Annotated in this window: 51 protein-coding genes and 1 pseudogene; 34 read left to right on the forward strand and 18 right to left on the reverse strand. The window is 69.0% G+C overall.

Annotated features, from left to right (window positions below; all coding sequences use genetic code 11):
• The first annotated feature begins 138 nt into the window (after positions 1-138).
• Both C7C45_RS33490 and C7C45_RS33495 read left to right on the forward strand, forming a co-directional pair.
• On the forward strand, positions 139-588 hold the full coding sequence (locus C7C45_RS33490; protein ID WP_146247251.1) for a hypothetical protein: 450 nt from the start codon (positions 139-141) through the stop codon (positions 586-588).
• Between the two features lie 194 nt (positions 589-782).
• Positions 783-1,127 (forward strand): hypothetical protein, encoded by a 345-nt coding sequence (locus C7C45_RS33495; protein ID WP_146247252.1) that lies wholly within the window; start codon positions 783-785, stop codon positions 1,125-1,127.
• Positions 1,128-1,336: 209 nt separating this feature from the next.
• Here C7C45_RS33495 and C7C45_RS03350 read toward each other — a convergent pair whose 3' ends face one another.
• From C7C45_RS03350 to C7C45_RS03360, 3 genes are all read right to left on the reverse strand, one after another.
• On the reverse strand, positions 1,337-1,927 hold the full coding sequence (locus tag C7C45_RS03350; RefSeq protein ID WP_110562158.1) for a dihydrofolate reductase family protein: 591 nt from the start codon (positions 1,925-1,927) through the stop codon (positions 1,337-1,339).
• Positions 1,928-1,999: 72 nt separating this feature from the next.
• A complete protein-coding gene (locus C7C45_RS03355) occupies positions 2,000-2,968 on the reverse strand; it encodes a sigma-70 family RNA polymerase sigma factor (protein ID WP_110562159.1) in 969 nt (322 codons plus the stop codon).
• On the reverse strand, positions 2,965-4,386 hold the full coding sequence (locus tag C7C45_RS03360; protein WP_110562160.1) for an MFS transporter: 1,422 nt from the start codon (positions 4,384-4,386) through the stop codon (positions 2,965-2,967). Before C7C45_RS03360 ends, C7C45_RS03355 begins: the two co-directional genes overlap by 4 nt.
• A 141-nt stretch (positions 4,387-4,527) precedes the next feature.
• Here C7C45_RS03360 and C7C45_RS34740 point away from each other — a divergent pair, with 141 nt between their 5' ends.
• Complete coding sequence (locus tag C7C45_RS34740; RefSeq protein WP_244200222.1) at positions 4,528-4,935, forward strand: hypothetical protein; 408 nt, start codon at positions 4,528-4,530, stop codon at positions 4,933-4,935.
• On the opposite strand, the gene C7C45_RS03370 is transcribed toward C7C45_RS34740, so the two are convergent.
• Positions 4,866-6,470 carry a serine/threonine protein kinase gene (locus tag C7C45_RS03370; protein ID WP_110562161.1) on the reverse strand — a complete coding sequence of 535 codons (1,605 nt, stop codon included), beginning with the start codon at positions 6,468-6,470 and terminating at the stop codon, positions 4,866-4,868. The genes C7C45_RS34740 and C7C45_RS03370 overlap by 70 nt on opposite strands.
• Positions 6,471-6,687: 217 nt before the next feature.
• On the opposite strand from C7C45_RS03370, the gene C7C45_RS03375 reads away from it, so the two are divergent.
• From C7C45_RS03375 to C7C45_RS03390, 4 genes are all read left to right on the forward strand, one after another.
• Positions 6,688-7,950, forward strand: a complete 1,263-nt coding sequence (locus tag C7C45_RS03375; RefSeq protein WP_244200223.1) for a sensor histidine kinase — start codon at positions 6,688-6,690, stop codon at positions 7,948-7,950.
• A complete protein-coding gene (locus C7C45_RS03380; protein WP_110562162.1) occupies positions 7,947-8,615 on the forward strand; it encodes a response regulator transcription factor in 669 nt (222 codons plus the stop codon). The genes C7C45_RS03375 and C7C45_RS03380 overlap by 4 nt, the downstream gene beginning before the upstream one ends.
• A gap of 90 nt (positions 8,616-8,705) precedes the next feature.
• The gene (locus tag C7C45_RS03385; RefSeq protein ID WP_110562163.1) at positions 8,706-9,338 is read left to right on the forward strand and encodes a hypothetical protein; all 633 of its coding nucleotides are present in this window, start codon (positions 8,706-8,708) and stop codon (positions 9,336-9,338) included.
• Between the two features lie 9 nt (positions 9,339-9,347).
• Positions 9,348-10,922, forward strand: a complete 1,575-nt coding sequence (locus C7C45_RS03390) for a nucleotidyl transferase AbiEii/AbiGii toxin family protein (protein WP_110562164.1) — start codon at positions 9,348-9,350, stop codon at positions 10,920-10,922.
• 67 nt (positions 10,923-10,989) lie between these two features.
• Here the strand turns inward: C7C45_RS03390 and C7C45_RS03395 are convergent, their stop codons facing one another.
• Complete coding sequence (locus C7C45_RS03395; RefSeq protein ID WP_110562165.1) at positions 10,990-11,397, reverse strand: nitroreductase family deazaflavin-dependent oxidoreductase; 408 nt, start codon at positions 11,395-11,397, stop codon at positions 10,990-10,992.
• 155 nt (positions 11,398-11,552) lie between these two features.
• On the opposite strand from C7C45_RS03395, the gene C7C45_RS03400 reads away from it, so the two are divergent.
• The gene (locus C7C45_RS03400; RefSeq protein WP_110562166.1) at positions 11,553-12,464 is read left to right on the forward strand and encodes a GNAT family N-acetyltransferase; all 912 of its coding nucleotides are present in this window, start codon (positions 11,553-11,555) and stop codon (positions 12,462-12,464) included.
• Between the two features lie 63 nt (positions 12,465-12,527).
• A complete protein-coding gene (locus C7C45_RS03405; protein ID WP_110562167.1) occupies positions 12,528-12,983 on the forward strand; it encodes an NUDIX domain-containing protein in 456 nt (151 codons plus the stop codon).
• 183 nt (positions 12,984-13,166) lie between these two features.
• Here C7C45_RS03405 and C7C45_RS03410 read toward each other — a convergent pair whose 3' ends face one another.
• From C7C45_RS03410 to C7C45_RS33880, 5 genes are all read right to left on the reverse strand, one after another.
• On the reverse strand, positions 13,167-13,742 hold the full coding sequence (locus C7C45_RS03410) for an NADAR family protein (protein WP_110562168.1): 576 nt from the start codon (positions 13,740-13,742) through the stop codon (positions 13,167-13,169).
• Positions 13,743-13,839: 97 nt separating this feature from the next.
• Positions 13,840-14,433: a hypothetical protein gene (locus C7C45_RS03415; RefSeq protein WP_110562169.1), complete on the reverse strand. Its 594-nt coding sequence runs from the start codon at positions 14,431-14,433 to the stop codon at positions 13,840-13,842.
• A gap of 138 nt (positions 14,434-14,571) precedes the next feature.
• Positions 14,572-14,727, reverse strand: coding sequence for a hypothetical protein (locus C7C45_RS34745; protein ID WP_244200224.1), 156 nt, complete (start codon positions 14,725-14,727; stop codon positions 14,572-14,574).
• Between the two features lie 508 nt (positions 14,728-15,235).
• Entirely contained in the window at positions 15,236-15,811 is a 576-nt protein-coding gene (locus tag C7C45_RS03425; RefSeq protein ID WP_110562170.1) for a DinB family protein, read from the reverse strand.
• Positions 15,812-15,884: 73 nt separating this feature from the next.
• Complete coding sequence (locus C7C45_RS33880) at positions 15,885-16,124, reverse strand: hypothetical protein (protein WP_167454632.1); 240 nt, start codon at positions 16,122-16,124, stop codon at positions 15,885-15,887.
• A gap of 385 nt (positions 16,125-16,509) precedes the next feature.
• Here C7C45_RS33880 and C7C45_RS03430 point away from each other — a divergent pair, with 385 nt between their 5' ends.
• The 4 genes from C7C45_RS03430 to C7C45_RS03440 all read left to right on the forward strand — a co-directional run bounded on the left by C7C45_RS03430 (position 16,510) and on the right by C7C45_RS03440 (position 26,955).
• Positions 16,510-19,404, forward strand: a complete 2,895-nt coding sequence (locus C7C45_RS03430) for a helix-turn-helix transcriptional regulator (protein WP_244200225.1) — start codon at positions 16,510-16,512, stop codon at positions 19,402-19,404.
• Between the two features lie 80 nt (positions 19,405-19,484).
• Positions 19,485-19,646, forward strand: a complete 162-nt coding sequence (locus C7C45_RS33885) for a hypothetical protein (RefSeq protein ID WP_167454633.1) — start codon at positions 19,485-19,487, stop codon at positions 19,644-19,646.
• Positions 19,647-19,660: 14 nt separating this feature from the next.
• Positions 19,661-25,849, forward strand: coding sequence for a S8 family serine peptidase (locus C7C45_RS03435; protein ID WP_110562172.1), 6,189 nt, complete (start codon positions 19,661-19,663; stop codon positions 25,847-25,849).
• 368 nt (positions 25,850-26,217) lie between these two features.
• Positions 26,218-26,955, forward strand: coding sequence for a hypothetical protein (locus C7C45_RS03440; RefSeq protein WP_146247253.1), 738 nt, complete (start codon positions 26,218-26,220; stop codon positions 26,953-26,955).
• A gap of 32 nt (positions 26,956-26,987) precedes the next feature.
• Here C7C45_RS03440 and C7C45_RS03445 read toward each other — a convergent pair whose 3' ends face one another.
• On the reverse strand, positions 26,988-27,743 hold the full coding sequence (locus C7C45_RS03445) for a formylglycine-generating enzyme family protein (RefSeq protein WP_110562174.1): 756 nt from the start codon (positions 27,741-27,743) through the stop codon (positions 26,988-26,990).
• A 133-nt stretch (positions 27,744-27,876) separates the two neighbouring features.
• Between C7C45_RS03445 and C7C45_RS03450 the strand changes: the two genes are divergently transcribed.
• From C7C45_RS03450 to C7C45_RS03460, 3 genes are all read left to right on the forward strand, one after another.
• Complete coding sequence (locus tag C7C45_RS03450) at positions 27,877-28,194, forward strand: hypothetical protein (protein ID WP_146247254.1); 318 nt, start codon at positions 27,877-27,879, stop codon at positions 28,192-28,194.
• A gap of 169 nt (positions 28,195-28,363) precedes the next feature.
• Entirely contained in the window at positions 28,364-29,566 is a 1,203-nt protein-coding gene (locus tag C7C45_RS03455; RefSeq protein ID WP_110562176.1) for a DUF418 domain-containing protein, read from the forward strand.
• Positions 29,567-29,788: 222 nt separating this feature from the next.
• On the forward strand, positions 29,789-30,046 hold the full coding sequence (locus tag C7C45_RS03460; RefSeq protein ID WP_146247255.1) for a hypothetical protein: 258 nt from the start codon (positions 29,789-29,791) through the stop codon (positions 30,044-30,046).
• A gap of 184 nt (positions 30,047-30,230) precedes the next feature.
• Here the strand turns inward: C7C45_RS03460 and C7C45_RS03465 are convergent, their stop codons facing one another.
• Positions 30,231-31,475, reverse strand: coding sequence for a PQQ-dependent sugar dehydrogenase (locus C7C45_RS03465; protein ID WP_110562178.1), 1,245 nt, complete (start codon positions 31,473-31,475; stop codon positions 30,231-30,233).
• A 455-nt stretch (positions 31,476-31,930) separates the two neighbouring features.
• Between C7C45_RS03465 and C7C45_RS03470 the strand changes: the two genes are divergently transcribed.
• Complete coding sequence (locus C7C45_RS03470) at positions 31,931-32,509, forward strand: hypothetical protein (protein ID WP_110562179.1); 579 nt, start codon at positions 31,931-31,933, stop codon at positions 32,507-32,509.
• A gap of 267 nt (positions 32,510-32,776) precedes the next feature.
• The gene (locus C7C45_RS03475) at positions 32,777-33,358 is read left to right on the forward strand and encodes a lytic polysaccharide monooxygenase auxiliary activity family 9 protein (protein ID WP_244200226.1); all 582 of its coding nucleotides are present in this window, start codon (positions 32,777-32,779) and stop codon (positions 33,356-33,358) included.
• A gap of 80 nt (positions 33,359-33,438) precedes the next feature.
• On the opposite strand, the gene C7C45_RS03480 is transcribed toward C7C45_RS03475, so the two are convergent.
• Positions 33,439-34,179 carry a phosphotransferase family protein gene (locus C7C45_RS03480; RefSeq protein WP_110562498.1) on the reverse strand — a complete coding sequence of 247 codons (741 nt, stop codon included), beginning with the start codon at positions 34,177-34,179 and terminating at the stop codon, positions 33,439-33,441.
• A gap of 152 nt (positions 34,180-34,331) precedes the next feature.
• Between C7C45_RS03480 and C7C45_RS34750 the strand changes: the two are divergent.
• Positions 34,332-34,484, forward strand: a pseudogene (locus C7C45_RS34750) (GNAT family N-acetyltransferase); the annotation flags it as partial.
• A gap of 71 nt (positions 34,485-34,555) precedes the next feature.
• Here the strand turns inward: C7C45_RS34750 and C7C45_RS34755 are convergent.
• The gene (locus C7C45_RS34755) at positions 34,556-35,779 is read right to left on the reverse strand and encodes a hypothetical protein (protein WP_244200227.1); all 1,224 of its coding nucleotides are present in this window, start codon (positions 35,777-35,779) and stop codon (positions 34,556-34,558) included.
• A gap of 739 nt (positions 35,780-36,518) precedes the next feature.
• On the opposite strand from C7C45_RS34755, the gene C7C45_RS33500 reads away from it, so the two are divergent.
• From C7C45_RS33500 to C7C45_RS03500, 4 genes are all read left to right on the forward strand, one after another.
• A complete protein-coding gene (locus tag C7C45_RS33500; protein ID WP_146247256.1) occupies positions 36,519-36,698 on the forward strand; it encodes a hypothetical protein in 180 nt (59 codons plus the stop codon).
• Positions 36,699-37,040: 342 nt separating this feature from the next.
• A complete protein-coding gene (locus C7C45_RS03490) occupies positions 37,041-37,508 on the forward strand; it encodes a hypothetical protein (RefSeq protein ID WP_110562180.1) in 468 nt (155 codons plus the stop codon).
• On the forward strand, positions 37,501-38,409 hold the full coding sequence (locus C7C45_RS03495; protein ID WP_110562181.1) for an alpha/beta fold hydrolase: 909 nt from the start codon (positions 37,501-37,503) through the stop codon (positions 38,407-38,409). Before C7C45_RS03490 ends, C7C45_RS03495 begins: the two co-directional genes overlap by 8 nt.
• Before the next feature lie 169 nt (positions 38,410-38,578).
• Positions 38,579-39,934 (forward strand): hypothetical protein, encoded by a 1,356-nt coding sequence (locus C7C45_RS03500; RefSeq protein ID WP_110562182.1) that lies wholly within the window; start codon positions 38,579-38,581, stop codon positions 39,932-39,934.
• Positions 39,935-40,050: 116 nt separating this feature from the next.
• Here the strand turns inward: C7C45_RS03500 and C7C45_RS03505 are convergent, their stop codons facing one another.
• Together C7C45_RS03505 and rocD are read right to left on the reverse strand one after the other, a co-directional pair.
• Positions 40,051-40,977, reverse strand: coding sequence for a MurR/RpiR family transcriptional regulator (locus tag C7C45_RS03505; RefSeq protein WP_208641051.1), 927 nt, complete (start codon positions 40,975-40,977; stop codon positions 40,051-40,053).
• Between the two features lie 32 nt (positions 40,978-41,009).
• Complete coding sequence (gene rocD, locus C7C45_RS03510; protein ID WP_110562184.1) at positions 41,010-42,206, reverse strand: ornithine--oxo-acid transaminase; 1,197 nt, start codon at positions 42,204-42,206, stop codon at positions 41,010-41,012.
• Between the two features lie 166 nt (positions 42,207-42,372).
• On the opposite strand from rocD, the gene C7C45_RS03515 reads away from it, so the two are divergent.
• From C7C45_RS03515 to C7C45_RS03550, 8 genes are read left to right on the forward strand one after another with little or no spacing between them, the layout of a single operon-like run.
• Positions 42,373-43,491: a C45 family autoproteolytic acyltransferase/hydrolase gene (locus C7C45_RS03515; protein WP_110562185.1), complete on the forward strand. Its 1,119-nt coding sequence runs from the start codon at positions 42,373-42,375 to the stop codon at positions 43,489-43,491.
• Between the two features lie 8 nt (positions 43,492-43,499).
• Positions 43,500-45,134 carry an ABC transporter substrate-binding protein gene (locus C7C45_RS03520; protein ID WP_110562186.1) on the forward strand — a complete coding sequence of 545 codons (1,635 nt, stop codon included), beginning with the start codon at positions 43,500-43,502 and terminating at the stop codon, positions 45,132-45,134.
• Positions 45,135-46,088 carry an ABC transporter permease gene (locus tag C7C45_RS03525; RefSeq protein ID WP_110562187.1) on the forward strand — a complete coding sequence of 318 codons (954 nt, stop codon included), beginning with the start codon at positions 45,135-45,137 and terminating at the stop codon, positions 46,086-46,088.
• A complete protein-coding gene (locus C7C45_RS03530; RefSeq protein ID WP_208641052.1) occupies positions 46,085-46,936 on the forward strand; it encodes an ABC transporter permease in 852 nt (283 codons plus the stop codon). Before C7C45_RS03525 ends, C7C45_RS03530 begins: the two co-directional genes overlap by 4 nt.
• Before the next feature lie 3 nt (positions 46,937-46,939).
• A complete protein-coding gene (locus tag C7C45_RS03535; RefSeq protein WP_110562189.1) occupies positions 46,940-47,728 on the forward strand; it encodes an ABC transporter ATP-binding protein in 789 nt (262 codons plus the stop codon).
• Positions 47,725-48,558, forward strand: coding sequence for an ABC transporter ATP-binding protein (locus tag C7C45_RS03540; RefSeq protein WP_110562190.1), 834 nt, complete (start codon positions 47,725-47,727; stop codon positions 48,556-48,558). The genes C7C45_RS03535 and C7C45_RS03540 overlap by 4 nt, the downstream gene beginning before the upstream one ends.
• On the forward strand, positions 48,555-49,373 hold the full coding sequence (locus C7C45_RS03545) for an alpha/beta hydrolase family protein (RefSeq protein ID WP_110562191.1): 819 nt from the start codon (positions 48,555-48,557) through the stop codon (positions 49,371-49,373). The genes C7C45_RS03540 and C7C45_RS03545 overlap by 4 nt, the downstream gene beginning before the upstream one ends.
• A gap of 35 nt (positions 49,374-49,408) precedes the next feature.
• Positions 49,409-50,440, forward strand: a complete 1,032-nt coding sequence (locus tag C7C45_RS03550) for an isocitrate/isopropylmalate dehydrogenase family protein (RefSeq protein WP_110562192.1) — start codon at positions 49,409-49,411, stop codon at positions 50,438-50,440.
• A 1-nt stretch (position 50,441) separates the two neighbouring features.
• On the opposite strand, the gene C7C45_RS03555 is transcribed toward C7C45_RS03550, so the two are convergent.
• Both C7C45_RS03555 and C7C45_RS03560 read right to left on the reverse strand, forming a co-directional pair.
• Positions 50,442-50,972 carry an SGNH/GDSL hydrolase family protein gene (locus C7C45_RS03555; protein ID WP_110562193.1) on the reverse strand — a complete coding sequence of 177 codons (531 nt, stop codon included), beginning with the start codon at positions 50,970-50,972 and terminating at the stop codon, positions 50,442-50,444.
• Positions 50,969-51,658 carry a GntR family transcriptional regulator gene (locus C7C45_RS03560; protein WP_110562194.1) on the reverse strand — a complete coding sequence of 230 codons (690 nt, stop codon included), beginning with the start codon at positions 51,656-51,658 and terminating at the stop codon, positions 50,969-50,971. Before C7C45_RS03560 ends, C7C45_RS03555 begins: the two co-directional genes overlap by 4 nt.
• Before the next feature lie 95 nt (positions 51,659-51,753).
• Here C7C45_RS03560 and acnA point away from each other — a divergent pair, with 95 nt between their 5' ends.
• From acnA to C7C45_RS03575, 3 genes are all read left to right on the forward strand, one after another.
• On the forward strand, positions 51,754-54,297 hold the full coding sequence (acnA, locus tag C7C45_RS03565) for an aconitate hydratase AcnA (protein ID WP_110562195.1): 2,544 nt from the start codon (positions 51,754-51,756) through the stop codon (positions 54,295-54,297).
• Positions 54,298-54,679: 382 nt separating this feature from the next.
• On the forward strand, positions 54,680-56,119 hold the full coding sequence (locus tag C7C45_RS03570; RefSeq protein ID WP_110562196.1) for a glycoside hydrolase family 43 protein: 1,440 nt from the start codon (positions 54,680-54,682) through the stop codon (positions 56,117-56,119).
• Positions 56,120-56,171: 52 nt separating this feature from the next.
• Positions 56,172-57,665 (forward strand): RICIN domain-containing protein, encoded by a 1,494-nt coding sequence (locus C7C45_RS03575; RefSeq protein WP_110562197.1) that lies wholly within the window; start codon positions 56,172-56,174, stop codon positions 57,663-57,665.
• The last annotated feature ends 6 nt before the right edge of the window (positions 57,666-57,671 follow it).

A 57,671-nucleotide genomic window follows, 5' to 3' on the forward strand; every position in this document is an offset into this window, starting at 1 on the left:
CAGACCAGCCCCGGTCCGGGCGTCGATCCATCGTCGACACCGGCGGCATCCTGGTCGACGGGTGCGACGGGCCTTCCCGGAAGGTCAGCCCCCGCGGCCACCGGCCCCGGACGTGCGGCGAGGTGCCCCGTCGAGGCCGTGGAACGTGCGGGTCCGACGACGGATATCGGCGGTGGCGCGGCCGGGATCGGCAGCGCTGCGGCGCGTACGGACGCCACCGTCGAATCCGCCGATGGCGTCGGCACTGTCGGTACGGGTGCCGGGTCGGTCACCGGCACGGCGGCCGGCCCGAGCGCTGGGGGAGCGGGCAGCGGAGACGCCGCCGCCGGAACGATCACCGCGCCGACAGCGGGTGGTAGAACGACGTCGGCGACACAGAAGAGCGCCATGGCGACGGGTCGGAGCGCCATGGCGACGGGCTGGAGCGTCACCGCGCTCACGGTGTCGACGACGGACGGCAGCGGGGCGGTGATCAGGGCCACCGCAGGCGAATCGGCCAGCCCGTGCACCCCGGTTGCGGCGGTGGCTGGCGGTTGCGGTGGGTCAGCGGCCAGCCGCGACGGGCCGGCGCTGGAAGCGGGACGATGAGTCGCGCGAGCTACGGAGACAGGCCGGAGCCTTTCGCGCTCCGCCGCGCCGGGTGGGACGGAGGCGCCGACCCGGGGCAGCGGCACGGACACGGGCGATGCGCCCGCCGACCGTCGGGGCCCCGTCGAGGGTGTCGCGTCGCGGGGGGCGACGACGCCACCGATGGTCCCTGCCAGTGGTGCGCGGGGCCGGTCGTGGCGGCGATCGTCGGCGCCCGCGGCTTGCTGGCGCTCCTGGCTGGGGCGCTCCGCGACTGTGATGAGCCGCGCGACCGGCTCGACCAGCCCGCCGATCTGCCGATGAGGTTCGTGACCGGACCCGCTGCGCGTCCCGTCGGCGGCGGCCGGCCCCTGAAACAGGGCGGCCACGAGGAAACCGGCCCCGACGGCGAGCGCGATCAGCGCCATCCGCCGGGCGAGCCTGCGCAGCCGGTCGCCGACAAGTGGCGCGAGTCGCCCCGGCGCAGACGTCGGCGCGGTTCCGATGACGGGACTTCGCACGCGGGCACGACCCCTTCCCTCTGGATTGCTGACCCATAGTAGCGATGTGCTCACATAGTCGCATCCGTTGATGTGTGCGTTCGTCGACGCCATCGACGAGAACACCGGCCGTACCACCGGCCGCGCCGGCCCGGTCGTGCGCCGTCTCCTCCGGCTGGCTGGTGACCCGCGTCCGCCGACGTGGATCGCGTGGCCGACGCGTCGTCGCAGGCCGGGCCCGGGTCAGCGGCTACCTGGCGCGCATGCGGTCATGCCGTTTTACGGCGAACGGCATATCGATGCAGCGTGACGCCCTCGTCGAACGACCGCTGCTCAAGCAGGTCCAGTTCTGCCGCCGTGTCGTGTCCGTCGAACAGTGGCCGGCCTCCGCCGAGAATGACGGGGTGGGTGAAGAGCAGGAGCTGATCGAGCAGCCCCGCGTGGAGCAGGTGCGTGGCGAGGGTGGCGCCACCGACGCCGATGTCGCCGTCACTCTCGTCGCGGAGCCGTGCGAGCTGCTCGATCGCGTCGCCATCCCGGCCGATGACCCGGGTGTTGTGCGTGGCGTCGGTCCGCGTACGGGACACGAGGAACTTTGGTTTCGACGTCCAGATCTCGCCGTATTCGCGGAGGTAGTCGGGCAGCGTCTCGTCGTGGCGTGCGGCCGGCCAGAACCCCTCCATCGTCTCGTAGATCGTGCGGCCCTGGATCATCGATGTCAGCGCCCGGGCTCGCGCGTTGAATTCTCGATGCAGCGGTTCGCCGATCCGAAGCCAACTTCCGCTGCCCTCCTCGCCGGTGGCCTGCTCGATCTTCAGGTCGACGGAGACGTTCATCCAATACACGAACCGGCCCGGCATCTGCGCTCCTAGTGCTGACGATCTGCAATTACCTCTGCCGAGGGTGGGGCAAGTGGTGGCAGCTTTGCCGAGTCAAGACGCTACCTCTGCATGGTTGGCAGAGCGGTGATTCGGGAGGTTGAACGCGGAGAACAGGTCCGGCCGGTGGAAGTCGAGTACTGCGGAGACGCCCGCGGTGGTCAAGGTCAGGGCCTGGATCGAGTGCGCGTGGAAGATGCCGTCACGGCCGCGGACGTACCACGCGAACGCCGGTTGCCCGTTCGCGGACGTCTCCACCATGATCCGCACGCCCTGCTCCGGCAGCAGTTTTGCCCTGAGGAGGCGCAAGACGTTGTCGCGACCGTTGAACCAGGTGGGGATCGGTGGCATCTCCCATCGTGCGTCCTGAGTGAGCAGCTTCTCCAGGGCGGCCAGGTCCGCCTGCTCGAAGGCGCGTGCGTACTGGTCGAGCAGTGCCCGGCGCGCGTGCTCGGGCGGTTCGCTGAACTGGTCCTCGGCTGGTGCGAGCCTGGCCAGATCAGCACGGGCGCGCTGGAGCGCGCTGTTGACCGCGGCGGTGGTGGTGTCGAGCAGATCGGCTACCTCGGACGCCGGCCAGGCAAGGACATCCCGCAGGATCAGCACAGCGCGTTGCCGGGGAGAGAGGTGCTGCAGCGCGGCGACCATGGCCAGCCTGAGGCTCTGGCGGCCTTCCACCACGAGCGCCGGGTCGGCGTTCGGCAACCGGTCCGGCAGTGGTTCCAGCCAGTTGAGCTCCGGGGCACGCGCCGCGAGGTCGTCGGGGTCGGTGCCCGGGGCACCCAGTGCTGAAGGCACCAGCCGGCGGCTGCTGTGCTGCAGGGCGTTCAGGCACGTCCGAGTCGCGATTCGGTAGAGCCAGGTCTTCACCGACGAGCGCTGCTCGAACTCCGCGTATCCGCGCCACGCGCGCAGGTAGGTTTCCTGCACCGCGTCTTCCGCGTCGTGCAGCGATCCGAGCATCCGGTAGCAGTGGCTGACCAGCCCTCCGCGAACTCGGGCGAACTCGTTCTCCAGACTCATGCCTGCTCCTGGACCAACGCCGGTCGGACGGCCGCCGCACCGAGGCGGGAACTACGCCGGTCGGTGATGCCAAGGCCGGCAAGCGCGCCGAGCAACGATAGTACGCCGCAGCCGGCCAAGGCCCGGGCGAACCCGGTCGCGAAGGATGCGTAGCCGCCGGCGGCCGCGAATACCGCCGCCAGTACGGCGACACCAACGACCCCGCCCAGCTGACGCATCATGCTGTAGATGCCGGAGGCGATCCCGACGGCATCACGAGGCAGCGCCCCGACGCTCGCGCTCTGCGTCGCCGGCATCGCCATCGAGACACCGCAACCAGCCACCATGAGCGGCACCACCAGTTCGGGGTAGCTGACCGCGCCACGGCTGCCCACACTGATCCAGAACATGCCGACGGCCTGCAGTGCCAGTCCGATCACCACCAGCGGGCGCTCACCGATTCGATCCACCAGGCGGCCGGCGACCGGCGCCACCACGAACAGCGTGGCTGTCCATGGCAGGAGCTGCAGACCCGCCTTCAACGGTCCTGAGCCGAAGGTGAGCTGCATGAACTGCGCGTTGAAGAACACCGCACCGTAGAGCGCGGCAGTCAGGAAGAAACCGGCTGCGTTGCCCGCGGTGAACGACCGCGACCGGAAGAACGTCGGCGGCACCATCGGCTGCCGCACCCGCCGCTCCCACGCCGGGAAGCCCACCAGGGCGAGGCCTCCCAGCACGTACGACCCGATCACCTCCGGGCTGCCCCAGCCAGCCACGGCCCCGCGGACCGTGCCCCAGATGATGCCGAGTACGGCAACGGTGATCAGCGTCGCGCCGCCGAGATCGAACCGCCGAGCCGACCCGCTGCTCTCCGGGATGAACCGCAGGACGAGGACGATCGCCAGGGCACCGACCGGGACGTTGATCCAGAAAATCCACTGCCAGGCCAGACCCTCGGTCACGGCACCGCCGACCACCGGACCGCCCAGCACGGCCAGGCCGGTCAAGCCGCTGAAGACACCGATCGCCCAGCCGCGACGCTCGGGCGGGAACGCGGCACCGAGCAGGCCCATCGCCACCGGCATCACGGCTGCGGCGCCGACGCCCTGGATGGCTCGAGCGGCAATCAGCACTGGCATCGAGGGGGCCAGCGCACAAGCGATCGACGCGGCGCAGAACAACGCCACGCCGGCCGCGAACGTACGGCGTCGACCCCACCGGTCGCCGATCACCGCCGCCGTCACCAGCAACATCGCGAAGGTGATGCTGTAGGCGTTGACCGTCCACTCCAACTGTTCGATCGAGGCACCGAGGTCGCGTCGGATACTCGTCAGCGCCGCTGCGACCACCAGCGCATCCAGAGCCACCATCACCGCGCCGGCTGAAGTCAGGCCCAACACCCAACGTTGCTCGCCGGTCGTCCGTTGCTTGCCGCTCACGTCGGTCCTCCAGAAGGTCGCTGTCACTGTTGTTGACAGCGGCGGAGCACCGAACTCATCGCACATACTCAGCGCGGCGATGAATTCGCGGCGGTGGCGCTGTCAACAGAAGTGACAGCCAACGACCCCAGGAGCGCCCTGATGACCGCAGCAGTGATCCGTTACCAGACGAAACCCGACGCCGCCGACGAGAACCAACGCCTGATCGAAAATATCTTCGTCGAGCTTGCGCACACCGCACCGCCGGGCCTGCGCTACAGCTCCTTCCGGCTGGCCGACGGTGTCACGTTCGTCCACGTGGTCGACGGCAACGGGCTGACCGAACTCGCCGCCTTCCAGGAGTTTCAGCACGCCCTCGGCGACCGGTTGGCCGTCGGCCCAGCCCGCGACGACGCCACCCTCGTCGGCTCGTACTCCCCGGAAGTGGCACCCGCGACCACTGGACAGCGAAACGCCCCGACGACTGGTCGAGCGGATAGTCAGACCGCGCCTCGGTCGACCAGGCTGAACGTGGTGGAGAGCGAGGCGTCGCCCAGAAACTCCACGTAGATCTCCTTCTTGCTCGGGCTCCACTGCACTACGCCGTACTCCTCGTTGACGATGGCGTAGGAGGTGCGCCCCTTGTCGTCCTCACCCTCAGGGACGATCGTGAACATGGTTGCCTTGGTGGGCCGGCAGTCGGCCCCCACCAACGACCTGTTTTCCTCCGCATCAATCTTGACCCCGAGGCACGGTCGGTGCGCGATGTCCGGGTTCAAGGACTTGATCATGTAGTCGACGCCGACCGGCTCGAGCGCGAAGAGGGCATCCGGGCCGGTCCCGTCGCCGGTGAGGGCCTCACCGTGCGACGGCAACGAAAGGTCACGGTCGATCTCCACCACGTGCACCAGGATTCGCCGCTGTCCGGCCAGGATCGCGCGCGTACTGTCAGCGGCTGACGGCGACCTTGTCGCCGTCTTCGGTGCGGGCGTCGGCGTGGGCGTCGGCTCGTGGCTTGTCGGGCCACCGGTCGTCGTCGAGCCGGCAGAGTCCGAATCGGACAGTCGGCGCAGCAGGTGCGGGCCGAACACAGAGGCCGGCACCAGTATCGCGATCACCGCGGCGATCGCGCCCAGCGCGGTGAGCAGGCGGCGTCGACCCGAGCCCGTGCCGTCGGCGGCGACCAGCCGCGACGGCCGGCTCTGCTGGTTGCCACCGGCGTCGGGCGAGGCGTTCGGTGCTGGCGCCACGACCAGGGGCTTGCCCGGGCCGGCGTCCCCCGTCGGCTTCGCTGCGGTCAGCAACCCGTCCAGCAGTTCCCGGGCGGTGGGCCGGTCCGCGGGATTCTTCTCCAGCGCCCGGGCGACCAACTCTCGCAACGTCCCGCCGAGCCCGCTCAGATCAGGCGGTTGGGTGAGGATCCGCATCGCGATGGCGGTAGCGGAGTCACCCCCGAACGGATTGCGGCCGGTCGCGGCATGAGCGACCACGGCACCCCAGGCGAAGATGTCCGCAGCCGGGCCGACCGGCTGGCCGGACGCCGCGTCGATCCGCTCCGGAGCCATGTACGAGACGGTCCCGACCATCTGGTTGGTCCGGGTGTGCTGGCTCGTCGCCTCGAACGCGCGGGCGATGCCGAAGTCGATCACCTTGATGCCGCCCGGTGCGACCAGGACATTCGCCGGCTTCAGATCGCGGTGGATCACCCCGGCACCGTGGATTGCGGTGAGCGCGGTCGCCACCCCAAGCGCGATGCTGTGCAGCTGCGCCGCGCCCAGCGGCCCCTGTTCCCGGATCACCTGGGCCAGGCTTGGACCCTCGACGTACTCCACCACCAGGAACGGCGGGTCGTGATCCGGGTCGGCGTCGAGGACCTCGGCGGTACAGAACGGTGGGACCTGGCGGGCCCGGTTCACCTCACTGCGGAATCGACCACGAAACTCGTCGTCGCCCGACAGTTCCGGGCGCACAACCTTGACCGCCACCCGCCGCCCCTGCGGCGACCTCGCCAGGAAGACACTTCCCATGCCACCTTCGCCGAGCCGGCCGAGCACGTCGTACCCGCCGATTCGGGACGGGTCACCGGGGAGCAGCCCGCTGTTCACCTCGAATGCCCGCGGACCGCGACCACCGTGTGAACCGTCTCGCCTATCACCCGTTCCCCTTAGGTCACTCGGACGCCGCCCCGCAGCGTACCGTCCGCCCACCTAGCCCCGTCGATGCCGTCCGCGAGCGGGTCCACGGTCCCAGCGGCACGGCGACCACCAGCGGATACCGCATTCGTGGTACGCCGGTGGCCGCCGTCTTCCGTACCGTGAACGGGTGACGTTCGAGGCGTTACGACGCTGGTGGGCGACGGTGCCGCCGTGGGTCGGCGAGTCGGCCCTGGCGGCCGTCGTGGCGGTGGCGACCGTCTTGCGGATCCGGGCCGGTGTGCCGCAGTCCGGGGACCGGCCGCCGGACCAGGCGGCGTACCTGCTCGGGCTGGCCATGTCGACGGTGCTGCTGCTGCGCCGCCGCTGGCCGGCGCTGGTGCTCGCGCTGGTCACGGTGGGCTGGCTGGCGTATCACATCCTCGACTATCCGGGCGGGGCGCCGGCCGTGCCGCTCTGGGTTGCCCTCTACACCGGCGCCGCCGCAGCCGATCGGACCGCGTCGATGCCCGTCGCCGCGTTCCTGATCGGGTCCGATCTGCAGGGGCGCGTCGCCACTCACCACCTCGACCCCCTCGATCCCACTCTGGACGGCTCGTTCGGTGTCTTCATCGCCGCGCTCCTGCTCGGCGAGGCCGCGCGCAGCCGTCGCCGCTGGCAGGCCGAGACCCGGGCCCGGCTCGCGCTGCTCACCGCCGAGCGGGATCGGGCCGCCGCAGACCGGGATCGGGCCGCGGCGGAGCGCCTTGCCCGGGAACGAATCCGCATCGCCCAGGAGTTGCACGACATCACGGCGCACACGATCGCGGTGATCGGGGTACAGGCCGGGGTGGCGGCGGAGACGCTGAAGGACTCGCCCGAGCAGGCCCGGGCGGCGCTCGGCGCCGTACGCCAGGCGAGCCGGGAGGCCATGCGCGACCTGCGCGCGGCGGTGGGCGTACTGCGCGACGGCACCCCGGCCACGGCGGATCCGCCCGGTGACGCCGATCCGGCGGACACCGGCGTCCCGCTCGGTGCCGCGCCGGCCCAAGCGGAGCCGCCGGCGCCGAGCCTCGACCGGCTGCCGGTGATGGCGCGGGCCTGCGGGGCCGGCGACGGGCCGACGGTGGCGCTCACCTGGCGCGGCGACCGCCGGCCACTGCCCCGGGCGGTGGAGGCGACCGCGTACCGGATCGCCCAGGAGTCGCTGACCAACGTGCTGCGGCACGCCGCCGCGAGTCAGGTCGACGTCACCGTGGAGTATCTGCCGGACGGACTGCGACTGGAGATTGTCGACGATGGCACACAGCCGGCCCCGCCGGGGACCGGGTTCGGTATCCGCGGGATGGCGGAGCGGGCTGGCAGCCTCGGCGGCTGGCTGACCGCCGGCGCGGAGCCGGCCGGCGGCTTCCGGGTGCGGGCCTGGCTGCCGGTACGGGAGGCGACGACGTGATCCGGGTGCTGGTGGCCGACGACCAGATCCTGGTCCGCAGCGGGTTGCGGGCACTGCTGGAACGGGCCGACGACATCGAGGTGGTCGGCGAGGCCGGCGACGGCGCGGAGGCGATCGCGTTGACCCGGGCGCACCGCCCCGACGTGGTGCTGATGGACATCCGGATGCCGGGGACGGACGGGCTCACCGCGACCCGGCGGATCCTCGCCGACGACCGGCTGCCGGGCGTACGGGTGCTGATGCTGACCACGTTCGAGCTGGACGAGTACGTCTACTCCGCCCTGCACGCCGGGGCGAGCGGATTCCTGCTCAAGGACATCGAGCCGGAGGAGTTGCGGCAGGCGGTACGCACGGTGGCCCGCGGCGACGCGATGCTCGCGCCCGCCGTGACCCGGCGCCTGATCGCGGCGTTCGTCGGCCGGTCCGCCGGTCCGGCGGTTCCGGCGGCGTCGTTGGCCGCGCTCACCCAGCGGGAGCGCGAGGTGATCACGCTGGTCGCGGCCGGACTCTCCAATGGGGAGATCGGGGTACGCCTGACGATGAGCCCAGCGACGGCGAAGACGCACATCAACCGGGCGATGGTAAAGCTGGGTGCCCGGGACCGGGCGCAACTGGTGGTCTTCGCCTACCAGTCCGGCCTGTCGGGTCTGCCGCCGTCGCGGTAGCCGGCGCCTGGACGGCTACCGCGCCTGCGGTAGTGCGGCGACCGCGTTCGCCGGACGGATCGGGCCGGATCGAACCATAGCGTCTTCGACATGACTACCTACTCGCAAGAAGCGCAGGAACTGCCCAGGTCGTACCGGCGGAGCGCGGGGGTCGGACTGCTGCTCGGCCCGGCGTTGAGTGTCGTCGGCACGTTCTACTGGCAGGACGACGGCGTGCAGGGAGTCGACGCCGCGGTGTTCAACGTGCTCTCCTCCCTGGCCTGGCTGGTCGGCCTGGTCGGGGTGTTCCGGGCGATCGAGCCGCGGACACCCCGGTACGCCGCCATCGCCCTGCCGTTGGCCTGCTACGGGGTGCTCGGCGGGGTGGCGTTCGGGATGCAGGGCATGCACGAGGAGTTGTTCGGCGTCTCGCACGGCGACGCGGTACGGCTGCTCGAGCCGTACCCGGTGGCCGCGTCGCTGCTCTTCTGGATCGCCGGCCCGCTCTTCCCGACCAGCCTCTTCTTCCTCGGCCTGGTGCTGGCCCGGATCCGGGCCGTGCCGGTCGCGATCGGCGGGCTGATCTGCCTGGGGGCCGTGGTTTTCCCGCTGAGCCGCATCCCGCGTGAGGTGCTGGTAGCGCATGCCGCGGATCTGCTGCTCCTGCTCCCGTTCCTCTACGTCGGGATACAGATGATCGCCGGGCGGCTGCATCCCCGGGCGACCACCCGGTCCGTGCCATAAACTCGGCCGGTGCTTGAGGTATCGGGGGACTTCGAGATCCACATTACGGCTCACGCTTCTCAGGCCGAGAAGCTGCAGGCGTTCGCCAGCGACCATGGCGTGAAGTTCGTCCATATCCTGCTCGACCGTGGCGCGTCCGTCTCGCAACCGATGCTCACCCTGACTGGGCGCGGCGCGCTGACCGAGCAGCAGGATGCGGTGCGGCGTTGGCGACGCGAACTGCGCGAGGCGGGGATCTACCCGTGCCGTGCAAAGATCGAGGCGGCGCCGTGGTGTACGGGCGTACCGCAGTCGGATGAGCAGGCGGCAGCCGAGCCGGATGGCCGGTACTTCGAGCATCACGTCAAACTGCTGCTACCGAGTACGGCGGTGGCGGATTTGGTGGCTCTCACCGATCTGGTCGCGCCGCACGGGGCGCGGCTGTCCCGCAACGCCCGCCGGGAGTTTGCCGACGGTGCGCAGGAGCGGTTCGTCAACCAGCGCTGTCACGGTGTCGGGCTCGCCACGGCCAGGCAGCGGCTGGACGACCTCGTCGAGACCCTCCGCGCCGCGGGCCACGAGCCGACAACGGTGGAGCAGGAGTACGTCGTCCTCGACAGCAACCTCGACCACGACCGCGGCTGGCTGGACTCGCCCACGACTGGCGCGAGCAGCCATGCACGGGCGCGCGAGAACAGAATCAGGTCCGCGCCGGCCGAATCCCTGGCGGGCTACCCGCCGACCTTTCACCCACTACCGGCCGGCCCGACGGTGCGCCAGCGGTCGGCGTTCGACCCAGCCCTGAAGCAGTACCCGAACGCCTACCGCGCCGGCGAGCCCGACTTCCTCGTGCCGGCCACCGGCCAACTGTGGACCAACGCCCGACGCGCCGCCATGAATCAGGTCCTGGCGGCCATTGCCGCAACGACCGGGGGTCAGCATCTGGTGCTGCGCGGCAGCGTCACCATGGCGGCCTGGGTCGGCGAAGCCGCCCGCGAGCCGGGTGACCTCGACTTCGTCGTCACTCCGCACACCATGACCAGCGACAGCACCGACGCCCGCACGCTGCTCGATGACATCAAGACCGCCATCGGAACCGCGACGGGCGCCGGCCTGCAACCAGACCGGATCGCCGAATCCGCCATCTGGACGTACGAACGCGCTGACGGACGCCGCCTGCTCATCCCGTTCAGCACCCGGGAGGCACCGGACGGCCACGTACAGATCGATGTCGTCTTCGGCGAACGACTTCCTCTTCCACCAGAGGTGCTGATCCTGCCCGACGTCGACAAACCGGTACTGGCCGCGCCCGCCCCGCTGGCGTTGGCCTGGAAGCTGCTATGGCTGGCCACCGACAGGTACCCGCAGGGCAAGGACCTCTACGACGCGGTTTTGCTCGCCGAACACACCGCCGTTGACCAGTCCCTCGTCCGCCAGCTCATGCGACCGGAACTCGGCGCCGAAGCCGATACCTTCAGCGCCGAGACCGTGCTGTCCTGGGAGGTCGACTGGTTCAACTTCACCGACGAGTACCCCGGAATTACCGGCACCGCCGAGCAGTGGGCAAGGCGGCTGGCCCTGGCCCTCGACCACGCCTGGACCTGACCAGGCCAGACCAGGGGGCGGCGGCGCAGCCCGCACAGGGTGGGTACCGGGGTTGTACCGCCTCGGCCTACGGCGCAGGTTCCAGTACGACGACTGGGATCTGGCGGGTGGTCTTCCGCTCGTAGTCGGCGAAGCCTGGATAGGCGGCCTTCTGCGCGCTCCAGATCCGTTCCCGCTCGTTCCCGGCGGCGACTCTGGCGACCAACTCCACCTTGTCCGTACCGATCTCCGCTTCGGCCTGCGGGTGTGCGAGCAGGTTGTAGTACCAGTCGGGATTGGTGGGCGCACCGCCCTTGGACGCGAACACGGCGTAGCCGCCGTCTACCTTCTGGTACATCATCGGGTGCACGCGGGGCTGGCCGCTCTTGGCGCCGACCGTGTGCAACAGCAGCAGCGGCGCGCCAGCGAACTGACCGCCGACCTGCCCACCGTTGGCGCGAAACTCAACGATGATCTTGTCGTTCCAGTCGCTCATGCCTTCTCCTCGCCTCCGCGAACGGGTCCCTTGCAGACGATAGCTGCGGTGTGTGACGTCCGTGCGAACGGAGACGCCAGCTGGCTCAGCGCCTGCAGGTCTCGGCCGTGCAAATTCACGTGTCGGTGTGGCACAGCGGTGGATAGCGTACGTAGATGAGCACTCTTTCGATAGCTGGACTGCGGCTGCAATTCTTCGCCGATCCGGGCGAGTTCCTGTCCGCAGCGGGTGACTACCTGGCCGCCGATCCGGTCGTCAGCACGGTTGTGACCACCGTCGCGCACCGGGCGTTGTCCGAGCGGGCCGAGGGGATCTCGCAGCCCGACCGCAACTGGTGGCTGGTGGTCAGCGACGATTCCGGCGCCGTGGTCGGCGCCGGGATGCGCACCGCGCCGTACGCCCCCTACCCGCCGTTCCTGCTGCCCATGCCCGACGAGGCGGCCGTCGCACTCGCCCACGCGTTGCACGAGCGCGGGGAGGAGGTACTCGCGATCAACGGGGCCCTGCCTGCGGTTGAGCTGTCCGCCACCGAGCTGACCCGGCTCGGCGGGGGGCAGGTCCAGGTCATCCAGCACACGCGGCTGCACGAGCTCGGCGAGCTGGCGTGGCCGCCGCCTGTGCCCGGCCGCTTGGTGGCCGCGACCCAGGACGACCTGGGGCTGGTCACGGAGTGGGTCGCCGCGTTCGTGGGCGACGCCGACGAACAGGCGGGTCGTCCACGCGGTACCAGTGAGCACGAATTGCCCGACCGCGCGGAGCTGCTGCGCCGGCTCCAAGCCGGACGGCTGTGGTTCTGGGTCGACGAGGCTGGGGAGCCGGTGCACCTCACCGGTGCCAACCCACCGTCCTTCGGGGTGGCCCGCGTGGGTCCGGTCTACACGCCGCCGGCCCAGCGCGGGCGTGGTTGGGCCAGCAACGCGGTCGCCGAGGTTTCCCGCCGAATCCAGGCCGAGGGTGCGCGGGTTTGCCTGTTCACCGACCAAGCCAACCCGACCTCGAACAAGATCTACGCCGCCCTCGGCTACCGGCCGGTCGTCGACATGGCCAACCTGGTCATCGTCCGCTGACGCCGAATGTATGGCGGCAGATGAGCCCGGCTCCTTGTCCTACCCCTGTGCTCTAATCCCGGCATGCACCTGGTCGTCTGCGGCGCACTCGTGGAGAACGGCGCGGTCCTGCTGGTACACCGCAGCCCGACCCGCCGGGCATACCCGGATCTCTGGGATCTGCCCGGGGGGCACGTCGAAGCGGGTGAGTCGGAACTACAGGCCCTCGCGCGTGAGATGCACGAGGAGCTAGGGGTGCACATCGTGGCGGAGTCGACGTCACGGTTGGGTGACCTCCATGCCGGCAGTGGCGAGGACGCCGTCCACGTGGGCGTCTGGCACATCACAGAGTGGGTCGGCATTCCCACCAACCGTGCACCTGAGGAGCATGACGACATCGCCTGGGTCGGGATCAGCGAGTTGGGCGGCCTTCCCCTCGTATTTGACGCCCTGCCAGCACTGCTTGATTCCCTGTCTGAGCCTGACCGGCTGCCTTGTCTCGACTACGCACGGCCAACCGCATCACCGAGCGGCCCGTAGGTCCATCGATTCGCTCGTCGATCCCATCGCCGTTGAGCCGGGTGTCGGTGCTGCTCAGTCCGGCCCGGTCCCGTAGCGCCGGCCCGTCCTGCCCGGCGCTGCGCCACTCCGCCGCGTACGAGGGCACCCGCTCGACATCGACGCTGCGCCGGGCGTACTCAGCGGCGATGAGTTCCGAGCGGTTCACCCATCGGTTGGTTCCTGCTCGCGCAGGAGCGCGCGGGTTTGCATAAGTGCGAAGCCGAGCAGGTTCAGCCCTGGCCATCGTGTGGGGTCGGTGGCGTGCGGGTGGTCGGCGGCCAGGCCGATGCCCCAGATCTGGTCGAGTGGACTGGCCTCCACGAGCACCCGCCCACCGGTGCCGAGCAGGTAGGCGCGCAGCGCGGGGTGCTGGCCGAACTTCTCCGCGTTGCCGGCCACCACGATGTCGTAGCGGTGCTGCTCCCATGTCTGTTGGTCGAAGTTGGTGACCTGCCGGCCGAGGGTCTTTGCCGCGTGGGGGTGCGCCACCGCCAGAATCTGGGCGGCGGTCGCTTGGTCGCCGAACAGGGTGGCCTTGCGCCACATCATGTAGTGCTCGGCCGTGGCGAAGCGCAGCCCGTCAATGGTGAACGGTGCCGGCCACCACTGACTCAAGCAACCGGCCCCGATGCCGCCGTCGCGCTGCGGCTGGTGGCCCCAGAAGAACAGGAACTTCACCCGGGCGACCGAACGCATCTCGCCGATCAGCTCGGCGACGCTGCTCGTTGACATGACCATGCGAGCGAGTGTGCGGCACCAGCAGGCCCCGCCGCATCGCCATTACCGCGACGATCCCGTCACGGCGTCGTCGGTATCACGCTCGTCGTGCGGGTCGCTACAGGCTGATCGGCTCGCAGGACCAGACGTGGTCGATGATTTCCTCGGCTGTCCGGGAGCGGCCGGCGGGCCAGAAGATCATGTCACTGATGTGCAGACAACCCGTCCGGTGCCTGAGGCCGTCCAGCCACCAGGTGACGGTTCGTTCATCGCCGCCACCGGTGCTCAGTAGAGTGCGTACTACATTGGTCGCGGCGTCCTTGGTGAGCGGATCGGGCAGCCGACCGGACCGTACGTAGTCGAAGTAGTCCTCGGCGGCGACGCCGACGTTCGTCCAACGCTCGCGTACGGCGTTTAGTGACCGTTCGGCGGTGACGAGGGCTTCGACAGCATCGCCGACCTCGGCGAGAAGTTCACCGTCGCCGTCGGCATCAGGATCCAGCGGCGGGAACTCCAGCAGATCGCCGAAGTGTTCACCGCCGATGTCCCAGTTTAGGTAGACCATCACCGCGTACCGGCCGTTGCGCCGAGGCTCGATGGCGACCCAGCGGACGCCTCGACGCTCGGCGTGAAAGGCCGGGCCAAGGAACTGTTCGATCGAGGCCGACCGTCGCAACGCGCCGACCGCGAACGATTCGCTCAGGTATCGCATCGGGCGAGGCTAACGCCGCCCGAAGGCGGAGTTGAAACTCGTCGAGCCGTGCGGCGCCGGAGAGCGGTTGGATGGCACCGACAATGGTGTACGTCTGGCTCTGCGGCAGGCGACGGCTGGTCGCCTGCCGAGCTGGCGTCAGCTCAGAGGTTCGACCTTGCGGTTGCCCAGGGCGGAGGTGAGTCGCACCGGGACCACCGACTCCTTGGCGATTGCTGGGCACTCCTTGCCGGCCGCCTCGGGTAGCAGTCCGACGCGGATCCGGAGGCGCACCGCCGTTTCACTCTCTGTCACTTCCGGCTCGGCGCCGTAACAGTCGGCGGGTCCGGCCGTCACGGTGACCTCGAGGGTGCGATCGTCGACACTGCGCCAATCGCGCCACTGAACAACCTGCGCGTCGATTAGGTCGCTCCGGGTCGGCAGCGCTTCCGGCCGTGTCGGTCCGGTCGGCGCTCGGACGCCTGACGAGTCGCTGCCGGGCTCGGCTGCGGAGCCGCAGGCGCTCAGTGCGGCCACCACAGCCAGCAGCCATGCGGCCAGTGGAAGTGGTGGCCGCATTCTCATCGGCTCAAGTTACCAATCAGCGTTGGCTCCCCGGTGGAACACCGGATGCGTCCTGGCGCTCGCCAGCGGCGTCGCGCTCTTCATTCCCTCCGGCCGGAGCCACCGTGTGGGTCGCGCAGGGTGGCCTGGCTGCCGCCCACTCGCGCAGTTCGACACCGGGTGAGCGGACCGGTCGTCCCGGATGCACCGGTCCAGTCCGGTCCTCAGCTTTCAGCTGGCTTTCGTGATCGCCAGAAACCTAGTGGCTGCGTTTGTTGGCGTCGAGGGCGGCCTGCTCCACTCGCTGGCGGTGGTCCAGCCACCAGGACTCGTCCGCGGGGGGCAGGTTGTCGTTCCTGGGCAGCAGCCCGGCCGCGCCGTCGACGAGTTCACGCACGATGTCAGCGTGGCCGGCGTGCCGTTGTGTTTCCGCGACGACGTGGACCAGGACGTGGTGCAACGTGACCCTCGCATCGCCCCACCACGGCACGTGGCCGGCCGCATCCAGGGCAAGGGCTTCAATGGTGGTGTCGGCGTGGGCGTTCGCGCGACGGTACAGCGCGACGATCTCCTCGCGGGTCTCATCCGCGGTAGCCCACATGTCGGCATTGGTCTCCGCCCCGTCACCGACGTACGGCAGCTCCTGCCCGAACGGCCGGCCGAACACGACGCCAAAGTAGAGGATCTCCATGGCCGCCGAGTGCTTCACCAGACCGAGCAGGTTGGTCGCGGTCCGGGTCAACGGACGCCGGATATCGTATTCGCTGAGCCCGTCGAGCTTCCACAGCAGCGCGTCGCGGCCGCCCTTCAGGTAGCTCTGTAGGTCTGCCTTCATGGCGGCACTATGGCATCCGGTCGGATGCCGCGCTGCCCCGGACGATCCGCAGAGCCTGCCCCTGGCGTTCCCCTCAGCTCTGTGCCGCACGCCTAGTCTTCGCCACCCATGTCCCGCTGAGGGTGACCACGAACACGAGAGCGGCAAGAATCCAGGCGAGCCAGCTTGGACCGTCAGGACGCACCACGGTCCATGCAACGATCAAGGACCCGATCATCACGACGGCCAGGGCTATCAGATAGCTGATGCCGGCGGCGCTGGCCGGAATAGGCAGGCGAGTTCCGGAGGCTTTCGCCGCGATGCGGCTTGTCAAGCCCACGAGCAGGGCTGCGGCGGCGAGAAAAGGGGCCCACGATCTGCTGCGGCAGAATTGCTGACGCCCTCGGGCGGGAAGGACTTCGGTAGTCGCATGTCTTCCCGAGTGGGGGCGTAGCGGTGGGCGCGTCGGCTCTGCCGCACCGATAGGCGACATCCGAGGTGGGCGTGGTGCCGTTGTGCGTGGACCGCTGCCCAGCCGACCCGCCAACCGAACGCTACGCCCGATGTCACCTGCGCAGCCGCGTCAGGCCAGCGCGCAGACCGCGACGGTGTCGCCGCCAGTACTTGCGCCCGAGCAGCGAAAAGAGAGATCATCACGCATGCTCGACCCCTCGCCGGAGGACGACGGGACCGCACCGTCGGTCTCTACGCCGCATTTCGTGGGTCGCGATCGGGAGATGGCGGCGCTCCGGGGTGCCCTGACCCGGCCACCGGCGATCGTGCTCGTGGAGGGCGAGGCGGGCATCGGGAAGAGCCGACTGCTGCGAGAGTGGTTGGCGGGGCCGGAGCAGCGCACCGCGTTGGTCTCGGTGTGTCCACCGCTTCGCGAGTCGCTGACCCTGGGGCCGATCGTCGACGCGTTCGGTGGGATCGACCGCCCGGTGTCGCGATTGCCGCTCACCGCGCTCGCGGGTGCGTTACGGCCCCTGTTCCCCGAATGGTCCGCGGACCTGCCGCCCGCACTGCAGCCCTTGGACGATGCGAAGGCCGCACGGCATCGCCTGTTCCGTGCCCTGGACGAGCTGCTGCGGGCTCTGCGTGTCGACGTCCTCGTGCTCGAGGACGCCCACTGGGCCGATGAAATGACCTTGGAGTTCCTGCTGTTCGTCACCTCCCGGCAGCAGGCGGACGGGCCAAGCCTCGTGATCTCCTATCGGCCGGAGGAGGTGGACGACGGGTCGCTGTTGCTGCGGCTGACGTCCCGGTTGCCCGCCGGCGTGACCCAGCTGAGGATCGCCCTGGCGCCGATGCGACCCGACGACACGGCAGCGCTGGTGTCCTCGATGTTGGACGGCAACCCGATCTCGCAGGAGTTCGCGACGTTCCTGCACGAGCGGACCGGTGGCGTTCCGCTGGCGCTGGAGGAGTCGGTTCGCCTCATGTGCGACCGCGCCGACCTCGTCTTCCGCGACGGGCAGTGGGTCCGGCTGAAGCTGCGCGAGCTACGGGTGCCGCCAACGGTGCGCGACTCCACCCGGGAGCGGGTGGGACGTCTGTCGCCGCCGGCACAGCAGGTGTTGCGAGCCGCGGCCACGTTGGCTGAGCGGTCGTCGATGGCCACGATCGCGGTGACCGCCGGACTGTCACCCGAGACGTGTCGAGAGGCCATCTCGGAAGCGGCCGACGCCGGCGTCCTGGACGCCGACGACCGCGGCCAGTGGCGATTCCGGCATGTGCTGGCCGCCACGGCTGTCTACGAAGCTATCCCGTTGACCGACCGCAGACACTTCCACCTGCTGGCCGGCCGCGCCTTGGAGATCATCCAACCGCCGCCCGTCGCACGCCTTGCCCACCACTTCCGTGAGGCGGGCGAGACGCGTTCCTGGGCGCGATACGCCGAGCAGGGTGCCGAGCTGGCCATGGCATCGGGTGACCACACCAAGGCGGTCGACATGCTTGTCGATCTGTTGTCGTGGGCCGTGCTGCCGCCGGAGGACCGGGCACGAACAGCGCGCATCGCCGGAGTAGCCGCACTGGGCCGTCGCGAACCCGTCGATCAGGTCCACCACCGGGTGATCCGTACCCTGCGCTCGGTGCTGGAGACCCCCGGTCTCTCCGCCCGCCAGCAGGCCGAGATCCGCAACCCCCTGGGTCGGCTCCTGATCACCGCGGGTGAGGCGCAGGCCGCACTCGACGAGCTCGAGCTGGCGGTGGCCAACCTCGACCATGACCCGATCGAGGCGGCCCGGGCGATGACCTACCTCGGATGGGCCTACGCGGGACCGTGGCCGGCGTCGACCCACCGGCGTTGGCTGGATCGCGCCGCTGAACTCACCACCGAATTCGACTCTCCCGCCGAGCGGCTGAACCTGGCCGGTAACCGAGCTGCGGCGATGCTCATGCTCGGCGAGGAGGAGGCCTGGGATGTCGTCGCCGGCCTGCCCATCGACGGCGCGACCTCGGCGGAGCGTCTCGACGTGGCCCGCATCCACGCGAACGTCGGGACCGGCGCGCTGATCTGGGGCCGGTACGCCGACGCGGACAAACACCTCGCCGTGGCCATGCACCTTGCCGAGACCGAGCAGGCGTCCCGGTTGCAGCACAACGTCCGACTCGAACAGGCCAACCTGGCGTGGCTCACCGGCCGGTGGGAGGGTCTCGCGGAACAGAGCGCGGCACTCGCCGACGCCGACCGGGACCGGCCGGCGCACTACCTCGGCAGCATCCGGCTCGCGGCCCGGCTGGCCGCCGCAGCCGGACGGCGGCGTGCCGCGGAGGAGCAGTTCCGCCTGGTCCTCGAGGAGTCCGCCCGGCTGGGCGCGGCTGACGACACGATGGAGGCCGCTGCCGCGCTGGCCAGACTGTGGCTGACGGACGGAAACAGCGCCCGGGCGCTGCAGATCACGAACGAGCCGATGGACACCGTCCGGAGGAAAGGCATCTGGATCTGGGCGACGGACCTCGTCCCCGCCCGGATCGAGGCGCACCTCGCTGCGGGCGATCTGAAGACCGCGACACGCGTGGGCGACCAACTCGCCAGAGGACTGCGTGGCCGTACGGCACCAGCGCCCCGCGCCGCGCTCGCCGTATGCCGTGCGCTGCTGCTCGCCGCGGCCGGAGACCACGCCCGCGCGGCGACGGCATACGATCGGGCGGCCCGCGCCTGGAGCGCGTTGCCACGCCCCTACGACGCCATGCTCGCCCGCGAGCGTCAAGCCGAGGCGCTCCTCGCGCACGGCCAGATCGAACAGGGCCGAGAGCTGCTGGCCGCGCAGTACGAGCAACTGTTCAGGCTCGGCGCCCGCGGCGACGCGGACCGTGTCGCACAGCGGCTTCGCGAACACGGCGCCGAGGTTCCGCGGCTGTGGCGCGGCGGCCGACGAGGGTACGGCGACCAGCTCTCACCGCGCGAGCTCGACGTGGTCCAACTGGTTGTCGCGGGCAAGACCAACCGGGAGATCAGCCGGATCCTGGCGAAGTCTCCGGCCACGGTGGATCAACAGCTGCGCGCGGCGATGCGCAAGTTGAAGGTGACCTCCCGGACCGCACTCGCGGTCAAGGCGGTAGAGGCCGGAGTGTTCGCAGAAGAGGACCCCCTCGACGACCCGTCGTGAAAATTGACGTATCCGCTGGATAGCGACGGCCACTCGTCCCCCCGAGCATGACTTCATGATCCATACCCCTGGGGCAATGCGTGCCTGAGTCACACGTCGCGCGTGACGACGCCGCCATCGAGCACCCGCCACCACCCGAGCTGCCCCGCGAGCCGCGTGTCAGCGCCCCCGACGCCCGCGACGCCGACGGTGGCGACGGTGCCGACGACCAGAAGAACCACGACCCCTACCAACCCCTGTAGGTCGAAGGACTCACATGAAACTCAAAGCCCTCGCGGCTTCGCTGGCCATAGCGGTCGGCCTGAGCATGATCCAGGCGCCACCGGCGTCCGCCGCTGAGCCGGATCCAGGCGCCGCCGCCAACAAGATCGCCTCGAACCTGAAGGACCGCTTCCGCACGTCTCCGGCGTCCGACTTCTACATCACGTTCGACACGAAGGCCGACCTCGAGCCGGCGAAGAAGATCACCGACTGGGCCGCTCGCGGTCAGTTCGTCTACGACGCGATGAGCGCAGCGGCGAAGAAGTCTCTGGCGTCGGTCTCCAGCGAACTTGACCGGGCAGGTGTCAAGTACACCTCCTACCCGATCGCCAACACCGTGCTCGTCAAGGGGGGCAACGAAAAGCTCGCCCTCAACGTGGCCTCGAAGACGCAGGTCGCCGAGATCCACGCGACGCCGCAGGTCGCGCTGGTCAAGCCCGTCGACGAGAAGACCCCAGCTGACCAGGCTGCCCGCCCCGCCGCCCCGAAGACCACCGCCGAGGCCGGCACCTCCACGTGGGGTCTGGACGCCATCCACGCCCCCGAGGCCTGGGCCATGGGCGCCACCGGTGCGGGCATCACCGTGTCCAACCTCGACTCGGGCGTCCAGTTCGACCACCCCGCCCTGATGAACCAGTACCGCGGCACGAAGCCCGACGGCACCGTCGACCACAACTACAACTGGATGGCCACCCGGGGCACGTGCGCGGACGCTCCGTGCGACGACAACGGACACGGCACGCACACCATGGGCACCATGGTCGGCGACGACGGCACCAACCACGTCGGCGTCGCCCCGGACGCGCAGTGGATCGCGACAAACGGCTGCTGCGACAGCAGCGGTGTCGACTCCTTGCTCAACTCCGGCTGGTGGCTGCTCGCCCCGACCGACCTGCACGGGGACAACGCCGACCCGTCCAAGCGCCCCCACGTCATCAACAACTCGTGGGGCCAGACCGAAGAGCACGCGTTCGACGACTTCTTCCGGGCCATCGACGAAGCCTGGAGCGCCGCGGGCATCTTCAGCGTCTGGTCCTCGGGCAACACCACGCCGTACGCGGCCTGCGACACCGTCTCCTCGCCCGGCTCGGCCGAGAGTGCCTACTCCGTCGGCGCCTACGCGTCGGACGGCACGCTCGCGTTGTTCTCCCGCAAGGGCGAGGGCGAAGGTGACCGGATCAAGCCCGAGATCTCGGCTCCCGGTGACGCTGTCCGTTCGTCCTACCCGAACAACAGCTATGTCGAGATGTCCGGCACCTCGATGGCGGCCCCCCACGTCGCCGGCGCCGTCGCGGCGCTGTGGAGCTACGACCCGACCCTCATCGGGCAGGTCGAGGAGACCCGCCGCCTGCTCGGCGAGTCGGCCGTCGACGTCGACGACACCGAGTGCGGTGGCACCGCCGACTTCAACAACAAGTACGGCGAAGGCCGGCTCGACCTCGTTCGCCTGCTCGAGCTCGCGCCCCGCAAGGGTGGCACCCTCACCGGTGTCGTCACCGCCAACGGCGCACCGGTCCCCGCCGCCGAGGTGACGATCAGCGGACCGTTCAGCCGGTCGATCGGCACCGACAAGGACGGCCGGTTCACCACGAACCTCCCGGTCGGCGACTACCAGCTCAGCACCAAGATCTTCGGCTACCTGACCGCGACCGCCAACGTCACGATCACCCTCGGCCAGGACACCTCGGTCAAGCTGCCGCTCACGGCCGCCGCGAAGCACGACATCAGCGGCAGAGTCGTCGACGACAAGAAAAAGCCTGTCCCGAACGCCGACGTCTCCGTCAAGGACACGCCGCTGAAGCCGGTACGCACCGACGCCAACGGCGCGTTCACGTTCAGCGCTGTCCCCGAGGGCGGGTACACGCTGGACGTGAAGCCCAACTCCTGCTTCTCGCCCACGAGCCTCCCGCTGACCGTCGGCGCGCAGAACGAGTCGCCCGAGATCCCCGTCGGGCTCGTCGTCGACAAGGGCGGCTACAGCTGCGCCGTCTCCGAAGGCGAATACCTGCGCGGCACCGACCCGGTCGCCTTCACCAGCGGCTTGTGGGCGACGCTGAAGCTGCCGTTCCCGATCGCGCTCTACAACGGCAGCCACGACACCCTCGGTGTCAGCCGGCGCGGCGTGATCTCCCCGGACACCACCACCGGACCCGGCAGCGGCGGTGCGGGCATCTTCCCGTTCTTCGTCCAGACCCCCGTCGAGTTCGCCCCCGGCGGGGGAGTCTTCACGGCGGCCACCAAGGTCAACGGCGAGGACGCGTTCGTCGTCGAGTTCCGCAACGCCAAACTCTGGGCCTATCCGGAGCGGTCAGAGGAAACGGCGCCCGTCAGCTTCTCGGCCACGCTCACCCGCTCCGGCACCGTGATCTTCGGCTACGGCGACGGCATCGGGACCGACGATCCGGTGACCGCCGGCTCCCTCGCCATCAGCGGCATTCAGGGCTGGGCCGGCGTCGACGGCATCCGGTTCTCCGACCGCGCCCCGGTGCTGCGCGACGGGATGATCGTCACCTACGACATGCCTGACTTCGGGTACCTCGACGCGACAGTCGTCGACCAGAACGACGGGCTGCCGGTGGCCGGGGCCAAGGTGTCGTTCACGAACAAGGATGGGCTCGTCGAGACCGTCACGACCGACGGGACCGGCATCGTGCATCGCCAGCTTCCGCTCGGCGACTACACCATGACGGTCGACGTGCCGAACTACACGACCGCGGCATACCCCTTCTCCCTCGACAAGCTCTACGCGAGCGCCAAGATCGACGCGCGGCTGACCACGGGCGCCGCCGGCCTGAAGGCCGACGGCCTCGACGCCGTGTTGGGCACCGACCAGAACGGTGTGGGCTCGCTGACGCTTACCAACAACGGTTCCGCCCCACTCACGTACAACCTGGGCGAGGCCGCGCGCCACCCCGACCTTGACGCCGCCGGCGCCACCACGCGGACCGGGAAGGGTGCGGACAGCACGATCGACCTCGCCGCGTGGAAGGCCGGTGCGAGCGGCATGAAGCCGTCGAACGTCGACGGCAAGGCGGCGACGGCGAAGGCCGCGGAGGCGCAGGCGGCCGGCAAGGTCGGTGCGACCTCCGGCGGTGACGTCCTCGCCCGGATCGCCATCCCAGGCACGATCGCGGAGAAGAAGCCCTCCGGCATCGGGTACGACGGCGACGTCTGGGTCCACGACTACAACGCGCGGACCAACACCGCCTACACGGTGACGGGCAAGCCGACCGGGAAGGTCTTCGACGCGTCGTGGAACCCCACGTACGGGGCGTTCGACATGGCGCTCGACACCAAGACCGGTGACATGTGCCAGATGGAGGACAGCCCGGCCAGCTACATCCACTGCTTCGACCGGAAGACCGGGAAGGAGACCCGGCAGGTCAAGGGTGACTGGTCCACGCTGCCGCTGACCGGACTCGCCTACAACCCGAAGGAGGACGTGTTCTACGTCGGCGGGCAGGCGAACGGCTCGATCGGAACTGTCGCCGGGACGTCGCACGACAACCCGGGTGCGCTGCTGTCCTTCTGCACCCCGCCGCTGCCCGAGGTGATCGGCCTGGCCTACAACCAGGCGTCCGACACCATCTGGTACACCGACCTCACCACGGACCGGTCCAGCCGCCTGCTGCAGGTCGACCCCGACGACTGCTCACTGGTGAACGCGTGGTGGTTCCCCGGCAAGAAGGTGGGCCAGGGCGGTGGCCTCGAGACCGACTCGACAGGTGCGCTGTGGGCCGTGGACCAGATCGCCGATGACGTCGTGCTTGTCGACGTCGAGGACGACCTGCTCACCGACCTGCCGTGGCTGTCGCTCTCCTCGACCGGCGGCACCCTCGCCCCGGGTAAGTCGACGACCGTCAAGGTCTCCATCTCCTCGAAGGGCGCCAAGCCAGGGGTCCTCGGCGCGAACATCGTGGTGAGGTCCGACTCGGGACGTCAGTCCAAGACCTACGTCCCGGTGACGCTCACGACCACGAAGTACCAGGTCGGCGTCAACGCCGGCGGCCCGAAGTTCACCGACGGCTCCGGCTACACCTGGTTGGCCGACCAGCCCGCCGGCAAGAAGGCGTGGGGCTACGAGGGGAAGACGAAGGTCGCCGCCACGAACGCCGGGATCGCCGGCACGACGGACGACGCCCTGTTCCAGTCGCAGCGCACCACGGCGGAGAAGGGACTGTTCTACAAGTTCCCCGACGCGCCCAAGGGCACGTACGCGATCGACTTCGGGTTCGCCGAGATCGAGAAGGTGGCCAAGGGCAAGCGGGTGTTCGACGTCCTCGTGGACGGAACGCTGACGGATTACGCGTACGACCCGGCCGCGGCTGTGGGGCCGAACGTCGCCGACTGGCGTACCGCTGTGGTGAAGCACGAGGGCGGTCCGCTGACCGTGGAGCTACGGGGGTCGAAGGGCCTGAAGGCCCCGACCGTCGCCGCGCTGCGGGTGACGCTCGACCCGCGCGCGGACGAGGCGGAACCGGAGCCTCAGCCCGAGGAACCGGCGCCGGGACCCGTGCCGGTGGCGCCCGCCGGCCGCTCGTACTCGATGAAGGTGGCCGACGGGTTCTACCGCCAGGGCACGGAGGAGTCCGGGTGGCACGGCGATGACTCCTGCGGCGTGCTGTGGTTCGACTCCAGTTTCCTGTTCCCGTTCTACGACACGGCCTGGGACGGCGTGTGCGTGACGACGAACGGCTCGCTGGTCTTCGACCGCACCAGCACGCTGGGGAACAACACGGAGTTGCCGTCGCGGTACCCGATCGACGCGATCTATCCCCTCTGGGCCGATCTCATCGTCGACGACGAGGCAGGCATCTACTACGGCACGACCCAGGTCGACGGGCTGGCGGCGCAGGTCATCGAGTGGCGCAACGTCGCCTTCTACAACGACCGGACGGCTCGCGTGAGCTTCTCGGTCACCCTGATCGCGGACGGACGGATCCAGATCGGGTACGGCGACGGCGTCGGCGGCGACAACCCCCTCACCCGAGGGGCGTCGGCGACGGTGGGCCTGGAGAGCCTGAACCGCAACCCGGCGAGCCAGTACTCCTTCAACCAGCCCACCCTGAAGGCCGGCCTCGGGCTGGAATACACCCTCCCGGCCGCGGGCACGATCGAGGGAACGGTCACCGACGCGAACGACAGCAAGCCGATCGCGGGCGCGATCGTCACGCTCAGTGGGCCGAGCGGTGAGCGGGTCATCACGGCCGACGAGAAGGGCCGGTGGAAGGCCCAGGCGCTCGTCGGCGAGAACACCGTGCAGATCTCGTCGCCGAACTACGTCACCGCCAGCCACCCCGTGACCATCGGCAAGAAGGATCAGGCCGAGGTGGTCGACACGGCGTTGACCACGGGCATCGCCACCGTCACCGGAGGTGACTTCGACTGGCTCCTCGACAAGGACCAGAAGGCGACGGCCGACGTGACCGTGACCAACAAGGGCTCCGCTCCACTCGAGGTGCGGATCAGTGAGCAGAAACGCACCAGCGACGGCGGGCACGAGGCTGCCGACCTTCCGTGGCTGACCCTCACGGGCGCGGCCGCAACCGGTGCGGTCACGCTCGCGGTCGGCGAGTCCACCACGGTCACGGCGACGGCCGACAACGCCAACGTCGAGCCCGGCATACTCGTCGGTGACGTGCTCGTGGCCTCGAACGCCGGCAAGGGCGAAGCCCAGCTCAAGCCGGTCCGCCTGGCGACCTCGGCCTACTGGAAGGGCGTCGATGTCGGCGGGTCCGGATACGTCGGCACCGACGGCTTCTTCTGGTCGCCCGACCAGCAGCTCGGCTCGCGGCCGTGGGGCTACGTCGGCGGCAAGGCGGCTACCACCAGGGCCGACATCGCCGGCACCGAGGACGACGCGCTGTTCCGCACCCAGCGGACCGGCAAGACGTTCAGCTACGTGTTCAAGAACGCCCCCGCCGGGAAGTATCGAATCGCCCTCGACTTCGCGGAGATCGAGAAGGTCAAGGCCGGCAACCGTGCTTTCGATGTTCTGGTCGACGGGAAGGTCGCGCTCTACGACCACGACGTACAGGCGAAGGTCGGTGGGCTGACCGCGGACATGAACATGGTCACCGTCGAGCACGCCGGTGGCGATCTGAAGATCGAGCTCAGCCGCGAGAAGGGCGAAGGGGACCCGATCCTCAACGCCCTCAAGGTCCAGCAGGACCCGCGCCTGTGAGTTAGCCAAACCTATCCGCCAACAGTGGTCAGAGCCTCCTCGGAAAAGGATTGCCGGGGAGGCTCTGACCGCGACTACGGAGTCTGCGGCTTTGGCTCGCATTCGCGCACCTGGCGGCCAACCCGACTTGGCTCACGGTTGGCTGATTCGGCGTCTGCGGGGCCGTGACCTGGGAGCCCGTCGTTCTCGTGACGGGAGTCCCGACGGCGGGGGAGTGGGGCGCGGTGGGACCTGGCGGTGTCAAGCCGTTCCGGCGGCCCGGTGAGACCGAGAGGCTGCCGTGGCCGATGTGGTGGTTCCCCGTCCTCCCCAGGGCTGGGCCAGATGCCCGGTGCGGGTCGGCTGAGGTGCGAGTGGATGATGGGCGGATGGAGGGACGCGCGTACCTGGAGAAGTACGTTGCCGATCGACTGGCGGCCGGTCATGGTCGGCCGCCGGAGGAGCGCCGCCTGACGTTGGACCCTTCGGAAGTCCGCGGAGTGGCGATTGGGCTGGTGGCCGCTGGCGCCCTGGCTCAGGACGAGATGGAACGCATCCTCGCTGGCCTGGATCAGGAGCTGGAGCGACGTGGCTGGTTGACCCGCATAGAGACGCGCCTGTCGGCCGAGGGTCACGTATCGCCCGTATCGCCCGTTCAATGGGAGCCTCTGTCGGTCGAGGCCCGGCAACAGTTGGTGCTACGGCACGGTCGTGAACACGCGCTGCGGCAGGAGCCGGTTGTTGACCCTGCTGACTTGCGGGAGGTGATCTCGCTGGCCGGTCGCACACCGATGAATGATGCGGTGCCCGCCACTCTGATCAGCCTGGAACGCTGGTCGACGATGTTCGTGGTGAGGCTGGCGTATGCCGGCATCGACGCCCCCGATCGAAATCCGCTGGACCGCACGCAGGTCCGAATGAAGCGGTGGCGCGGGTGGGACGATGCGGGAACGCAGTATCGGTCCCGCGGCGGCAGCGTAGAACAACGCGGGGGGCTGTTCATGGAAAGCGTGGTCTTCGAACCCGGCGCTCCGGACGAGGCGCGCACGCTGACTCTGGCGTTCGACCATGACGGTAAGCCGGAACAGGTGACAGTTGCCCTCGGCGGCGGGACAACGCCAGCCTGAACCAGCCAATGGGTTGTCTCAGGGAGGCATCCCTACTGGGGTGGCAGTGGTGCGACTGGGCGTACTGCCGTGAAGTCGGCGTGCCCGTACCGGGTGGCGGAGAGCAGCAGCAGCCACTCGTCGCAGCCCTGCCAGGGGTACAGGTCGGCGGCGCCGCCGCGTACGGTCCGGGGTCCGTCACCAGTCCGTGGTCGCGCGTCTGCCGGCGCCGCGTCGAAGCCGGGGATCCACACGTCCGCGCAGATCTCGTTCGCCGACCCCATCCCCGCCAGCCCGAACGCGTTCTCCCCGGCGATCGTCCGCGTTTCGTCGTCGAAGTCGTCGAGAAGCTGATCCTCGCCGGGTTTCCCATCACCGCGGAAGGTCAGCGTGGTGGTGCCGGCCCGGGCCGCGTATTCCCACTGCGCCTCGCTGGGCAGCTCGAACGGCATCAGCTTGAGCAGGTCGTCCAGGTCGCCTTCGAGCCGGGCCGTGGTGGTGTCCGTCTCGGCGTAGTCGTCCTCGTACTCGGGCAGCCAGTGTCGGACCTGCGCCACGGTCAGCGGATGCCGGGCGATCAGGAACGGCTCGACCCGCACCTCGCGTACCGGCTGGGCGTCCCCGGCCCCGTTGAGGAACGGGTCGATGGTGTCCTCGACCTCACCGCCGCGCTCGATGGCGCGTACCGCGTCGAGCTCCGCCTCGGACAGTCCCATCCGGAACGTGCCGCCCGGAACCGCCCGGAACACGACCCCCGACGGGATGTGCCGCCATGCCGGGCGCCCGGCCACGATCTCCTCGGTCCACATGGCGGCGAACGCTAGCAGTGCCGCCGGCTGCTTGACAGCCCTGTCGGTGTGAGCGCGCGCTCCCAGAAGGGTCCGCCCTGCCGCCCCGGGAATAGAGTTCCCCGGCTTGAGGGCCGTGCCATTAGCTCGGCCGGTGCTTGAGGTGTCGGGGGACTTCGAGATCCACATTACGGCTCACGCTTCTCAGGCCGAAAAGCTGTGGGCGCTCGCCAACGACCATGGCGTGAAGCTCGTCCATATTGTGCTCGACCGTGGCGCGTACGTTGTGCTGATCCTGCCGGACGTCGACAAACCGGTACTGGCCGCGCCCGCCCCGCTGGCGCTGGCATGGAAGCTGCTGTGGCTGGCCACCGACCGGTACCCGCAAGGCAAGGACCTCTACGACGCGGCCCTGCTCGCCGAACACACCACCGTGACGAAAGCGACCTCGGCGCTTCGGTGGAGGATGTGACCAGTCTGGCCGCCGTGGCCGACGTTCGATTCACCCGACGCCCCGGCGAGAAGGTAGGGCCTGCCCCACCGGCGACCGTCCCGCTCACTGGCTGTCATCCGGACAGGCCGCTTCCTACGGTCACAGGAGAGATATCGACCACGACTCCTGTCGTCCCGGAGGTAGTCACGTGAATCCTTCCATCGAAGACCCGCCCGTCGGAGATCGAGCGTCTGGGACGCTCTCCCGGATCGTCGACGTTGACGCCTTGCGTGCCGTGGCGCTGCTTCTCATCCTGGTCGTCAACATCGCCTTCTTCGCCTCCGGCTATTCATTCCAACTGGTTCCGGATCCCGCGCACGACTCGTGGGGTGACCAGGCGGTCCGGTGGCTGGTCGAGCTGTTCCTCGCGATGAAGGCGTACCTGCTCTTCTCCTTTCTGTTCGGCTACAGCTTCACGCTCCAGCTCGATTCCGCCGCGCGGCGCGGGGTCGACTTCGCCCCACGATTCCGGCGTCGGCTGGCCGGGCTCTTCGTGCTCGGCATCCTGCACGCGGTGCTGCTGTTCCAGGGCGACATCCTGACCACGTACGCATTGCTCGGTCTGGTCCTGCTCGCCATGCGGCGAGTCAGCGTCGGGACCGCGCTGCGCACCGCCGTTCTGGTGACTGGCGGGATCGGCTTCGTCCTCGCGCTCGCCGCCGCGGGCGGGACCCAGTTGGTGACCGATCCGGCGACGGCACTCGCGGCGGGGCAGCGGTCCACCGAGGCGTTACAGGGCGGGATCGGCTCCGTGATCACCGAGCACGTACGTCAGCTGCCGGCGATGTTCGGCGCACTCCTCGTGCAGGGGCCGCTCGCCCTCTCGGCCTTCCTCTTCGGTTACGCGGCCGGGCGGCGGCGGCTACTCACCAACGTCGGCGGGAACCGGCAGCTCCTGCGCCGGGTGCAGCAGGTCGGCTATCCGATCGGCCTGGCCGGTGCGGTGATCTTCGCAGCGGGCGGCGGCACCGCCAACCTGACCGGGCTGACGGCGGGCGTGCTCACCGCGCCGCTGCTCGCGGCCGCGTACGCCGCCACCCTGCTCCAGTTCTTCCAGACCGACAGGGGGCGCAGGGCTGTCGCCGTACTCGCGCCGGCCGGGCGGATGTCCCTGTCGAACTACCTGGGTCAGTCGCTGCTCTGCGTGCTGGTCTTCACCGGCGTCGGGCTTGGCCTCGCCGGTGCCGTCGCACCCCCGGTCGTCGTACTCATCGCGGTCGCGATCTACGGTGTGCAGCTCGCCAGCAGCGCGGCGTGGATGGCCCGGTTCCGGTACGGACCGGTCGAGTGGTTGTTGCGGGCCTGGACCGAGCAGCGGTGGCCACGGCTGCGGGTCGCGGACCCGGCATGACGGGTCCTGGTGGGGCATTCTGTCGCCCCGGGCTGACCCGTGTTCAGGGCGGCTGCCCGTTCGACGGAGACCGTGCTGGCGGATCATCGCGGTAGCGTCGCCCGTTGTCGGGAGTCGAACAGTGCGCGCCCGTGCAAGCCTGACTTTCACAAACTTCGATGCCATGGTCCCGACTCGATGATGAGCAATGGTGCACTGTGGACGGTGTTGGGAGGTAGCTTCATGCGTGGACGCAGATGGGCGACCCTGGTAGCGGCGGTGACGCTCGCACTGGGCGGGCTGGTCGGGATCGGCGCCACTCCGGCTGCTGCGGACCCGCCGGGCGGCACGCTGCGCGGCGTCTACTACGACGGCCAGTTCTGCAACAGCTACGGCAGCGAGGGTGCCCAGACCGGCCAGTGGAGCTGGTACTACTGCGAGTACCGCCAGTACGGTCCCAACGCTCCCGGCTTGTACTTCCTCTGGACCTTCACCTACTAGGCGCTTGGTGTTCCCGCGCCGAAACCGGGAGGGGCTGGCCGCTACCCGCGCCTCGCCGCCGAGCCGGCCGAACGTGTCGACCCGCGGGCCCGCGACGCGGTGCTGGCGCAGGGGGAGGGGACGGCCGCCCGAACGTGGCCGTCCCCTCAGCGATGTTGCGGATCCGGAGGGTTTGCTCCGAGGCTCAGCGGTTTGCCGCCCCGCCGCCAGAGGCTGGCGGGACCCGCTCGATCCGCACCCGGCTCAGCCATCCCGGTAGGTCACTGAGCACGTACAGCTCGCCGTTCACGTCGGTGCCGAACGCGGTCGGCTGGGTGGGGAAGTTTCCGATCGTGGCGGACTCGTAGCCGCCGGTGGGCTTGGGACGTACGGCGAACGCGAGGGTCGAGCAGTAGTCGCTCGCGATGTAGGTCCCCCGCGCCTCCGGGGTGGCGGACCCTCGGTACACCACGCCGCCGGTCACCGAGCAGTTCTCGGTCATGTAGTGGTCGTACTCGAAGACCGGGTCGGTGTACCGCACGCCCGGCCGGCATTGCTCCGGGTCGAAGATCGGAGCGCCCTCTCGGCAGGACCAGCCGAGGTTCGCCCCACGCTGCGACGGACGGATGTGGTTGATCTCCTCGACCAGGCCCTGGCCGACATCACCGATCCACAGTGAGCCGTCTGCCGGGTCGATGGAGAACCGCCACGGGTTGCGCAGCCCGTAGACCCAGATCTCCGGTCGTGCGCCCGCCACGCGGACGAACGGGTTGTCGAAGGGAACGCAGTAGGGCTTCCCCCCGCAGGTGCGGTTGACGTCGATTCGCAGGATCTTGCCGAGCAGGGTTCCGAGGTTCTGACCGGACTTGAACGGGTCGTTCGCGTGGCCGCCGTCGCCGAGGGACCAGTAGAGGTAACCGTCGCGGCCGAACGCTACCTGTCCGCCGTTGTGGTTGCCGTACTCGGCGTGCTCCTGGGTGAGCAGCACCTGCACCCGCTCAGGAGCGCCGATGGGCACTCGCGCCAGGGTCAGCGCGCCGGCCGGCAGGCTCGTGTAGGCCACGTAGAGGATCCCGGTCCGCGCGAAGTTCGGCGCAGGCGTGATGCCGAGGAGGCCGCGCTCGTTGTCCGACGTGTCGATCCGGGCGGTCAGGTCGAGCACCGGCTCGGCCGCCAAGCCGGTGTCGGGGTGGTAGGCGCGGACGGTGCCGTTCTTCTCCGCGACCAGCATCCGGCCGTCCGGCAGCCCGGTGATCGCGATCGGACGCTGCAGACCGAAAGCCACCCGTTCGGATACCACGGTCAGCTCAGCGAGTGGCGCAGCGCGGGTGTGGGATGTGCCGGCCGCGGCGGTGCCGGCCATCGGCGCCGGTGGCAGCAGAGACGCAGACAGGGCTAGAACGAGCAGCCCGGCCAGCGTGGCGACCGGGCGAGAAAGCCGTAGTGACATGTTTCAGCTCCTCAAGCAGGTGGGGTGGGGAACGCAATCTGGGAGCGTTCCCACCATACATTGACCTTCACCAATGCCCAACCGTGGCGGCCGGCCCCGGTGGTCTGTCCCTGGCCGTCTCGCTGCCGACCGGACCGAATCCACACTGATGCACTTCGATGTTGCCAGAGCGGATCCAATCGTGTTGGAATGGCTCACATCGCCGCAGCACGGGGGCAACCGTGCTGGGAACGGCCAGCACGGGAGCAGCGCAGTGCCGGCAGCGCGCCGCTATGGCAGGCGCTCGCATGCCGCATCGCCGGGCCATCTCGACCACGACGGGCAGGCATCCTCGCCCGCCCTCCGTATCTCCCGGGTGCGTCTCCCCGGCGGCCGACCGCCCGACGTCTGACAACCGGGGGCGTCCGATTCGGTCTGCCAGCGCATCAGAACCGGCAACGAGGTGAGAAGCAATCATGATCCGAGAGGGTTTCGCGGGTTGGTACCGAAACCGCTTCGTGTGGGTGGCGGTGATCGTGCTGGCGGTGTCGGCCGGCGCGGTCGTACTGCTCAACCGGGCCGGCCCGGAGGCCGAGCCGGCGGATCTGCAAGGGCAGATCATGACCCGGATGCGCGCCACGCTCGAACAGGCGGACCCGGGGCAGCACAACCACGCCGGACACGGTGCCCAGCAGGTGACCACGGAGGAGAAGAAGCCGCCGGTGATCTGTGGCGTCCGCGTCTACGGCTACGAGCCGGCCGAGGCCACCGCGCTCGCCGACGTGCAGACGGTCTACGGCTTCCACCTCTGCGGGGTCGCCGAGCAGAAGCGCCCCTGGGACGTGGCGGTCAAGCTGGCCGGCCCAGTGATCATGGACATGTCCACCGAACCTCCGGGCATCCAGGTGGTCGAGGCGACCGCCGACGTCATGTTCACCGACCGGTTGCGGCAGATGTTCCCCGACAAGTACGCGGAGTTGGCGCTCAAGGAGGCGCTGGCCGAGTCGGAGATGGCCGACCAGCGCCGCCGGTACGACGCCGCAGCCGGGCTCTGATCCAGCCCAGGTGGCTCGGCGTGCCGTCAGCGGCTTGACGGGACCGGTCAGCTCGATCCACATCCGGCCATAAATAGATCAGTATTGATATTTAAGCCCATAGATGTAACAGTTGGCTTGGGAGCGTTCCCATCCTGATCCCCAGTACCGAAGAACGGAGGATGAACAGTGCGTTCACACAAGTCCGATCAATCCGGCGGGCAATCGCGGTCAACCGTCCGCCGGTCCCTCCAGGCGCTCGTCCTGCTGTTCGCCATGGTGATTGGCATGCTGCCGTCGACGGGTGCAGCCCAGGCCCACGGCACCGTCATCAACCCGGCGAGTCGCGCCTACCAGTGCTGGAAGACCTGGGGCAACCAACACACGAACCCAGCCATGCAGCAACAGGACCCCATGTGTTGGCAGGCTTTCCAGGCCAACCCCGACACCATGTGGAACTGGATGAGCCAGTTGCGGGACGGCCTCGCCGGCCAGTTCCAGGCCCGCACCCCGGACGGGCAGCTCTGCAGCAACGCCCTCTCCAGGAACAACTCGGTGAACCAGCCCGGAGCATGGAAGGCGACCAACGTCAGCCCCAACTTCACGGTCCAGATGTACGACCAGGCCAGCCACGGTGCTGACTACTTCCGGGTCTACGTCACCAAGCAGGGATTCAATCGGGCCACCCAGCAGGTCGGGTGGGGCAACCTCGACTTGATCGCGACGACCGGGCGCTACGCGCCAGCGCAGAACATCTCGTTCAACGTCTCGGTCTCTGGACGCACCGGAGGCCACGTCCTGTTCGTGATCTGGAAGGCGTCCCACATGGACCAGACCTACATGTGGTGCAGCGACATCAACATCACCTGATCGGCAAGATTGACAGTCGCAGCACTACTCCGGCCCAGGGCGTTGCCGTCCTGGGCCGGAGTGTTCTTCCGGCTAGTGGCCTACTGGGCTCGCAGCACGGCGACCTCGGGGAACCCGTCCGGCGAGCCGTAGCCGTGCTCGGCCAGCCAGCGCACGTTGGTCAGGCATCGCAACGACCACCACGCGCGGATGAGGTCTCGGTCGACGTCGACGCCGTAGCCGGCAATGACGTCGCCAAGGTGCTCCTTGTGTCCGAGCGTGAGGGTGGCGAGGTCAAAGAGCGCATCGCCCTGGGACGCCTCGGACCAGTCGACAACGCCGGTGACCTCGTCACCGGCGACGAAGACGTGGTCGACCTGCAGGTCGCCGTGGATGAACACCGGTGTCCACGGCCGGAGCGCAGTCTCGGCGAGCCGGCGGTTGCGGGTGACCACGTCGGCGGGAAGGACGTCGTTGGCGACGAGCCACTCGCACTCGTCGGCGAGGCGTGCCGCGAGCTCGTCGAGGCTCTGACCGGGCCACGGCGGCAGCGGCGCGTCGTGCAGTATCCGTACGGCGGCACCCGCCGCTGCCCACGCGGCCGGCGAGGCGGGAGATGGTTCGCCGAGGTGGCCGAGTGCCGTCCCCGGGAGAGCGGCGAGCGCGAGCGCGGGCGGCTTCCGCCACAGGATCTCCGGGGTCGGGATCGGTGCCAGAGCCATCGCCTCGACCTCGACGTCGCTGCGGGTCTGATCGGCGTCGATCTTCACGAACACGTCGCCGACGCGCAGGGTCGCGTGCTCGTTATGGGCGACGACCACCTCGACCTCGTCTCCGTCCATGCTGGCCATCATTGCGGAAATGACCACCGACGTCGCCCGGATTATCCCGTGCGATCACGCACCGCCTTCTGTGTCGACACGACACGGCAGCTCCACCACCTCCGGCAACGGCAGCGCTGCGGATGCTCGCCCGTGGTGCCAGGCTGTCCACGATGGCGACCCCGGAGCAGGGCACATCGTTGCCGTGGTCGCACACGGAGGCCGCGCGCGCCGTGCTGCGGTGGGCATTCGACACGCTGGACCTGAATCGAGTGCAGGCCGAGGCCGATACCCGCAACGTGGCCTCTGCCCGGGTGCTGGAGACTCTCGGGTTCGTGCGGGAAGGGACGTCGCGGGAAGACTGCGTCGTGAACGGCGAGGTCTCCGACTCGTCGGTCTACGGGCTGATCGGTGCCCATCTGCCATCGCTGGGACCGTACGGCCGACTCGACCCGGTGCTTGACACCCCAAACGTTTCGGCACCATTGCCCGGCTTCACAATCACGTTCTTTGCGGTGCCACCCACCCTGTACTGCATCTTTGCCCGCCATTGAACATTGACATTGCGCGCAACGACCACAAGGTTGAAGCTGAATGTCTGGTTCGCGTCAACCTGAACCAGATTTCGGCTCCAAAATTGTGGGTCATCAGCTGTAATCTGCCCAGATCGGTCTATTTCGACAGCTAGCCGGATGGTCTCAACCTCTCCGCCGCCCATTCCGCCTTCGCAGTCGAGGACGACGCCTTCGATTGGGTCGGACAGTTCGACGGCTTCGAATTCAATGTCCGTAACCACGACCGGTTCCGACCCGGCTGCCAAGACCACCTCTACACCTAGCGAATCTGCGGCCACAAGGCCGACGGAGGCCTTGGCGCCGGAGTCGCCGACACCACAAACTATGTCAGGCGGCGGCACCTCGTTGATTGGTGCACCCGACAGGTATCGCGTCACCCCAAGGGGGTTGGCAGTGGGGTTGGCGGTGATGAAGCGAGGCTGCCCCGCCGTTTCGAGGGCGTTGTTGATCGCGATGCCGGCGAGTGTCACGACACCCGCCATCACGGCGCCGAGCAATGCTGTGCTGGCCCGCCGGAAGCCAATAGAGCGCAGATTCCACCAGTGCCCGAAGCCGGTTGTGGTAAAACTCCACTCGCCGTCATTCCGCACGATTTTAACGTTTGCCAAAGAGCTTTGGCAGGCCAGTTCGGGGACGCCATCGACCAGCAGGGTGTACTGCATGATTTGCCTGGCACCGATTAGCCCTGGACCGATGGATAGGACCTGTCCGTCCACCTCCAGGGGCGGTGGCGTGGCCTTCGCCGGTCTGCTACGTGTGCGGAGGTGCTCGACGATGGGTACACCGAAGTCGAATTTCAGCGGAATGCCTCGATCGTATTCCCCGCTTGTGACATCTTGCCGGCCACTGCCGAGAATAAGAAGGTCGACGATGTGCGGGGCCTGCACGGTCTGCCCGTTACGCCGGACCTCAAGATCGGGTCGGAGATCCTCTGGCATCGACAACATCGCGACCGGGTCGGACATCCGATACAGGAGTCGACGTCTGGGCACCGTCCGCAGCGCGATCGCCGCGGCGAGCAGGCCAACGACCAGCGTCACCGCCACCCCGGCCACAGTCGCCCAGAAGCTACCGGCCTCCCACTGCCCTTCCATTAGCTTCTCGACCTCACAGACGATCTAGGCACCGAGAGTGACGATTCGGCCATACTAGAGGTGGCGAACTGGAGAGTCGATCCCTGCACGGATGCTGGTGTGGCAGCCGCTGAGTCGCACGTGCCCGTTGCTTGGGGGCGGCATGGCCGGAGTTGTAGGACCGCGCACCGAATTGGCGTCGGTCACGACGTCAGCTCCGCCCCGAAGACTTCTGACAGGCATGCTGTGCGTCGCGTTCCTGGTGGTGAGGCTGGCGTGCCGGGGCGGGGATCGTACCGCGAAGGCGTCGAGATGACCCTGTACCAGGGGCGGCACACCGCGACGAGTCAGAACACCCCGCCCGGTGACGCGGAGTACACCGCCGCCTGTCCTGCCCGCGATCGAGGTCATGTTGCGCCGCTCGGCGGATCGCAGCAGAACAATGCGTAACTGGGCAGCCGCCATCGAAGGTTGACAGTCGCCGAGATGGCATTCAACGAGTACGATGGCCCGTGGCGTGAATCGATCGGAGCCGCAACTCCTTCCGATTCGCCTGGGGAACGGAGGCCGTGCCTGCCACGACCTCCAACTGCTGGCTTGGCTGTTGCCGGGCTGGCCGGGGGGCGGCCCTCGAATTTCGGTCGTTGCCTAAGCGGGGTCGACCGAGCTTCTGGGTCGCCCACACCCTCCCAGGTGATTGGAAGGTGGTTCGATGATCGATCCGCGTGGCACAACTGAACAGCCTGAGCAGAGTCACCTCCCGTTGCGGTGGGTTGTGATTCTGGCCGTCGGCACCGGCGTGGGACTTCTGATCGGCTTCGCGGCTGGTCCCGCCCCGGGCATGACGGTGGGCGTCGCGACGGTCGGTTTGCTTCACCGCGTCGTTCGCTAGCCCGGCTCAGGACTGCCTGACCTTGTTCAGGCACGGAGAGGATTCGGCCAGTTGCCCCGTACCGGCCGAGCCCGCCTGGCCCTCGGCGATGCCGAGGGCCAGCTTCGTGCAGGAGTGCGAATGCGGGAGCCGGCGTCGCCGATCGTGACCGGTAGAAGTGGCATCGTGCGGACCGCCGATGCGCTCAACCTGGGACTGTGACGTTTTTCCCGACCTGTGACCCCGGCAAAGCCGTGCGGTGTCCGGCTTGAGGGGTTCCGAAGTGGGGCATGCCCGCGCCATCTTGCTTGACATCCGTCGTCAAGTGCTTGACGCTGGGTGTCAAGTAATGGAGGAGGCAGCATGTCGCCAACCCACGAGGAATTGACCGAGCAGCTCATCCGGTTGATCGATATCCGCCTGCTCGACCCCCTCGAAATCCTGGTCGACGGCCACGACTCCATCGACCCGCTGCGCGCCCTCATCCGGGATCGGGCCCGCTCCTGGGCCACCACGATCGTCAGCGGCGACGACCGGGCCGCCGTCAGCGTGATCATGCGCGCGATCTCCACCCTCTACCCGGGGGACGGACCGTTCGACCCACCCCTCGACTGGTGGCGCGGCCCTTTCGGCCAGGCCGTCGCGCGACGGGTCGGCCACCCGACCGCCGAATCCGTGTCGTACGCGGTGGCAGGCGCCATGCTCGGCATCACCCGCCAGGGCGTCCACGACCTGGTCTCCCGCAACAGGCTCGCCCGCCACCCCGAAGGTGGCGTGCGCTCCGCCTCCGTACGCGACCGACTGCTCACGGAAGGAACCCGACGTGTCTGAGACCGTCATCGACTCCGGGACCGTGCCCATCGCGATCCGCGACTTCGCCGGACCCGGACAACCGCTGCTGCTCCTGCACGGCGCTGGCGGCAACCTCGCCCAGATGACCATCCTCGCTGAGCACCTGCGCCCGACCCACCGGGTGGTCACCGTCGACCTGCGCGGTCACGGCCGGTCCGGAGACGGCCGGTGGCGCTGGGACGACGTACTGGACGACCTGGCTGCCGTCACCGACCACCTCCACCTCACCGCCCCCGCGGTGGTCGGCGTCTCCCTCGGCGGCATGCTCGCCACCCTTTGGGCGCAGCGTCACCCGGAATGCCCCGGTGCCGTCAGCTTGGACGGCAATCCGCCGTTGAACCGTCCGAACCAGCTCGCCGGGATGGATCCGGAGCAGGCCGAGGCCGAACTGGCGAAGCTGCGGGCCGTCTTCGACGGGATGGCCGCGATGCTGGCCGAACCGCTGACCGCCGAACAGGTGGCCGCCATGCTGGCGGGGCAGCGGGCCCTAGCTCAGCGCTACGGCGCCGCACCCGACGACTGGGTGGCGGCCTTCGAACGTAACCTCGTGCCCGGCGACGACGGACGCAGCCGGCTGCGGCCCGTCCCGGACCTCACCCGGCAGCTCCGGGACGCCATGGACTCCCTCGACCTGATGCCCGCCTACCGCGACGTCCGCTGCCCGCTGCTGCTCGTTCTCGCCACCGAGGACCTCCCCGAACAACAGCCGTTCCACAGCCTGTACGAGACCTATCGCAGAGTCACCGCCGAACAGCTGGCGACTGTGGACAATCCGTTTCTGCGGGTGTGGCATCTCGCCGGCGCCAGCCACGCGATGGTCGCCGAACGCCCACCGGAGCTCGCCACCCTCATCACCGACTTCCTCAGCCCGCACGACTGAGGGCGACCCGCAGCAGCCCGCCTCCTGGCGACCATTACGCCCACCGGCACTGGTGCGTCGAGAACCGCCTTCACTGGCCCAGAGACCTGCGTGATCAGCCCTCCGATCCAGGGCGGCGGGCAGCAGACCGCTCCACGATGGTTGGCGGACTGCTGCTACAACGTCCTCTATGGATGCGGAGCCGGACGTCACCGTGGCCTGGGGCGGCCTGTCGACACCCGGGCGGCGCGTCCTGGTGCAACTCGGCGCGGTCTGGTTGCTCGGGACGACGCTGCTGACGGCCGCCATCCCCGCGCTGGCGCCGCTGCTCTTCGTCGGCTGGGGCGCGGTGCTGGTCGGGCTGCTGGTCGTGGTCGTCCTCGGCGCCGGGCTGCTGTGGCTGATTGCCCGCTCCACGGCGTCCGTCACGGTCCTCGGCGCCCGTCCCGGCCTCTGGGTGCTGCTGGTCCTCGCCGGTGGGCTCGCCCTGGCCCGCCTCGGCTGGCGTTGGACCGACGAGGTGGGGCTCGGCGTCAGCTCCGACGCGACGCTCACCCTGCTCCTGGGCGGCGTGCCGTTCGTCCTCGTCGCCGGGCTGCTGCTGCGGGGGTGGCGGCCGCGGCTCGCCGCCGGGCTCGCGCTGGTCGGCCTCCTCGGCGTCGGCCTGGTTGCGCTCGCCCGTTCCGGCCCCGATGAGGTCACCGAGCGGCTGCGGTACGCGGCCCAGGACCGCCGAACCGCGTACGTGGTCGAGATCCCCGGATACCGCCCCGTCGACTCCGCCTACGGTGGTGCACTGGGCGCCGGGGAGTTCGCGCCCGCAGATCCGTCCGCGGTGCCGCCGGCGCGCTACGTCAACGTGATCGCAGATCCGGTCGTCGGCGACGCGCGGGGGGAGTGCGGCCAGCCGCACCTCGACGCCGCCCCGGCGGCAGAGAGCTGCGCCACCGAACCGGGCGGGGCGGTCTATCTTCGTGGGGTCGTCGAGCACGGATACCAGATCACCCGCGGCGACCGCGGCGTCGTGGTCCTCGGCTCGCTGGCCGTCGACCGCGACCTGCTGCGCCGCGCCACCCGCACGCTACGCCCGGCGACCGTCGGCGACCTGCCCACCGAGGAACGGCCGGCCGACCTGTTCGTGGTCGACCTGCCGGGTTACCGGGCCCAACCACTCGGCATCCCCCGGGGCGTGGGCTACGGCCCCGCCGACCACACCGGCGGCGCCGCCAGCGTGCGCGTGGGGCTGTCCGTCACGGTCGCCGGGCAGGACCCGTGCGTCCAGGCCGCCTGCACGTCAGAGGGTGCCGGGCTCACCTACGTTCGGCGCGAGGACAGCCACGCGTACGTGCTCCGCCGGGGTGATGTGGACGTCGGTGTCACCGGCGGTGTCTCCGTCGGGCGGGAGCTGCTGCGGGATGCGGCGCTGTCGGCCCGTCCGGCGAGCGAGGACGAACTGCTCCGTGCCCTGCCCCCGCCGCCCGACCGGGACCTGCTGGACCGGCTCCGGGCCTGGCTGCAGACGGTGCCCGCTGCCGCCACGTCGTGACGGTTCGAGCAGTCGGTGCGCGGCCGCGCGCCAACGCCCGGTGGCCACGCCCGCGAGGTGGCCTGGTGAGCAGCACCTGCACCACCTTGTCGACGGCGTGCGGGAGTGGCCCGACCTCAGCCGCGATTTCGCAGGCTCGGGCCGTTGACCTGGCTGAGTGAGGAGCGTAGGTCGGTCAGCAGTTCGTGGGCGCTCGTCGCGCGATCCTCGTCGTGTGCGCGTACCCCCGCCACGAGAGCGTCGGTGAGCACCTGGGTGGTCATTCCTTCGCTCACGATGTCTCCGGGCGAGTGAGCGGCCGGCAGTGCGACGCTCACCCGGTCGCCGATCAGCGGACCGAGCGAGTCGGAGACCAGAACCGTGCGCGCGCCGACGGCCTCGGCGTGGTCGAGCACGACCTCCATCTCGCCGCGTAGCCGGCTGGGCCAGAACAGCACCAGCGTGTCGTCGCCGGTGACGGTGAGCAGGTCGTCGGCCAGGCGGAACCCGGTCTCGCCGGTGGAGCGGGCGTGCCTGCCCATCCGGTTGAGCTTCAGGGCGAGATAACGCGCGGTCAGCTCGGACGGCCCGACACCGATGCCGATGACCTCCCTGGCACCGGCGATGGCCTCGACGGCGAGGCCGAAGTCGGCGTCGACAATTCGTCGGGCGGTCTCGGCGAGTCGCTCGGTCGCCTCGGCGAACACCTGCGACAGCAGGGTTGTCGACTGCGAGCCGGGCCGTTCCAGGCGTTTACGCAGTTGGTCCAGTGGGCTGGTCGCGGCGACCACCTGTTTGCCGAGACTGTGCCGCAATTCCTGCAAGCCCGAATAGCCCAGGGTCTTGGCCGTGCGCACCACAGTCGCGTCACTGGTCTGGGTGGCCGCGCCGATCTGTTGCGCGGTGGCGAAAATGGCCTCGGAGCTGTGCGTACGCAGAAACTCGGCGACCCGACGCTCGGCCCGGCTCATCGTGGCCACCCGGGCGCTGATCCGTTCCGCGAGGGAAAGGCTTGCCAGCTTGCCCGCCAATGCGGCCTCGTCCTGGGGCTCGCCTGTAGTCACCGGCATAAGGTAGCAGGAGTCACTACTCACGGTCATTTAGTCAGAACCGCGGCAAGCTGATCCACACCCCAGCGCAGATCCTCCTCCGAGATGACAAGTGGCGGGCTGAGTCGGATGGTGCGGCCATGGGCGGCATTGGCGAGGACTCCCCTCCGCAACAGGTCTTCGCAGACCTCGCGACCGTCCCTCGTGGCCAGGTCGAGACCCGCCCACAGACCGACGGACCGGACCTCGGCGACCTCGGTGGTGGGCAACTCGGAGAGTACGTCCGCGAAGACCGCGCCGAGCTCGGCGGCACGTCGCTGCGGCTCCCCGGTCTTCAGACGCCGGACGACGGCGGTGCCGACCGCGCAGGCGAGCGGGTTTCCGCCGAACGTGCTGCCGTGCTCGCCAGGCCGGAACACACCGAGCACATCACGTCGGGCAACGACTGCGGACACGGGCAGGATGCCACCGCCGAGGGCCTTGCCCAGGATGTAGAGGTCCGGCATGACGTCGTCATGTTCGCAGGCGAACGTCCTGCCGGTGCGGCCGAGCCCGGACTGGACCTCGTCGGCCAACATGAGCAGGCCGTGCGTGCTGCACAGCTGGCGGACCGTCCGCAGATAGCCCGGCGGCGGGAGGACGACACCGCGCTCGCCCTGGATGGGTTCGAGCAGGACGGCGACGGTGTTGTCGTCGATGGCCGACCGCAGGGCGTCCCCGTCGCCGAACGGAACCCGGACGAAGCCGGGCGTGAACGGGCCGAACTCGGCGGTCGCCTTGGGGTCGTCGGAGAAGCTGACGATGGTGACGGTCCGGCCGTGGAAATTGCCGTCCACCACGATGATCTTCGCTTGGCCCGGCGGTACGCCCTTGACCTGGTAGCCCCACTTCCGGGCGGTCTTGATCGCGGTCTCGACGGCTTCGGCGCCGGTGTTCATCGGCAGCGCCATCTCCATCCCGGCGAGCTCGGCCAGCTCCGCGCAGAAGGTGGCGAGCTGGTCGTTGTGGAATGCCCTGCTGGTGAGGGTCAGCCGGTCGAGCTGTTCGTGCGCGACGGCGAGCAGCTCGGGGTCGGTGTGCCCGAAGTTCAGGGCGCTGTACCCGGACAGCATGTCCAGGTATCGCCCTCCTTCGATGTCGGTGACCCAGGCGCCGTGGCCCTCGCGGAGGACGACCGGCAGCGGACGGTAGTTGTTCGCGGTGCTGGCCTCGGCGCGCTGGATCTCGTCGGCTGTCGCAGTCATGGGGGACTCCTGATTCGGGCCGGCTGACGGGGGAACGTCCGTAGCAAAAACTTCATCCGTTGACTAACGCGTAGTCGTTGCTACAGTGTAGCCCACACTGCACGGGCTGGGCTTCTTGTAGCAACCGCTACGGGCGGTTCCCACGACCGAAGGGGCGTCTCCGCCGATGGCGAGTCTCAGGACGATCGAGATCTCCGGTACGTCAGCGCTGGACCGTGGCACGCAGTACGGACGTGCCGCGGCCGACCTGATCGCCGACGCCATCGCGTACTACGCCCGGGCGTTCGAGCACCAGTGCGGCCTCACCTGGGCCGAGGTGCTCGACCGCGCCCGCCCGTGGCAGCGGCTGATCGCCGACGGGTTTCCCGAGCTCCACGAGGAGATGGCCGGGATCGCCGACGGCGCGGGCGTTTCACTGACCGAGATCGTCACCCTCAACTGCCGTGGCGAGATCATCTACGACCGCGACTTCGGCCCGGCCCGCCCAGCCGACGAGACCGAGGGCTGCACGTCGTTCTCGCTGACCGGCGCGGCGGCGGGCGACAGTCATGTCTACTGTGGTCAGAACTGGGACTGGCGACACCAGACCGCGTCGACGCTGATGATCCTGCGGATCGTGCAGCCACCGAAGCCGACGCTGATCATGCAGGTCGAGGCCGGCCAGATCGGCAGGCACGGTGCCAACTCCGAAGGGCTGGCATTCAACGCCAACGGCCTCGGTGGCCGGTTCGACACCTCCGTCGGTGTCCCGCAGACCCTGATCCGCCGGCTGGTGCTCGACTCGTCGAGCGTCTCCGACGCACTGCGGATCCTGGTCGAGACCAAGGCGCACATCGCGAGCAACGCGCTGCTCACCCACCGGTCGGGCTACTCCATCGACCTGGAGACGACTCCCGGTCCGATCGGTTGGGAGTACCCGTCCGAGGGCCTGCTCGTGCACGGCAACCACTACCAGGCCTTCGTCCCGCCACAACTCGCCGCGACGCATCGTCCGACGGCACCGGACTCGCTGCTGCGCGTACCCAGGGCGCGGCAAGGGCTCGCGGCGGCGGCCGTCGCCGAGAAACCTGTCGACGTGCGGTCCGCCGTGCACGCCGCGATGTCCGACCACCTCGGGTACCCCGACTCACTGTGCGCGCACCCCGACGAGCGCCTGCCCGAGGTCAGACGGTGGTCGACGTTGTTGTCCAGCTGCGTCGACCTGACCACCGGCGAGTACTACGTCGCGGCAGGCACGCCCTGTACGAACCCCTACGAACTTCTGCCCTTCAACCTTTACGAGTAGGAGAGGTCATGCTCAGACGTGGATCACGGCGCTGGCTCATCGCCGTGCCCTGCCTCGCGGCGACGATGCTCGCCGCGTGTGGCAATCCGTCCGTCACACCCAGCCAGGCCAAACAGAGCGTCAAGCTGGTCGACAGCACCCCTGCCGCGGCGGGTCCCATCGACCAGGCGACCTGGTTCATGGCCAAGGAGCCACCGACACTCGACCTGGACAACGACGCCGCCGGCGTGAACAGCGACCTGGTCATGGCGAACGTGTGCGAGCGCCTCCTGCAGCTCCAGCCGGACCTGACCATCAAGCCGGGCCTCGCCGAGAAGTACGAGTGGACGAGCCCGAACACGCTGGTGTTCACCGTTCGCAGCGGTGTGAGCTTCCACAGCGGCGCCACGCTGACCGCCGACGATGTGGTCTGGAGTCTGCAGCGGCACGCCGCCGACGGCGGCAACGAGTCCGACGAGTTCGAGGGCGTCACGTCGATCGCCAAGACCGGCGACAACCAGGTCACCATCACGCTCAAGGCGGCCGACGCGGTCTTCCTGCAGACGATGGCCGGTGACGCCGGGGTCGTGCTCGAACGCAAGGTCGCGGAGCCGCAGGGCAAGGCCTACGGCACTCCGAACGGCACCGACGCGTGCTCCGGCCCGTTCGCCCTCCAGTCGTGGAAGTCCGGCCAGGAAGTCGTGCTGACGAAGTTCGACAAGTACTGGGACACCAGCCACGTGGCCAAGGCCGGCAAGGTCACCTTCCGCTGGGCCGACGACGACGCCCTGGTCAACTCCCTCGTCACCGGCGCAGCCGACGGCGCGTACCTGGAGAACATCTCCTCGGCGACCCGCCTGGCGACCGGCGGGACCACGACGGTCAGCCAGGGCCGGGATACCCGCGTCTGGAGCCTGATGGTGACCGAACGCGGCGCGCTCAGTGACGTCCGACTGCGTAAGGCACTGTCGCTCGCGCTCGACCGCGACGGCGTTGCCCGCGCCGCGCTCGCCGGTTTCGGAGCGCCAGCGAAGGAGCCGGTCGGCCCGGGTGCCTGGGGCTACGAGGCCGATGCCTTCCGCGCCGCGTACGACAAGCTGGCCGGCGCGCCGGCCACCCCGTCGGAGCAGGACATCGCGGAGGCGAAGAGGCTCGTCGCCGAGGTGCCGACCAAGCAGCCCATCATCGTGGCCAGTGACACCACGCCGGCCCGCAACGTGATCGCCAACGCGCTGGTCGACGCCGCCAAGAAGATCGGCCTCGAAGCGAGCATCGCGCAGATCCCCACCCAGCAGTACGGCGACTACTACAGCAGCAAGGAAGTACGCCAGAAGGCGGACCTGTTCACCGACGACTACTACATCTCCAAGAACGACCCCATCGGGTTCTACAAGAACGGCGCGTCCACGTCGACCGTCCAGTGGCTGCTCAAGGACCCGCAGTACGACGACCTGGTCCAGCAGGCCCGCGCGGCGTTGGACGACAACCAGCGCGCCAAGCTGGCCATCGACCTGTCCAACCGCTGGGCCGACGCGATGCCGTGGATCTCGGTCGTGCAGAGCCCGTCCACGGTCGTGCTCGGCAACAAGGTCACGGGCGTACCCGCCTCCGGTTGCTACCGGTACTACCCGTGGGCGGCCGATCTCGGAGCCAAGGGGGCATAAGTGACAACGGCACTTCTGCGGCGGTTCGGTGGCCTGGTGCTGACCCTGGTCATCAGCTCGTTCGTGATTTTCGCGGGCATGTACGCCGCACCGGGCGACCCGGTGACGTTCCTGATCGGCAACCCCGAGAACCTCACGCCGGACAAGATCGCCGCGGTGCGTGCCGAGTACCACCTGGACGAGCCGTTGTGGACGCAGTACGCCCGGTGGGCCACGGGCGTACTGCACGGCGACCTCGGCCAGTCGATGTACTACCAGCAGCCGGTATCCGACCTGTTGTCGTCCCGGCTACCGATGACGCTCACCCTGGTCGCCATGGCCACGGTGCTGTTCGTCGTGATCGGGGTCGGGCTCGGCGCGCTCGCCGCCCTGCGCAGGGGCAGCGCCCTCGATTCGGTCGTCACCGGGTTCACCACGTTCGTCAACTCGGTGCCGAACTTCGTGATCGGCCTGGTGCTGGTGGCGGTGTTCGCCGTACAACTGCGGTGGTTCCCCGTCGCCGGTGACGGCGCGGGACTCACCGACCGCCTCTACCACCTGACGCTGCCTGCCATCGCCCTGGCGCTCGGCTCGATCGCCCTGATCAGTCGGGTGACCAGACAGACGATGACCGAGCAGCAGACGCTCGACCATGTCGAGGCCGCCCGCAGCTACGGGCTGACGACGCGTCAGATCGTCGTACGGCATGTGCTGCGCAACTCGCTCGGCCCGGTCGTCACCATGTGCGGTCTGGTCATGGCGGGCATGTTGGCGGGGACGGTGGTGATCGAGAGCGTGTTCGGCCTCAACGGAGTCGGCAAGCTGCTGGTCGACGCGATCAACACCCACGACTTCCCCGTGGTGCAGGCGATCCTGTTGTACATGGTGATCGGCTACATGGTCGTCACGGTCGCCGTCGACCTGGCCTATCCGCTGCTGGACCCTCGAACAATGGCGAGGAGTGACCGATCGTGACCATCGAAGCGCACGGGCCAGTCGCGGTGGCGACGACCCGCAAAGCGGCACCGTGGGTGTTCTACCTCTGCCTCGGGCTCCTCGGCCTGGCGGTGGTCGCCGCGGTGCTGGCGGACTGGTTGGCGCCGTACGACCCGTCGGCCACGGACTTCTCCGCGCTGTACCAGCAGCCGAGTGCGGCGCACTGGTTCGGCACCGACCAGCTCGGTCGGGACATCCTGTCGCGGGTGATCCACGGTGCCCGGCCCAGCCTGCTCGGTGCCATCGCGCTGTTGGCGTTCGCCACGGCGGTCGGCGTGCTCATCGGCACTGTCGCCGCGTGGAAACGCGGGTGGGTGGACACGCTGCTGGCCCGGGTCACCGATGTGATGTTCGCGTTCCCAGGCCTGCTGTTCGTCGTACTCGTGATCGCGGTTTTCGACCGTGGCCCGGCGACCGCAGTGATCGGAATGGGACTGGCGTTCGCCCCGGTCATCGCCAAGTTCACCCGCTCGATCGCGCTGGAGGAGATGGCCCGACCGTACGTGGACGCCTACCGGTTGCAGGGTGTCGGCAGCGTCGAGCTGTGTGTCCGGTGCGTCCTGCCGAACCTCTTCCCGACGCTCATCGGCTATCTGGTGGTGTTGTTCGGTGAAGGGTTGATGAGCCTGGCGGCGCTGAATTTCCTCGGCTTCGGTGCGCAACCGCCCAGTTCGGAGTGGGGCCTCATGGTCCAGGAGGGGCGCGGAGGCGTGATCCAGGGAATCGTCGGTCCCGCGCTCATTCCCGGTCTGGTGATCGCGGTCGTCGTGGTGGCCACGAACGTCGTCGGTGTCCGGTTGTCGGACAAGCTCGCGGTGAAGGCCTGACACATGCTGCTGTCTATCGAGAATCTGAACCTGTCCGTGCGGGACCACCAGATCCTGCGCGACGTGTCGGTCGAGGTCGCCGAAGGTGAGACGGTCGGCCTGGTCGGGGAGTCCGGCTCCGGTAAGTCGACGACGGCACGCGCGGCGCTGCGACTCGTACCCCCGGGCGCGCGGATGTCCGGTGGCGTCACGGTCTGCGGCAACACCATGACCGACCCCGCCGTGGTGCGGCAGGTTCGCCGTACCACCGCCGCGATGATCTTCCAGGACCCCCGGTCGGTGCTCAACCCGGTACGCCGGATCGGCGACTCGGCGACCGAGCGACTCGTCCACGTGCAGGGGATCACCAGAGCTGAGGCCCGTACGCGGATCGCCGAGCTGCTGGTCGAGGTCGGCCTCAAGGACACCGAGCGGTTGCTGCGGTGCTACCCGCACCAACTGTCCGGCGGCATGCTGCAACGAGTCGTGATCGCGGCGGCGCTGAGCAGCGCGCCCCGGCTGCTGCTGGCCGACGAGGCGACCTCGGCACTCGATGTGACGACACAGGCCGAGGTGCTGGCCCTGTTGCGACGTCTGCAGCGGAAACGGGAGATGGGCGTCCTGTTCATCACCCACGACCTGCACCTCGCCGCCGCGTACTGCGACCGCGTCTACGTGATGAAGGACGGCTCCATAGTGAACCACCAGAAGGGGAGCGAGATCTTCGTCAACCCCACCGAGCCGTACACCCGGGCGTTGGCTGACGCGGTGCCGGTGCTTCCCGAGCGTGACCCGGTGGAGGTGCGGCCATGAACGACGTCGTCCGCGTCGACGGACTGCGCAAGGCGTTCGACGCCACCCGTCGCAGCCCGGGCATCGTCGCCGTCGAGAACCTGAGCTTCCGTCTCGGGAAGGCGGACGCCATCGGGGTGGTCGGCGAGTCCGGATCGGGCAAGAGCACGTTGGCCCGCATGTTGGTCGGCCTGACCCGCCCGGACGCGGGCACGATCGAGTTCGACGGGCGGGTCCGGGAGTGGCGCGAACGGGGCCGGGTCGCGCGGCTACGGCGGGCCAAGGAAGTCCAGATGGTCTTCCAGGACCCGTACGGCTCACTGGACCGGCGGCTGACCGTCGAGGTCGCACTGCGCGACGTCCTGCGCCGACACCAGGTGGACAGCTCCGCGGCCGACGCGCGGATCGCCGAGCTGATGGACTCGGTCGGGCTGGAGTCGCGGCTGCTCGCGTCCCGCCCGCACCAGCTCAGCGGTGGCCAACGGCAGCGGGTCGCGATCGCGAAGGCGCTCGCTGTCGAGCCGGCGGTGCTCGTCCTCGACGAGGTGACATCGGCCTTGGACGTGTCGGTGCAGGCACAGATCCTGGCCCTGCTCACGGACATCCGCGCCCGTACCGGGGTCAGCCTGATCTTCGTCTCGCACGACCTCGCCGTGGTCGGCAAGGTGACCGACTCCATCCTGGTGATGTACCGGGGACAAGCTGTCGAACAGGGACCGACGTCCGACGTGCTCCGCCGGCCACAGCATCCGTACACCGAGATGCTGCTGTCCTCCGCGCCCGGGCCCGGCTGGCGTCCCGAGCGGGTGGCCGAACTGCGCGCCGCGTTCGCAGTAGCTCACGATCAATGAGAAAGGCTGACATGACCAGCGTGCTCTACACCCACGGCTCCACGCCGGTCGTCGCGTCCCAGGTGGACCAACGGCTGCACTACTGCCTCCACGTCCCGCTCGACCTGCCCAGTGACAGGTTGGCCCCGCTCGTGGTGATCCAGCACGGCACCGGCCGCACGGCGCAGAAGTACCGGACCGCGATGCGCGACTTCGCTGACCAGCACGGCGCCGTGATCCTGGCGCCGATCTTCCCGGCTGGCCTGATCGACCCGGACGACGTGCACAACTTCAAGTTCATCTCCTACCGGGGCATTCGCTTCGACCACATGCTGTTGACGATCATCGACGAGGTCGCGGCCCGCTACCCGGTGGATGCCCACCGCTTCTACCTGCACGGATTCTCCGGCGGAGGCCAGTTCACCCACCGATTCCTCTTCCTGCACCCGGACCGACTCGCCGCGGCGTCGATCGGCGCGCCCGGTCGGATCACCCAGCTCGACGACTCACTGCCGTGGTGGCTGGGCACCAAGGAGTTCGAGCAGCGCTTCGGCAAACCCATCGACCTGGCCGCGATACGACGCGTGCCCGTGCACATGGTGGTCGGCAGCGAGGACGACGACACGTTCGAGATCAACAACCCGGGCGACTCGAACTGGATGGACGGGTGTGAGAAGACCGGCCTGACGCGGATCGAGCGTCTGCAGACCCTGCGACGCAACTTCGAGGCCAACGGCATCTCGGTGAAGTTCGACCTCGTCGAGGGCGTGGGCCACCGGGGCATGGGTGTCCTGCCCACGGTGCGCCAGTTCTTCGGCGACCTGATCGCGAGGTAGCGGCTCCGGTGACAGCGAGGACGTACCGCGTCGCCGTGATCAGAGGCGACGGCATCGGCCCCGAACTGGTCGACTCGGCGCTCACGGTGCTCGACGCCGTCGCCGACTTCCCGATCGAACTCGTCGACGTCCAGGCCGGTGCCGGCGCGTACCGTGCCGAGGGCTCCGCCCTGTCCGACGCCGGACTGGCCGTCATCCGGGAGGCCGACGCGACCCTCAAGGGGCCGGTCGGCCTCCCGGACGTCCGGCAGAGCGACGGCACCGAAGCCGGCCTGCTCGGTGGGATCCTGCGCAACGGCCTCGACCTGTACGCCAACGTCCGGCCGATCACCCTGCTGCCGGGTGTGCGATCGGCACTGCGGGTCGACGACGGCATCGACTACGTGATCGTCCGGGAGAACACGGAAGGGCTCTACGCCTCGCGCGGCAAGGGTGTCGGCAACGACCACGCGATGACCGACACCCTTCTGGTCACGCGGGCCGGCTGTGAGCGCATCGCCCACTTCGCGTTCACGTTGGCGTCCCGCCGGTCCGGCGCGCCGGCTGATGGCGTCCGCCGGGTCACCTGCGTCGACAAGGCGAACGTGTTGCGCAGCATGTACTTCTTCCGCAGCGTGTTCCTGGAGGTCGCCGAGCAGTACCCGGACATCGAGGCCGAGTGCCTGTACGTGGACGCCGCCGCGCAGGCGCTGGTCCTGGCACCGGAGCACTTCGACGTGATCGTTACCGAGAACCTGTTCGGCGACATCCTCAGCGACCTCGGCGGCGGCACGGTCGGAGGCATCGCGCTCTGCCCCAGTGGCAACATCGGCGACTCACACGCCTACTTCGAACCGATCCACGGCAGCGCGCCCACGATCGCGGGCCAGGACCGCGCCAACCCGCTGGGTCAGATCCTGGCGACCGCCATGTTGCTCGACCATCTCGGTGAACGGGCGGCGGGCGACAGGATCCGTGGCGCGGTCCGTGCGGCCCTGCGCGGCGGCAGCGTACGCCTGAACCCGGACGGGACCGTGGCGAGCGGCACCAGGTCGACCACCGACGCGGTGCTCGCGGCGCTGGGGTGACTCAGACCCGCGCTGACACGACCCGTGCCAGCGCGGGTATCAACCGCCGGTAGCTGGCCGAGGTGAGATGCAGGCCGTCGGCTTCCAGCCCACCCGTGTCGATGTGCGCGCCCGTCTCCAGGCTGGCCTCGGGCCCGACCGCCGCCCGTAGCACGTTCCGGTACGCGTCCAGCTCGTCATTGGTCCGCATGCCGAGGCCGGGCCGGTCCACCTCACGGATCGACGGCGGCAGGAACGCCACCGGTCGGGCGCTGCCAAGTGCCGCCAGGATCGTCGCGATGTTCGAGGTGAAACGGTCCAGCGGTACGTGCTTCCACGGTGCACAGTCGTTCGCGCCGAACGACAGCACCACGACCGACCAGTCCAGCCGACCGAGGTGGGCGGCCCGGGCGGCCCCGTCGGAGCTGTCCCAGCCGCTGGCGGCGCAGTTGAACACGGTCGTGTCCAGCCCGAGTTCGTGCTCCAACCGCTGGATGTGCGGCTTGGTGAAGCGCGCCAACATGCTGTCGCCGAACAACATCACCCGGGTCATGCGTGGCCGCTGAGGCTGGACAACGCCTTGGCGCCGAGGCTGCCACGGATGTGCGTGCGCAGCACCGTCGCGGCGCGGTCGCCGTCACCCGCGATGACAGCCTCCAGCATGGCGCGATGCTCGGCCGCCGTCTCGTCGCGTTCGGGCTGGTCGCGTCTGTCCCGGAGACCGACGAGGCGGTAGCGGTCGGCCTTGTCCCACAGCCCGTCGAGGGTGGCGATGAGCACCTCGTTGTGCGCGGCGGTGTAGATGGCGCGGTGGAACTCGCGGTGTGCCGTCAGATCGCCCGCGTCGGGACGGTCCGGCAGTGGTCTGAGCCGGTCGTACGCGGCACGCATCGCGGCGATGTCCGATGTGGCTCGGCGCTCCGCGGCGAGTGCGGCGGCCAGGGGATCGAGCGCCCGGCGCATCTCCAGCAGGTCCCGGGCCTCCTCGGCGGACAGGCCGGTCACCCGTGCGTCGCGGTGGGCGTCGAGCTCGACGAGGCCTTCCGACTTGAGCCGGCGCAGCGCCTCCCGCAGGGGAGTGGTGCTGATGCCCAGCTCGCGCGCCAGGGCGGCCTGGTTGAGCACCGTGTCGGGGCCGTACACGTTGGTGAGGATCTTGTCGCGCACCAGGGCGTACGCAAAGTCGCTCTTGGTTGTGTAGATGTCGACCACCACGCTGGTGCTCCTTCCGCTCGGCATAGCTTATAACCTGTTGCCTCAATCTCACCTGGCTCAGCTCGGGCCCGAGATCAAATAGGCTCCAGGTTATAAGCTTCGGGGTGGAGGGGGCAGGGATGTCGGAACTGGTTGTCGGGCCACGCCGCTACCGGATCGCGGGGATCGCCGACCTGGTGACGTCTCGGATGCCCTACACGATCCGCATCCTGCTGGAGAACCTGCTGCGCCACCGCGATCGCATCCCCCGCAGCCACCTCGAAGCGGTGCTGGAGTGGGGGTCGGAGCGGTCCTTCGCCACAGCGGTCGACCTGCGTCCGGCCCGGGTGTTCCTGCACGACACCAACGGAGTGCCCCTGTTGGCGGACATCGCGGCGATGCGGGACGTCGCCGAACGCGCGGATGCGATCAACCCACGGATACCCGCCGCGCTCGTGGTCGACCACTCGGTGATCGCGGAGGTGTTCGGCACCTCGGCGGCCTTCGAGCGCAACGTCGACGTGGAGTACGAGCGCAACGCCGAGCGCTACCGCTTCCTACGCTGGGCACAGGCATCGATGCGCAACCTCGATGTCGTGCCGCCCGGGAAGGGAATCATGCACCAGGTCAACCTGGAGCGCCTGGCCCAGGTGGTGATGACCGACGGCGACTGGGCGTACCCCGACTTCTGTCTCGGCACCGACTCGCACACGACCATGGTGAACGGGCTCGGCGTGCTGGGGTGGGGCATCGGTGGCATCGACGCCGAGGCGGCGATGCTGGGCGAGGCCGTCACCATGCTGCTGCCGCCGGTGGTGGGCGTACGCCTGACCGGCGCGCTGCCGGTCGGCGCGACCGCGACCGACCTCGTCCTCACGATCACCGAGCTGCTGCGCGCGCACGGCGTCGTCGGCACGTTCGTCGAGTTCCACGGCGAGGGAGTGCGTCGACTGGCGTTGCCGGACCGCGCGACCATCGCGAACATGAGCCCCGAGTTCGGGTCGACGTGCGCCTACTTCCCGATCGACGAGGAGACCATCCGGTACCTGCGGTTCACCGGTCGGCCCGCCGAGCAGGTCGCGCTCGTCGAGGCGTACGCGAAGGCGCAGAAGCTGTGGCACCAGCCGGACTCCGTCGCCGACTACACCGAGGTCGTCGAACTCGACCTGGGCAGCGTGCTGCCGTCGCTGGCCGGGCCGCGCCGGCCACAGGACAGGATCACCCTGTCCGCAGCGGCGTCGGCGCTCGACGCCGAGTTGGCATCCGAGGGTCGCGTCGGCGACGAGCACGGAGTGGTGGGCATCGCGGCCATCACGTCCTGTACGAACACCTCCAACCCGAGGCTGATGGTCACCGCGGCCCTGCTGGCGCGCAACGCCGTCGAACGCGGGTTGACGAGCAAGCCGTGGGTCAAGACGACCCTGTCACCCGGTTCGCGGGTGGTGACCGACTACCTCGACGCCGCCGGGCTGTCTCCCTTCCTGCAGGAGCTGGGTTTCCACCTGACCGGGTACGGCTGCATGACGTGCATCGGCGCGTCCGGCCCGCTCGTCGACGAACTTCAGGAAGCCGTACGGGACAAGGGCGTCACCGCGGTGTCCGTGCTGTCCGGCAACCGGAACTTCGCCGGGCGGATCAACCCTGACACCCGCCTGAACTACCTCGCCTCCCCGCCGCTGGTGGTCGCGTATGCGCTCGCCGGCACCATGCGCACCGACCTGACCCGCGAGCCGGTCGGTCACAGCCCGGACGGGACGCCGGTCTTCCTCAGCGACCTCTGGCCCACGGCGGACGAGGTCACCGAGGTCATCGACTCGGTGCTCACGCCGGAGATGTTCACCCAGGCATACCGAGCCGTCTACACCGGCGACGCCCGGTGGGAGAACCTCGGTCAGGCCGACGGCGGCCGGTTCGCGTGGGATCCGGCAAGCACCTACCTCCGGCGTCCGCCCTTCGCGGATGGACCTGTCACGCACCCCGTCCCGGACATCGAAGGCGCGCGGGTCCTGGTGATGCTCGGTGACTCGACCACCACCGACCACATCTCGCCGGCGGGAGCAATCCCGGTGGACTCGCCGGCGGGCCGCTACCTCACCGACCGTGGGGTGGGGCGGTTCGCCTTCAATACGTACGCCTCCCGGCGCGGTAACCACGAGGTGATGGTCCGGGGCGCGTTCGCGAACGTCCAGCTCCGCAACCAGCTCGTGCCGGGCGTCGAGGGTGGCTACACGCTGAGTCTCGCCGAGGACGGTCAGGTACGCACCGTCTACGACGCCGCCATGGCGTATCGCGACGCGGGCGTGCCCCTGGTCGTGCTCGGTGGCGCGCAGTACGGCACCGGGTCCTCCCGCGACTGGGCCGCGAAGGGTCCCGCGCTGTTGGGTGTGCGCGCCGTCCTGGCCGAGTCGTTCGAACGCATCCACCGCGCGAACCTGATCGGGCTGGGCGTGCTGCCCCTGCAGTACCGCCCGGGCGAGAATGCCCGGACGCTCGGACTGACCGGGCGCGAGATGATCACCATCCGTGGTCTGGCGTCGATGGAAGTCGCGTCGACCATCACGGTGCAGGCGGACGAGCGTGAGTTCCACGTCGTCGTCCGGCTGGACACCACCCGGGAACAGCAGATCTACCGCAGCGGGGGCATCCTGAAGCTGGTCTCGCAGCGTTTGGCCGCCACGATCTGAGCCGCAGCTGCGGCCCCCGGACTCCTCCGCGGACCAAGCTGAACGAGTGCCTTCGATGCCTTGACACTCCAGATGCGATCGCTAACACTTGTCCGCAACACGAATTTAACGAACCGAACACATAGCAGTAGACCCGTGGTTTGCTCGTGCGGCATGGTGCCTGCCGCACGGCCGCAAGGTGTGCACGACGCAATGATGTTAACGCTAACAGCGTGATCATCATCGGGCACTCGGCAGCGACGCCGCGCACGCCGCCCAACACCGGATCGCCGCGCCGCCGGCAACGGCACCGACCGGATGGAGTTCCACGCCGACGGCACCTCCGCCTGTCGTACTGAGCCTCTGACCGACTCGTCAGCGCCTCCGCGAAGGAGAAGGACCCATGTCGAGAGTCTTCGCCCGGCTCTGCGCGGTGTCGGTCGCGGCGTGCCTGCTGTTCACGACCTGGTCGGCGGCAACGCCGAAGGAGGCGGCGGCGCTCGACCCGACCGTCGGCTACCTGATGGCGCACTTCACCGGCGAGTCGTCCACCGACCAACAGATCTGCCTGGCCCACAGCACCGACGGCCTCCGCTGGACGGACCTCAACAACGGCGGGCTGGTCCTGCGCTCCACAGTCGGCACCCGCGGCGTCCGCGACCCCGCCCTGGTCCGCTCACCGAACGGTGACCGGTACTGGATCATCGCTACGGACCTGTGCATCGGCTGCGGCCAGGACTGGTCGACCGCGATCAACAACGGCAGCCGCAACCTCGTCGTGTGGGAGTCCACCGACCTGGTCAACTGGTCCGCGCCGTGGTTGCTGAACGTCGCCGGCGCGATTCCGGACGGACGCAACGCCTGGGCGCCGGAGGCGATCTGGAACCCGGAGACCGGCGACTACGTCCTCTACTGGGCGACGAACGTCCCACTCAACGGGGCGACCAAGCACCGCATCTACTCCGCGCGCACGACGAACTTCCGCAGCATCACCACGCCGCAGGTCTACATCAACCGACCCGGCGGCCAGGAGATCATCGACACCCAGATCGTCGAGGTGCCCGCCGGCGTCGGCGCCTACCGGTACGTCCGGGCCTCCCGGGACGGCCAGATCGCCATCGAAGGCAGCAACTCCATCCTCGGCACCTGGACGAGCCTCGGGAACCTGTCCGGCATCGGGCTGACCGGTGCCCAGGTCGAGGGCCCGATGTGGATGAAGTACAACAACCGCAACGAGTGGGTGCTCTACCTCGACCAGTATTCCTCCGGGCGCGGCTACCTGCCCGTCCTGACCACGAACCCGTCGAGCCCGAGCAGCTTCCGGCTGCCTGCGTCCGGCTCGTACGCCATGGGTGGCACCAAGAAGCGGCACGGAACGATCCTCAACCTGACCGCCGCCGAACAGGACCGGGTGCTCGCCCGCTGGCCCGTCACCGCGGTCAACCGGCTCCAGTCGTACAACTTCCAGGACCGGTACGTGCGGCACTACGACTACGACGTCCGCATCGACCCGAACGTCAGCCCGGCCCAGGACAGCCAGTGGCGACTGGTGCCCGGCCTGGCCGGCTCCGGCACAGTCTCCATCCAGTCGGTCAACTACCCGGGCTACTACCTGCGCCACTACGGGTTCGACTTCCGACTGGAAGCCAACGACGGCAGCGCCACCTTCGCCGCCGACGCCACCTTCCGGCGGGTCGCCGGCCTGGCCAACCCGTCATGGACGTCGTTCCAGTCCTACAGCCACCCGGACCGCTACCTCCGGCACTACAGCTACCTGCTCCGGCTCGACCCGGTCACCGATGCGCAAGGCCGTGCGGACGCCACCTTCCGCGTGACCAGCTAACCCCCTCAAGATGTCGGGCCCGGAGAGGCACGAACTAGTGATTGGACAACGCATGAAACGGATCAGCCGGTCGATGCGCCGGACGTTGATCGCCCTGGTGGCCGCCATGACGGCGATGGTCGGCGGCGTGGTCGTCGTCGCGTCGTCGCCCGCCACCGCCGCCACGAGCCAGTTCCGAGGCATGAACTGGGCCATGTTGGGTGACAACTTCAAGACCACTCCGCTCGTCGTGCAGGGCCTGAGCATGTCCGACAGCAACGCGACCGTGCGGGCCAAGGCCAATGCGCTCTACGACGACATGGCGTCCACCATGGGGGTCAACACCGTCCGGCTGCCCATCAACACCCACACGGTGGGTACCGCCTGGTGGGAGGCCTACCGAGGCGCCATCGACGCCGCCACCGCCCGCGGCTTCAAGGTCATCCTCGCCTACTGGGAGGACGGCGCCGCCTCCGGCGGCAGAATCACGAATCTCGCCGCGTGGAACACGATGTGGTCCACGGTGACCAACACGTACGGCTCGAACACCAACGTCTACTTCGAGCCGATGAACGAGCCGCACGGTTACAGCTCGACGGAGTGGCGCAACGTCGCCGCGAACTGGCTCAGCTACCACACCTCGGCGGTGCCCGGCCGGGTGCTGATCGGTGGCACCGGCTTCAGCCAGGACCTGCGCGACATCTGCAACGACAGCCGCTTCAACTCGACGCTGCTGTCCTTCCACTACTACACCTTCTTTTACGGCGCGATGACCTACGACGCCTTCCGCAGCCACATCCAGACCCTCCTCGGCAACTGCGCCTCCCGCGCGGTCGCGACCGAGTTCGGCGCGCCCATGAACGACGGTCGCAACTACGCCGACGCCGGCAGCACCGACAACTTCGTGCGCTACATCCGGGCCATGGCCCAGGCCATGCGGGACAACCAGATGGGCGGCACCTACTGGCCCGCCCTCGGCGGCAAGACCGGCACCATCGGCTACGACTGGTACTCGATGTTCGCCCTCACCGGCAGCGGCACCGACCTCAACCTGACCGTCCGCAACACCTCCGGCGCGGACCGGATCCGGTACGCGTGGGGCGACACCAACGGCGGCGGCGGCCCGACGACGCCCCCGCCGTCGACGGGGACGTTCTACCGGATCAACGTGCGGCACAGTGGCAAGGCCATGGACGTCCAGTCACCGAACACCGACAACGGCGCGCGTGTCGGGCAGTACACGTACGGCGGCAACGCCTGGCAGCAGTGGCAGTTCCAGGACGCCGGCAGCGGCTACTGGCGCATCGTCAGCCGAAACAGCGGCAAGTGCCTCGATGTGGTGAGCGCGTCGACCGCCGACGGTGCCGAACTCGTCCAGTACACCTGCGGCACCGGGACCAACCAGCAGTTCCAGATGGTCGCCAACGGCAGCTACTTCCAGCTCCGGGCGCGGCACAGCGGAAAATGCGTGGACGTACCCGCCGCTTCGACCGCCGACGGCGTGGTCCTCAAGCAGTATGCGTGCAACACCGGCACCAACCAGCAGTGGTCCCGCACGGCCGTCTGACGATCG

Source organism: Micromonospora arborensis (assembly GCF_003205615.1).
In the GTDB taxonomy this organism is placed as follows: Bacteria; Actinomycetota; Actinomycetes; order Mycobacteriales; family Micromonosporaceae; genus Micromonospora; species Micromonospora arborensis.

Bases quoted from the DNA above. Each gene is read 5' to 3' on its own strand.
- C7C45_RS03445 (WP_110562174.1), bottom strand. From the start codon at position 27,743: ATGTGGACCGAGGAGATCGTGGCCGGGCGCCCGGCATGGCGGCACATC.
- C7C45_RS03440 (WP_146247253.1), top strand. From the start codon at position 26,218: ATGGAGGGACGCGCGTACCTGGAGAAGTACGTTGCCGATCGACTGGCG.
- C7C45_RS03405 (WP_110562167.1), top strand. From the start codon at position 12,528: ATGCACCTGGTCGTCTGCGGCGCACTCGTGGAGAACGGCGCGGTCCTG.
- C7C45_RS03490 (WP_110562180.1), top strand. From the start codon at position 37,041: ATGTCGCCAACCCACGAGGAATTGACCGAGCAGCTCATCCGGTTGATC.
- C7C45_RS03515 (WP_110562185.1), top strand. From the start codon at position 42,373: ATGGCGAGTCTCAGGACGATCGAGATCTCCGGTACGTCAGCGCTGGAC.
- C7C45_RS03480 (WP_110562498.1), bottom strand. From the start codon at position 34,179: ATGGACGGAGACGAGGTCGAGGTGGTCGTCGCCCATAACGAGCACGCG.
- C7C45_RS03555 (WP_110562193.1), bottom strand. From the start codon at position 50,972: ATGACCCGGGTGATGTTGTTCGGCGACAGCATGTTGGCGCGCTTCACC.
- C7C45_RS03400 (WP_110562166.1), top strand. From the start codon at position 11,553: ATGAGCACTCTTTCGATAGCTGGACTGCGGCTGCAATTCTTCGCCGAT.
- C7C45_RS03540 (WP_110562190.1), top strand. From the start codon at position 47,725: ATGAACGACGTCGTCCGCGTCGACGGACTGCGCAAGGCGTTCGACGCC.
- acnA (WP_110562195.1), top strand. From the start codon at position 51,754: ATGTCGGAACTGGTTGTCGGGCCACGCCGCTACCGGATCGCGGGGATC.
- C7C45_RS03500 (WP_110562182.1), top strand. From the start codon at position 38,579: ATGGATGCGGAGCCGGACGTCACCGTGGCCTGGGGCGGCCTGTCGACA.
- rocD (WP_110562184.1), bottom strand. From the start codon at position 42,206: ATGACTGCGACAGCCGACGAGATCCAGCGCGCCGAGGCCAGCACCGCG.
- C7C45_RS03570 (WP_110562196.1), top strand. From the start codon at position 54,680: ATGTCGAGAGTCTTCGCCCGGCTCTGCGCGGTGTCGGTCGCGGCGTGC.
- C7C45_RS03460 (WP_146247255.1), top strand. From the start codon at position 29,789: ATGCGTGGACGCAGATGGGCGACCCTGGTAGCGGCGGTGACGCTCGCA.
- C7C45_RS03435 (WP_110562172.1), top strand. From the start codon at position 19,661: ATGAAACTCAAAGCCCTCGCGGCTTCGCTGGCCATAGCGGTCGGCCTG.
- C7C45_RS03535 (WP_110562189.1), top strand. From the start codon at position 46,940: ATGCTGCTGTCTATCGAGAATCTGAACCTGTCCGTGCGGGACCACCAG.
- C7C45_RS03410 (WP_110562168.1), bottom strand. From the start codon at position 13,742: ATGGTCATGTCAACGAGCAGCGTCGCCGAGCTGATCGGCGAGATGCGT.
- C7C45_RS03475 (WP_244200226.1), top strand. From the start codon at position 32,777: ATGCTGCCGTCGACGGGTGCAGCCCAGGCCCACGGCACCGTCATCAAC.
- C7C45_RS03520 (WP_110562186.1), top strand. From the start codon at position 43,500: ATGCTCAGACGTGGATCACGGCGCTGGCTCATCGCCGTGCCCTGCCTC.
- C7C45_RS03385 (WP_110562163.1), top strand. From the start codon at position 8,706: ATGACTACCTACTCGCAAGAAGCGCAGGAACTGCCCAGGTCGTACCGG.
- C7C45_RS03355 (WP_110562159.1), bottom strand. From the start codon at position 2,968: ATGAGTCTGGAGAACGAGTTCGCCCGAGTTCGCGGAGGGCTGGTCAGC.
- C7C45_RS03395 (WP_110562165.1), bottom strand. From the start codon at position 11,397: ATGAGCGACTGGAACGACAAGATCATCGTTGAGTTTCGCGCCAACGGT.
- C7C45_RS03350 (WP_110562158.1), bottom strand. From the start codon at position 1,927: ATGCCGGGCCGGTTCGTGTATTGGATGAACGTCTCCGTCGACCTGAAG.
- C7C45_RS03415 (WP_110562169.1), bottom strand. From the start codon at position 14,433: ATGCGATACCTGAGCGAATCGTTCGCGGTCGGCGCGTTGCGACGGTCG.
- C7C45_RS33500 (WP_146247256.1), top strand. From the start codon at position 36,519: ATGATCGATCCGCGTGGCACAACTGAACAGCCTGAGCAGAGTCACCTC.
- C7C45_RS03465 (WP_110562178.1), bottom strand. From the start codon at position 31,475: ATGTCACTACGGCTTTCTCGCCCGGTCGCCACGCTGGCCGGGCTGCTC.
- C7C45_RS03545 (WP_110562191.1), top strand. From the start codon at position 48,555: ATGAGAAAGGCTGACATGACCAGCGTGCTCTACACCCACGGCTCCACG.
- C7C45_RS03575 (WP_110562197.1), top strand. From the start codon at position 56,172: ATGAAACGGATCAGCCGGTCGATGCGCCGGACGTTGATCGCCCTGGTG.
- C7C45_RS03425 (WP_110562170.1), bottom strand. From the start codon at position 15,811: ATGAAGGCAGACCTACAGAGCTACCTGAAGGGCGGCCGCGACGCGCTG.
- C7C45_RS03470 (WP_110562179.1), top strand. From the start codon at position 31,931: ATGATCCGAGAGGGTTTCGCGGGTTGGTACCGAAACCGCTTCGTGTGG.
- C7C45_RS34740 (WP_244200222.1), top strand. From the start codon at position 4,528: ATGACCGCAGCAGTGATCCGTTACCAGACGAAACCCGACGCCGCCGAC.
- C7C45_RS03560 (WP_110562194.1), bottom strand. From the start codon at position 51,658: ATGCCGAGCGGAAGGAGCACCAGCGTGGTGGTCGACATCTACACAACC.